43 protein-coding genes and 2 pseudogenes (1 of these 45 running past the window's edge) are annotated in these 46,330 nt (G+C 61.1%); 31 read left to right on the forward strand and 14 right to left on the reverse strand.

The window, feature by feature from the left end; genetic code table 11:
* The 3 genes in view from yidD to rpmH are tightly spaced (at most 13 nt apart) and all read right to left on the reverse strand, a layout consistent with a single transcriptional unit that may run on beyond the window.
* Positions 1–88: the start of a membrane protein insertion efficiency factor YidD gene (gene yidD, locus HX866_RS21510; protein ID WP_100939920.1), read on the reverse strand. The gene continues 158 nt to the left of window position 1, outside the view; only the first 88 of its 246 coding nucleotides appear in the window; it begins with the start codon at positions 86–88; the stop codon falls past the left edge of the window.
* Complete coding sequence (rnpA, locus tag HX866_RS21515) at positions 81–488, reverse strand: ribonuclease P protein component (RefSeq protein ID WP_177101515.1); 408 nt, start codon at positions 486–488, stop codon at positions 81–83. The genes yidD and rnpA overlap by 8 nt, the downstream gene beginning before the upstream one ends.
* 13 nt (positions 489–501) lie before the next feature.
* Positions 502–636 (reverse strand): 50S ribosomal protein L34, encoded by a 135-nt coding sequence (gene rpmH / locus HX866_RS21520; RefSeq protein ID WP_003213577.1) that lies wholly within the window; start codon positions 634–636, stop codon positions 502–504.
* Positions 637–1,202: 566 nt separating this feature from the next.
* Between rpmH and dnaA the strand changes: the two genes are divergently transcribed.
* The 21 genes and pseudogenes from dnaA to HX866_RS21620 all read left to right on the forward strand — a co-directional run bounded on the left by dnaA (position 1,203) and on the right by HX866_RS21620 (position 24,165).
* Positions 1,203–2,723, forward strand: coding sequence for a chromosomal replication initiator protein DnaA (gene dnaA / locus HX866_RS21525; protein ID WP_177093889.1), 1,521 nt, complete (start codon positions 1,203–1,205; stop codon positions 2,721–2,723).
* Between the two features lie 38 nt (positions 2,724–2,761).
* Positions 2,762–3,865, forward strand: a complete 1,104-nt coding sequence (dnaN, locus tag HX866_RS21530; RefSeq protein ID WP_121135677.1) for a DNA polymerase III subunit beta — start codon at positions 2,762–2,764, stop codon at positions 3,863–3,865.
* A gap of 35 nt (positions 3,866–3,900) precedes the next feature.
* Complete coding sequence (gene recF / locus HX866_RS21535; RefSeq protein ID WP_177101279.1) at positions 3,901–5,004, forward strand: DNA replication/repair protein RecF; 1,104 nt, start codon at positions 3,901–3,903, stop codon at positions 5,002–5,004.
* Positions 5,005–5,008: 4 nt separating this feature from the next.
* Positions 5,009–7,426, forward strand: a complete 2,418-nt coding sequence (gene gyrB / locus HX866_RS21540) for a DNA topoisomerase (ATP-hydrolyzing) subunit B (RefSeq protein WP_177093887.1) — start codon at positions 5,009–5,011, stop codon at positions 7,424–7,426.
* Positions 7,427–7,660: 234 nt separating this feature from the next.
* Positions 7,661–8,782 carry an XRE family transcriptional regulator gene (locus HX866_RS21545; protein WP_177140381.1) on the forward strand — a complete coding sequence of 374 codons (1,122 nt, stop codon included), beginning with the start codon at positions 7,661–7,663 and terminating at the stop codon, positions 8,780–8,782.
* A 14-nt stretch (positions 8,783–8,796) separates the two neighbouring features.
* The gene (locus HX866_RS21550; protein ID WP_218179742.1) at positions 8,797–9,234 is read left to right on the forward strand and encodes a hypothetical protein; all 438 of its coding nucleotides are present in this window, start codon (positions 8,797–8,799) and stop codon (positions 9,232–9,234) included.
* Between the two features lie 962 nt (positions 9,235–10,196).
* Positions 10,197–10,871 carry a methyl-accepting chemotaxis protein gene (locus tag HX866_RS34875; RefSeq protein ID WP_371318793.1) on the forward strand — a complete coding sequence of 225 codons (675 nt, stop codon included), beginning with the start codon at positions 10,197–10,199 and terminating at the stop codon, positions 10,869–10,871.
* A gap of 9 nt (positions 10,872–10,880) precedes the next feature.
* A complete protein-coding gene (locus HX866_RS21560) occupies positions 10,881–11,249 on the forward strand; it encodes a response regulator (protein ID WP_177093858.1) in 369 nt (122 codons plus the stop codon).
* A 45-nt stretch (positions 11,250–11,294) separates the two neighbouring features.
* Positions 11,295–11,594: an STAS domain-containing protein gene (locus HX866_RS21565; protein WP_177093857.1), complete on the forward strand. Its 300-nt coding sequence runs from the start codon at positions 11,295–11,297 to the stop codon at positions 11,592–11,594.
* Positions 11,595–11,653: 59 nt separating this feature from the next.
* Positions 11,654–12,056, forward strand: a pseudogene (locus HX866_RS34880) (Hpt domain-containing protein); the annotation flags it as partial.
* An 80-nt stretch (positions 12,057–12,136) separates the two neighbouring features.
* A pseudogene (locus tag HX866_RS21570) lies at positions 12,137–13,909 on the forward strand (chemotaxis protein CheA); the annotation flags it as partial.
* A complete protein-coding gene (locus HX866_RS21575) occupies positions 13,906–15,543 on the forward strand; it encodes a methyl-accepting chemotaxis protein (RefSeq protein WP_177093855.1) in 1,638 nt (545 codons plus the stop codon). The pseudogene HX866_RS21570 and the gene HX866_RS21575, both read left to right, overlap by 4 nt.
* A gap of 40 nt (positions 15,544–15,583) precedes the next feature.
* Complete coding sequence (locus tag HX866_RS21580; protein ID WP_177140383.1) at positions 15,584–16,108, forward strand: chemotaxis protein CheW; 525 nt, start codon at positions 15,584–15,586, stop codon at positions 16,106–16,108.
* 22 nt (positions 16,109–16,130) lie between these two features.
* Positions 16,131–16,937 (forward strand): CheR family methyltransferase, encoded by an 807-nt coding sequence (locus HX866_RS21585; RefSeq protein WP_177093853.1) that lies wholly within the window; start codon positions 16,131–16,133, stop codon positions 16,935–16,937.
* Between the two features lie 14 nt (positions 16,938–16,951).
* Positions 16,952–17,470: a chemotaxis protein CheD gene (locus HX866_RS21590; RefSeq protein WP_177140384.1), complete on the forward strand. Its 519-nt coding sequence runs from the start codon at positions 16,952–16,954 to the stop codon at positions 17,468–17,470.
* Positions 17,439–18,506 carry a protein-glutamate methylesterase/protein-glutamine glutaminase gene (locus HX866_RS21595; RefSeq protein WP_177140385.1) on the forward strand — a complete coding sequence of 356 codons (1,068 nt, stop codon included), beginning with the start codon at positions 17,439–17,441 and terminating at the stop codon, positions 18,504–18,506. Before HX866_RS21590 ends, HX866_RS21595 begins: the two co-directional genes overlap by 32 nt.
* Before the next feature lie 180 nt (positions 18,507–18,686).
* Positions 18,687–19,742: an FtsH protease activity modulator HflK gene (gene hflK / locus HX866_RS21600; protein WP_177101267.1), complete on the forward strand. Its 1,056-nt coding sequence runs from the start codon at positions 18,687–18,689 to the stop codon at positions 19,740–19,742.
* Positions 19,739–20,620 (forward strand): protease modulator HflC, encoded by an 882-nt coding sequence (gene hflC, locus HX866_RS21605; RefSeq protein ID WP_177140386.1) that lies wholly within the window; start codon positions 19,739–19,741, stop codon positions 20,618–20,620. Before hflK ends, hflC begins: the two co-directional genes overlap by 4 nt.
* A 71-nt stretch (positions 20,621–20,691) precedes the next feature.
* Positions 20,692–21,930 carry an NRAMP family divalent metal transporter gene (locus HX866_RS21610; protein ID WP_218179230.1) on the forward strand — a complete coding sequence of 413 codons (1,239 nt, stop codon included), beginning with the start codon at positions 20,692–20,694 and terminating at the stop codon, positions 21,928–21,930.
* Positions 21,931–21,955: 25 nt separating this feature from the next.
* Complete coding sequence (locus tag HX866_RS21615) at positions 21,956–23,227, forward strand: TerC family protein (RefSeq protein ID WP_177140387.1); 1,272 nt, start codon at positions 21,956–21,958, stop codon at positions 23,225–23,227.
* A gap of 65 nt (positions 23,228–23,292) precedes the next feature.
* Positions 23,293–24,165, forward strand: coding sequence for a DUF3800 domain-containing protein (locus HX866_RS21620; RefSeq protein WP_177140388.1), 873 nt, complete (start codon positions 23,293–23,295; stop codon positions 24,163–24,165).
* 107 nt (positions 24,166–24,272) lie between these two features.
* Here the strand turns inward: HX866_RS21620 and HX866_RS21625 are convergent, their stop codons facing one another.
* Positions 24,273–25,160, reverse strand: coding sequence for a LysR family transcriptional regulator (locus tag HX866_RS21625; RefSeq protein WP_177101257.1), 888 nt, complete (start codon positions 25,158–25,160; stop codon positions 24,273–24,275).
* A 137-nt stretch (positions 25,161–25,297) separates the two neighbouring features.
* Here HX866_RS21625 and HX866_RS21630 point away from each other — a divergent pair, with 137 nt between their 5' ends.
* Together HX866_RS21630 and HX866_RS21635 are read left to right on the forward strand one after the other, a co-directional pair.
* Positions 25,298–26,950: a GMC family oxidoreductase gene (locus tag HX866_RS21630; protein ID WP_177140389.1), complete on the forward strand. Its 1,653-nt coding sequence runs from the start codon at positions 25,298–25,300 to the stop codon at positions 26,948–26,950.
* 194 nt (positions 26,951–27,144) lie between these two features.
* Positions 27,145–28,767 carry an MFS transporter gene (locus HX866_RS21635; protein WP_177140390.1) on the forward strand — a complete coding sequence of 541 codons (1,623 nt, stop codon included), beginning with the start codon at positions 27,145–27,147 and terminating at the stop codon, positions 28,765–28,767.
* 294 nt (positions 28,768–29,061) lie between these two features.
* On the opposite strand, the gene HX866_RS21640 is transcribed toward HX866_RS21635, so the two are convergent.
* The 4 genes from HX866_RS21640 to glyQ are packed head-to-tail and all read right to left on the reverse strand — an operon-like array spanning position 29,062 to position 33,461.
* A complete protein-coding gene (locus HX866_RS21640; RefSeq protein WP_177093843.1) occupies positions 29,062–29,856 on the reverse strand; it encodes a lysophospholipid acyltransferase family protein in 795 nt (264 codons plus the stop codon).
* 57 nt (positions 29,857–29,913) lie between these two features.
* A complete protein-coding gene (gene gmhB / locus HX866_RS21645) occupies positions 29,914–30,447 on the reverse strand; it encodes a D-glycero-beta-D-manno-heptose 1,7-bisphosphate 7-phosphatase (protein WP_177093842.1) in 534 nt (177 codons plus the stop codon).
* Between the two features lie 9 nt (positions 30,448–30,456).
* Complete coding sequence (gene glyS / locus HX866_RS21650; RefSeq protein WP_177125678.1) at positions 30,457–32,511, reverse strand: glycine--tRNA ligase subunit beta; 2,055 nt, start codon at positions 32,509–32,511, stop codon at positions 30,457–30,459.
* Entirely contained in the window at positions 32,508–33,461 is a 954-nt protein-coding gene (glyQ, locus tag HX866_RS21655) for a glycine--tRNA ligase subunit alpha (protein ID WP_053253611.1), read from the reverse strand. The genes glyS and glyQ overlap by 4 nt, the downstream gene beginning before the upstream one ends.
* Before the next feature lie 81 nt (positions 33,462–33,542).
* Here glyQ and HX866_RS21660 point away from each other — a divergent pair, with 81 nt between their 5' ends.
* The 3 genes from HX866_RS21660 (at position 33,543) to HX866_RS21670 (ending at position 35,366) form a co-directional block, all read left to right on the forward strand.
* The gene (locus HX866_RS21660; protein WP_177101247.1) at positions 33,543–34,106 is read left to right on the forward strand and encodes a DNA-3-methyladenine glycosylase I; all 564 of its coding nucleotides are present in this window, start codon (positions 33,543–33,545) and stop codon (positions 34,104–34,106) included.
* A gap of 35 nt (positions 34,107–34,141) precedes the next feature.
* Positions 34,142–35,029 carry a lysophospholipid acyltransferase gene (locus HX866_RS21665; RefSeq protein ID WP_177101245.1) on the forward strand — a complete coding sequence of 296 codons (888 nt, stop codon included), beginning with the start codon at positions 34,142–34,144 and terminating at the stop codon, positions 35,027–35,029.
* 91 nt (positions 35,030–35,120) lie between these two features.
* Positions 35,121–35,366, forward strand: coding sequence for a PilZ domain-containing protein (locus HX866_RS21670; RefSeq protein WP_177093838.1), 246 nt, complete (start codon positions 35,121–35,123; stop codon positions 35,364–35,366).
* On the opposite strand, the gene HX866_RS21675 is transcribed toward HX866_RS21670, so the two are convergent.
* From HX866_RS21675 to def, 5 genes are all read right to left on the reverse strand, one after another.
* Positions 35,353–35,676: a hypothetical protein gene (locus tag HX866_RS21675; RefSeq protein ID WP_121135702.1), complete on the reverse strand. Its 324-nt coding sequence runs from the start codon at positions 35,674–35,676 to the stop codon at positions 35,353–35,355. The two genes, HX866_RS21670 and HX866_RS21675, sit on opposite strands and share 14 nt — an antisense overlap.
* A gap of 124 nt (positions 35,677–35,800) precedes the next feature.
* On the reverse strand, positions 35,801–37,174 hold the full coding sequence (gene trkA, locus HX866_RS21680; RefSeq protein ID WP_177140391.1) for a Trk system potassium transporter TrkA: 1,374 nt from the start codon (positions 37,172–37,174) through the stop codon (positions 35,801–35,803).
* A gap of 23 nt (positions 37,175–37,197) precedes the next feature.
* Entirely contained in the window at positions 37,198–38,508 is a 1,311-nt protein-coding gene (rsmB, locus tag HX866_RS21685) for a 16S rRNA (cytosine(967)-C(5))-methyltransferase RsmB (RefSeq protein WP_177140392.1), read from the reverse strand.
* Positions 38,505–39,437 carry a methionyl-tRNA formyltransferase gene (gene fmt / locus HX866_RS21690; RefSeq protein ID WP_177093834.1) on the reverse strand — a complete coding sequence of 311 codons (933 nt, stop codon included), beginning with the start codon at positions 39,435–39,437 and terminating at the stop codon, positions 38,505–38,507. Before fmt ends, rsmB begins: the two co-directional genes overlap by 4 nt.
* A 153-nt stretch (positions 39,438–39,590) precedes the next feature.
* The gene (gene def / locus HX866_RS21695; RefSeq protein WP_177093833.1) at positions 39,591–40,097 is read right to left on the reverse strand and encodes a peptide deformylase; all 507 of its coding nucleotides are present in this window, start codon (positions 40,095–40,097) and stop codon (positions 39,591–39,593) included.
* 152 nt (positions 40,098–40,249) lie between these two features.
* On the opposite strand from def, the gene HX866_RS21700 reads away from it, so the two are divergent.
* From HX866_RS21700 to HX866_RS21710, 3 genes are all read left to right on the forward strand, one after another.
* On the forward strand, positions 40,250–41,272 hold the full coding sequence (locus HX866_RS21700) for a LysM peptidoglycan-binding domain-containing protein (protein WP_177093832.1): 1,023 nt from the start codon (positions 40,250–40,252) through the stop codon (positions 41,270–41,272).
* A 113-nt stretch (positions 41,273–41,385) separates the two neighbouring features.
* A complete protein-coding gene (gene dprA / locus HX866_RS21705) occupies positions 41,386–42,486 on the forward strand; it encodes a DNA-processing protein DprA (protein WP_177140393.1) in 1,101 nt (366 codons plus the stop codon).
* Between the two features lie 47 nt (positions 42,487–42,533).
* Entirely contained in the window at positions 42,534–43,091 is a 558-nt protein-coding gene (locus tag HX866_RS21710) for an L-threonylcarbamoyladenylate synthase (RefSeq protein ID WP_177093830.1), read from the forward strand.
* 175 nt (positions 43,092–43,266) lie between these two features.
* Here HX866_RS21710 and HX866_RS21715 read toward each other — a convergent pair whose 3' ends face one another.
* Positions 43,267–44,244, reverse strand: a complete 978-nt coding sequence (locus tag HX866_RS21715) for a quinone oxidoreductase family protein (protein ID WP_177101238.1) — start codon at positions 44,242–44,244, stop codon at positions 43,267–43,269.
* Positions 44,245–44,422: 178 nt separating this feature from the next.
* Here HX866_RS21715 and hemF point away from each other — a divergent pair, with 178 nt between their 5' ends.
* Both hemF and aroE read left to right on the forward strand, forming a co-directional pair.
* The gene (gene hemF / locus HX866_RS21720) at positions 44,423–45,343 is read left to right on the forward strand and encodes an oxygen-dependent coproporphyrinogen oxidase (RefSeq protein ID WP_177125684.1); all 921 of its coding nucleotides are present in this window, start codon (positions 44,423–44,425) and stop codon (positions 45,341–45,343) included.
* Positions 45,343–46,164 carry a shikimate dehydrogenase gene (aroE, locus tag HX866_RS21725; protein WP_177140394.1) on the forward strand — a complete coding sequence of 274 codons (822 nt, stop codon included), beginning with the start codon at positions 45,343–45,345 and terminating at the stop codon, positions 46,162–46,164. Before hemF ends, aroE begins: the two co-directional genes overlap by 1 nt.
* The last annotated feature ends 166 nt before the right edge of the window (positions 46,165–46,330 follow it).

Consider the following 46,330-nt stretch of genomic DNA (forward strand, 5'->3'; position numbering starts at 1 on the left):
AACTGGGGTAGAAACGACAGTGATTGGCCATCAAGGGACTGATGGCATAGCGATAAAACTGGATCGGAACGAGGGCCAGTTTACGCATCTGGGCTGTCTACCCCCACATTTTCGGTTTTGCCTGCAGGTACCGCTGGCGCCGTACGGGCCAGGCGTTTCCAGAGTTTGCCGAAATGCTGGATCAATTCAGGGTTTTCGATATCGCCCAGACCTTTGCGCGCGACGATAACGATGTCCCAGCCGACCAGTGAATCCTGGTGCAGACGGAACGAATCGCGCATCAGACGTTTGAGGCGATTGCGCTGAACGGAGAGCTTGACGCTCTTTTTACCGATAACCAGCCCCAGGCGGGGATGATCAAGGTCGTTGTTGCGCGCAAGGAGCAGGAGATTTTTCCCCGGAACCTTGCCGGTGGGGGAGTCAAAGACTGCCTTGAAATGCCGAGGAGTAAGCAGACGCTTTTCCCGACTGAAGTCCTGACTCACCACCCGCGCCGGATTATCAAACTGCCAGACGAGCACGGCCTTTGGCGCGGCGACGCGACAGGACGGCACGACCGTTCTTGGTTGCCATGCGAGCACGGAAGCCGTGGGTGCGGGCGCGTTTGATAGTGCTGGGTTGGAAAGTACGTTTCATGGCGTTGCTACCTGGTTCGTCACAACGGGCCGGAATGGCCCCCGTTTTAAGAGACCGGGGATTCTAGAGAAAGCAAGCCCGCAGGTCAATTTCCAACCAGCTTTTACTTCATATAGATATTCGCCCCGTTCTGCCCCGCACCCACCGTGACCTAGATATAAGAATAAAGAAGGGAAATATTTAAAGCTTTTCTGTAAAGCTTATAGAAGCTAGGGAGGCAGTTATCTGTGGATAAGTGCCCTGAGGCCAGAAAACACGTACTGTACAGAGAATGACAACTGAGTGGGTAAACGGTGCCCCGCCTGTGCTGCGCTGTCGGATAAGCTGTGGGTGGAATGCCTTGTTATCCACAGGCCAGTTACCCACAGACTTTCGCCCCCACTTGTGCAACGGCCTCAAGGGCGGTTATCCACAGAGCTTATGCACATACCATTGGTCGCTTTGTCCACCGATAAGCGGTTGATTCTTCAGGTTGTCCCTGCAACCTACATGTGGATAAGTGCTCGGCCTGCCGGTACAATGGCCGCTTGTTTTTGCCTCACCGGCTTTCAACTTAGGGGATATCCGTGTCAGTGGAACTTTGGCAGCAGTGCGTGGAGCTTCTGCGTGATGAGCTGCCTGCCCAGCAATTCAACACCTGGATCCGTCCACTACAGGTCGAAGCCGAAGGCGACGAGTTGCGTGTCTATGCACCGAACCGTTTTGTGCTCGATTGGGTCAATGAAAAGTACCTGGGACGTTTGCTCGAACTGTTGAACGAGCATGGCAACGGCCTGGCGCCTGCGCTTTCCTTATTAATAGGCAGCAAACGCAGTTCCGCCCCCCGTGCCGCGCCAAATGCCCCGTTGGCCGCCGCCGCTTCCCAGGCCATGGCCGCCAGTGCTCCGGCACCGGTCGCGGTCGCCCCGGCAGCACAGGCTCAGCCGGCACCGACCCCGAAGACGGCGGTCGAAGTCAGCCAGGAACCTTCCCGTGACAGTTTCGACCCGATGGCCGGCGCCAGTTCGCAACAGGCCCCGGTACGCGCCGAACAGCGCACCGTCCAGGTGGAAGGTGCGCTCAAGCACACCAGCTACCTGAACCGCACCTTCACCTTCGAGAATTTCGTCGAAGGCAAGTCCAACCAATTGGCCCGGGCTGCGGCCTGGCAGGTGGCGGACAACCCCAAGCACGGCTACAACCCGTTGTTCCTGTACGGCGGTGTCGGCCTGGGTAAGACCCACTTGATGCACGCTGTGGGTAACCACCTATTAAAGAAGAACCCGAATGCCAAGGTGGTCTACCTGCATTCGGAGCGTTTCGTCGCGGACATGGTCAAGGCCTTGCAGCTGAACGCCATCAACGAGTTCAAGCGCTTCTACCGTTCGGTGGACGCCCTGCTGATCGACGACATTCAATTCTTCGCCCGCAAGGAACGGTCCCAGGAAGAGTTTTTCCACACCTTCAACGCCTTGCTTGAAGGCGGTCAGCAAGTGATCCTGACCAGCGACCGTTATCCGAAAGAGATCGAAGGCCTGGAAGAGCGCCTGAAGTCGCGCTTCGGCTGGGGCCTGACCGTGGCGGTCGAACCGCCCGAGCTGGAAACCCGCGTCGCGATCCTGATGAAGAAGGCCGACCAGGCGAAAGTCGAACTGCCCCATGATGCGGCGTTCTTCATTGCCCAACGTATTCGTTCCAACGTCCGTGAACTCGAAGGCGCGCTGAAGCGGGTGATTGCTCACTCGCACTTCATGGGTCGCGATATCACCATCGAGCTGATCCGCGAGTCGCTGAAAGACCTGCTGGCGTTGCAAGACAAGCTGGTGTCTGTGGATAACATTCAGCGGACGGTGGCCGAATACTACAAGATCAAGATTTCCGACCTGCTGTCCAAGCGCCGTTCGCGCTCGGTGGCACGTCCACGCCAGGTCGCCATGGCCTTGTCCAAGGAACTGACCAACCACAGCTTGCCTGAAATTGGTGATGTCTTTGGCGGGCGCGACCATACTACGGTCTTGCATGCATGCCGCAAGATCAACGAACTTAAGGAATCCGACGCGGACATCCGCGAGGACTACAAGAACCTGCTGCGTACACTGACCACTTGATGACACCAGCGCAGCTTATTAAGGCAAGGGACTAGACCATGCATTTCACTATTCAACGCGAAGCCCTGTTGAAACCCCTGCAACTGGTCGCAGGCGTCGTTGAACGCCGCCAGACCTTGCCGGTGCTCTCCAATGTGTTGCTGGTCGTCGAAGGCCAGCAATTGTCGCTGACCGGTACCGACCTGGAAGTCGAGCTGGTCGGTCGCGTCCAACTCGAAGAGCCAGCGGAACCGGGTGAAATCACCGTACCTGCGCGCAAGCTGATGGACATCTGCAAGAGCCTGCCCAACGACGCCCTGATCGATATCAAGGTCGACGAGCAGAAGCTGGTGGTGAAGGCCGGTCGTAGCCGCTTCACCCTGTCCACCTTGCCGGCGAACGATTTCCCGACAGTCGAAGAAGGCCCGGGTTCGCTGACCTGCCAACTCGCCCAGAGCAAGTTGCGTCGCTTGATCGAGCGCACCAGCTTCGCCATGGCCCAGCAGGACGTGCGTTACTACCTCAACGGCATGCTGCTGGAAGTGTCGGCCGGTATTATTCGCGCCGTGGCCACCGACGGTCACCGCCTGGCCATGTGCTCGATGCAGGCCGATATCGGTCAGCCGGATCGCCACCAGGTCATCGTGCCGCGTAAAGGCATCCTGGAATTGGCCCGCCTGCTGACCGAGCCGGATGGCAACGTCAGCATCGTCCTCGGCCAGCACCACATTCGTGCCACCACCGGCGAGTTCACCTTCACCTCCAAGTTGGTAGACGGCAAGTTCCCGGACTACGAGCGTGTTCTGCCGAAAGGCGGCGACAAGCTGGTGCTGGGTGATCGTCAGGCACTGCGTGAAGCGTTCAGCCGTACCGCGATTCTGTCCAACGAGAAGTACCGTGGTATCCGTCTGCAACTGGCCAATGGTCAGCTGAAGATTCAGGCCAACAACCCTGAGCAGGAAGAAGCGGAAGAAGAAATCAGCGTCGACTACAACGGCGGTTCGCTGGAAATCGGCTTCAACGTCAGCTACCTGCTGGACGTGCTGGGCGTGATGACCACCGAGCAGGTGCGTCTGATCCTGTCCGACTCCAACAGCAGCGCGTTGGTGCAGGAGTCCGACAACGACGACTCCGCCTACGTCGTCATGCCGATGCGCCTGTAACGGTGTCGCGCCTGCCCATGTCCAGCCAACGCTAGATGTCCCTCAGTCGTGTTTCGGTCACCGCGGTGCGTAATCTGCAGCCGGTGACCTTCTCCCCCTCCCCGCGTATCAATATCCTTTACGGCGCCAACGGCAGCGGAAAAACCAGCGTGCTCGAAGCGCTGCATCTGCTCGGGCTCGCACGTTCGTTTCGCAGCACCCGCCTGCTCCCGGTCATCCAGTACGAACAACTCGCCTGCACCGTCTTCGGCCAGGTGGAGTTGGCCGAGGGTGGGCACAGCGCGTTGGGGATATCGCGGGATCGCCAGGGCGAATTTCAGATCCGCATCGATGGCCAGAACGCCAAGAGCGCGGCGCAACTGGCGGAAATCCTGCCGCTGCAACTGATCAACCCGGACAGCTTCCGTCTGCTCGAAGGCGCTCCGAAGATCCGCCGCCAGTTCCTCGACTGGGGAGTGTTCCACGTGGAACCTCGTTTCATGTCGACCTGGCAGCGCTTGCAGAAGGCCCTGCGGCAGCGGAACTCATGGCTGCGGCATGGTACACTTGACGCCGCTTCGCAAGCGGCCTGGGACCGGGAACTGTGCCTGGCCAGCGCCGAAATCGATGAATACCGCCGCGCTTACATCAAAGTCTTGAAACCAGTCTTTGAGCAGACCTTGAGCGAGCTAGTCGAACTCGAGGGCCTGACGCTGAGCTATTACCGTGGTTGGGACAAAGAGAAGGAATTGAGCACCGTGCTCGCCTCCTCCCTGCACCGGGATCAGCAAATGGGTCACACCCAAGCCGGACCACAGCGAGCTGATTTGCGTCTTAGATTGGGCGCACACAATGCCGCGGACATCTTGTCCCGGGGTCAGCAGAAGTTGGTGGTCTGTGCCTTGCGCATTGCTCAGGGGCACCTGGTCAGTCAGGCCCGGCGCGGTCAGTGTATTTATCTGGTGGATGACCTGCCGTCCGAGTTGGACGAGCAACACCGTCGTGCACTCTGTCGCTTGCTGGAAGACTTACGCTGCCAGGTGTTTATCACCTGTGTAGACCACGAATTATTGAGGGAAGGCTGGCAGACGGAAACGCCAGTCGCTTTGTTCCACGTGGAACAAGGCTGTATCACCCAGACCCACGACCATCGGGAGTGAAGGCATGAGCGAAGAAAATACGTACGACTCGACCAGCATCAAGGTGCTGAAAGGTTTGGATGCCGTACGCAAACGTCCCGGTATGTACATTGGCGACACCGATGATGGTAGCGGTCTGCACCACATGGTGTTCGAGGTGGTCGACAACTCCATCGACGAAGCCCTCGCCGGCCATTGCGACGAAATCAGCATCATCATCCACCCGGATGAGTCCATCACCGTGCGCGACAACGGTCGCGGTATTCCGGTAGACGTGCACAAGGAAGAAGGCGTTTCCGCGGCTGAGGTCATCATGACCGTGCTGCACGCCGGCGGTAAGTTCGACGACAACTCCTATAAAGTCTCCGGCGGTTTGCACGGTGTGGGTGTGTCGGTCGTGAACGCCCTGTCCGAATTGCTGGTGCTGACTGTGCGTCGCAGCGGCAAGATCTGGGAACAGACCTACGTCCACGGTGTTCCACAGGAGCCGATGCGCACTGTCGGCGACAGCGAAACCACCGGTACCGAGATCCACTTCAAGGCCTCCGCCGAAACCTTCAAGAACATCCACTTCAGCTGGGACATCCTGGCCAAGCGGATTCGTGAACTGTCCTTCCTAAACTCCGGTGTCGGCATCGTCCTCAAGGACGAGCGCAGCGGCAAGGAAGAGCTGTTCAAGTACGAAGGCGGCCTGCGTGCGTTCGTTGAATACCTGAACACCAACAAGACTCCGGTCAACCAGGTGTTCCACTTCAACATCCAACGTGAAGACGGCATCGGCGTGGAAATCGCCCTGCAGTGGAACGACAGCTTCAACGAGAACCTGTTGTGCTTCACCAACAACATTCCGCAGCGCGACGGCGGTACTCACCTGGTGGGTTTCCGTTCCGCACTGACGCGTAACCTGAACACCTACATCGAAGCGGAAGGTCTGGCGAAGAAGCATAAAGTCGCCACCACCGGTGACGATGCCCGTGAAGGCCTGACTGCGATCATTTCGGTCAAGGTGCCGGATCCGAAGTTCAGCTCCCAGACCAAGGACAAGCTGGTTTCTTCCGAAGTGAAGACTGCTGTCGAACAGGAAATGGGCAAGTACTTCTCGGACTTCCTGCTGGAAAACCCGAACGAAGCCAAGCTGGTGGTCGGCAAGATGATCGACGCCGCCCGTGCCCGTGAAGCGGCGCGTAAAGCCCGTGAGATGACCCGTCGTAAAGGTGCGCTGGATATCGCCGGCCTGCCGGGCAAACTGGCTGACTGCCAGGAAAAAGACCCTGCCCTTTCCGAACTGTACCTGGTGGAAGGTGACTCTGCTGGCGGTTCCGCCAAGCAGGGTCGTAACCGTCGCACCCAGGCGATCCTGCCGTTGAAGGGCAAGATCCTCAACGTGGAAAAAGCCCGTTTCGACAAGATGATCTCGTCCCAGGAAGTGGGCACGCTGATCACTGCGTTGGGCTGTGGTATCGGCCGCGACGAGTACAACATCGAGAAGCTGCGTTACCACAACATCATCATCATGACCGATGCTGACGTCGACGGTTCGCACATCCGTACCCTGCTGCTGACCTTCTTCTTCCGTCAGTTGCCGGAGCTGATCGAGCGCGGCTACATCTACATTGCCCAGCCGCCGTTGTACAAGGTGAAGAAAGGCAAGCAAGAGCAATACATCAAAGACGACGACGCCATGGAAGAGTACATGACGCAGTCGGCCCTGGAAGATGCGAGCCTGCACCTGAACGAAGACGCACCGGGTATTTCCGGCGAAGCGCTGGAACGTCTGGTGAATGACTTCCGCATGGTGATGAAGACCCTCAAGCGTTTGTCGCGCCTGTACCCACAGGAACTGACCGAGCACTTCATCTACCTGCCGGCCGTGAGCCTGGAGCAGTTGGGCGATCACGCGGCGATGCAGGAGTGGCTGGCCAAGTATGAAGTCCGCCTGCGTCTGAACGAGAAGTCCGGCCTGGTCTACAAAGCCAGCCTGCGTGAAGACCGTGAACGTAACGTCTGGCTGCCGGAGGTCGAACTGATCTCCCACGGCCTGTCCAACTACGTCACCTTCAACCGCGACTTTTTCGGCAGCAACGACTACAAGACCGTTGTGACCCTGGGCGCGCAGTTGAGCACCTTGCTCGACGAAGGCGCCTACATCCAGCGTGGCGAACGCAAGAAAGCCGTGACCGAGTTCAAGGAAGCCCTGGACTGGTTGATGGCCGAAAGCACCAAGCGCCACACCATCCAGCGATACAAAGGGCTGGGTGAGATGAACCCGGACCAGCTGTGGGAAACCACCATGGACCCGACTGTTCGCCGGATGCTGAAAGTGACGATCGAAGACGCCGTCGGTGCGGATCAGATCTTCAACACACTGATGGGCGATGCGGTAGAGCCACGTCGTGACTTTATCGAGAGCAATGCGTTGGCGGTGTCGAACCTGGATTTCTGATGGGTTTTAGGCTCACAGAAAAGCTGCGCGTTTTCACAAATAGATGACTGGCCGGGTCTGGATGGCAAGGCTGGTCGGTCATCCAGGCCCGTTCACGCGGGCTTTTTTTTGCGTTGATTTTCTTCTAAGTTGACGGATTCTGATTTTTGCCGGCCTTGTTTGATACCTCTCGGAATTACGCTGAAACTTTACTAAACTTGATTTCACTCCCCTCAGCGCCTACATTGCCCCACTATGCAAAACACCCTGAATACCGAATCGCTCCGTTCGGCCTTGGCTCAACGTGGCTGGACGCAAAAAGACCTTGCTGATCACTTGGGGGTGTCGGCTCAGTCCGTCACCAACTGGCTCAAAAGCAAGGACTTCCCGCGTCCCGACAAACTGCTCAAGCTGGCGACAACACTTCAGCTCTCCTTCTCGCAGTTGGTGCAGCCTCCCAAGGATCAGCCAGTCGTCGCCTTTCGAAAAAAGGCCGGTACCAAAACGACTGACGAGCACATCCTCAAGGCACTAGGAATTGGCAGCCTGCTCATGCCGTTGGTTGATTTTCTACCGACGCTGTCGACCTTGCGCAGCAAGATTTCGTCGCCTTCGACGCACTATGCTCGCTTGCAAAGCGATGCCTCCCAGGTACGCAGCAAACTGGGGTTGGGCGAACGGGCTGTTCTGGGTTACGAGGCGCTGATTGCCGAGTTCAAGTCCTGTGGGGCGGTGCTGGTACCGGTTCTCTGGGGGCATAAGCAGCAGCACAAGAATGCCCTGCATATCCTGTTACCAGCGGCTGACGTTACCTTTGTGTTCGTGAACCTGGATACCAAGCTGGAAGATTTCAAATTCTGGATGGCGCACGAACTGGCTCATGTATACACCCCCGAGTTGGCTGGCAAAGATGAAGGAGAGGACTTTGCCGATGCCTTTGCAGGTACGTTGCTGTTTCCCGAGGCTTGCGCTCAACTCGCCTACCGAGAAGCCATCGACGCTCCTGGCCCGGCAGGTGAAGTCACCGTATTGCAGAAGTATGCGAAGCAACATGAAATTTCGCTGAATACTGTTTTCCAGCAGGCCAAGGGATTTGCCTTGGAGAATGATCTGCCTGCGCTGCGCGTGGCGGAAAAAACGATCCATGCCGTGCGTAACAATGCTGAGCCGCAATGGGTCAGCACTATCCTGTTTGACCCGATGCCACCCAAGCCGGCTCACTACATTGCCGCTGCTTCCAATACCTTCCAGTCCGTATTTTTTAGCGCTCTGAAACGCATGATCCGTGAACATGGGACAGGGCCATCCTACGTCCAGCAGATCATGGATCTCTCACTGAGTGATGCAACGGCTGTTCATGGAGAGCTTGCACGGTGACGGGGTGTACGCTGGTGTTGCTGGATACCAATGCGTATCTGCGGCTCGCCAAGCGTATACGCCCGATGCTGGGTATCGAGTTCGGGCAGAAGAAATACGTTCTGACGATATTGAAAGATGTTGAGGATGAAGTGCATCGCAGCGGTGCGCTTCGTTTCAGATTTCCCTGGTTTGACGCGGAGGATCTGGCGAATGAGCGACTGGCCAAGCGGGTGCGCTTGAGTGCCGAGGAGCGAGTACAGATGGATATTGCTCAAAGCGTTCTGCGCGGATGGGTTTTGGCTGATCCCACTGTTTACACCAGCGGTGGCCGCTCCCCTCCTTCACCGACTGATTGTCGGGTACTTGCTTTCGGTCAGATCAGAGAGGCCATTGTGGTCACGGATGATCGGGGATGCACAAGCTGGCTAAAGACTTCAGTATCCCGATCTGGCATGGGTATGAACTGCTAAAGAAGATGCTTACGGCGAAGCTGATTACCAACGAACAGGTCAGAAGCATCTTCGAAGCACTTGAGCTCAATGGCGATTTGACCGAGTCATGGCGCCATGCGAAGCACACCCTCTATGTAAAACTCTTCGGCAAGGGCGAGTGAATACCCTCCGTCGATAATCCCCGCTTTTCGTATACGTGGCTGACTCTATAGTCACTTCCCCCCACGATTTAAAAGCAAATTCCCCCTTTTGCATTCCGCAACCCCGTCTACACTCATCTACCTATGCCCTTAGATGGCATTGTGCCGCATCCGAAAATCGAACGGTTTTGCGACTATCCGACGATTGACCCTGCACCACACTCAAGTGGGCCATGGTCTCGGCGGATAGCCTTGTTATGCAGTGGAGCTCTGTTCAACTGATTCAGGGAGGAACCTATGTCGTCATCCGGCAACCTGCAGGTACCGCAGCCTACTCCTCAGGCGAGCGCTTTTTTCTGGATGCCCCTTATCCCCGCCGCCTTTGGCGCATGCGTGTTGCTCCTGGGCGATTGGAGCCCCGCCCGCCTGGCCTGGTCGCTGGGTCTGCTGGTGGTGGGTGGTCTCGTCGGACTGCTGAACCAGCGTCATTACCGACAACTGTCAGCCCGAATCCTGAGCGCTGCCCAAGCCGCTCAGATCACCACCGACATCGGCCCCACGGGCGGTCTTGAGGCGGTCTGCCTCGAAGCCATTCCCATCTGGTCCCGGCAAATCGAAAGCTCCCGCACCGAGACCGAAACCGCGATCATCGAACTGACCAGCCGTTTCAGTTCCATCGCCGAACATTTGCAGCAGACTGTGGATAACTCCCAGGCGACGGCGGGCGATCTGGCCGACCACAACCATCAGGGTGGTGCGCTGGAGGTCTTGGCTCGGAGCGATGCCGAATTGCTGCACGTGATCGAGTCGCTCAAGACCATTCAAAAAAGCCGCGACGAGATGCTGGTTCAGGTCCGCAACCTCACCGGCTATACCGGCGAACTGCGGGCTATGGCCGGTGAAGTGGCGGCCATCGCCCAGCAGACCAACCTGCTGGCGCTCAACGCTGCGATTGAAGCCGCCCGAGCCGGGGAAGCCGGGCGTGGTTTTGCCGTGGTCGCCGATGCGGTGCGGACCCTCTCCAGCCAATCCAGTGAAACCGGGCAGAAAATGTCCGCCAAGGTCGACATCATCAACAGTGCCATTACCCAGCTGGTCGAGGCCGCTGCCAGCAGTACCGATCACGACAAGGATTCGGTGGCCGACTCCGAGGCCAGCATCCAGGGCGTACTTGAACGCTTCAAGAGCATCACCGGCCAGCTCTCCGAATCCGCGGCCCTGCTGCAACGTGAAGGCCTGGGGATTCGCGACGAGGTCACCGAGGTGCTGGTCAACCTGCAATTCCAGGATCGGGTCAGCCAGATCCTCGCGCAGGTGCGCAACAACATGGAAGCCCTGCTCCGTCACTTGCGTGAAGCGCAACAGACACCGGGAGCCGCCGTGGCCGTCGACGCGCCTGCCTGGTTGGCGGAAATGGAGCTGACCTACGCCACCGATGAACAGCGGCGCAATCACCGCACGGGCAAGGTCAACGTCAATCAACCCACTAACACCCAGGAAATCACCTTCTTTTAGGAGCCGCTCATGGCGAAGAACGTAATGGTGGTCGACGACTCGAGCAGTGTTCGTCAGGTTGTCAGCATCGCGCTGAAAAGCGCCGGATACGACGTGATCGAAGCCAGCGACGGCAAGGATGCATTGGGCAAGCTGACCGGGCAGAAAATCCACCTGATCATCAGCGACGTGAACATGCCGAACATGGATGGCATCACCTTCGTCAAGGAAGTGAAAAAGCTGCCCAACTACAAATTCACCCCGATCATCATGCTCACCACCGAATCCCAGGAAACCAAGAAGCAGGAAGGGCAAGCCGCCGGGGCGCGGGCCTGGGTGGTCAAGCCGTTCCAGCCGGCGCAAATGCTCGCGGCCGTTTCCAAGCTGATCCTGCCCTGAGTCAAGGCATTACCAGAGGGAACGGGCGAACAGGGAGATTCGAGCATGCCGATCATTTGCCAAGCAGACACGCCGACCCCGCATCTGGGGATCGAAGGCGAGATGACCATCTACACCGCCGCCGAACTCTATGCGCAGCTGGCGCCGTTCCTGACGCTGGGCAGCCCGCTGGCGATCGATCTTTCGCAGGTCACTGAAATCGACAGTGCGGGCCTGCAACTGCTGATGCTCGCCAAGCGCGAAACCTTGCGCACCGGGGTTACCTTGAATCTGAACGGGCACAGCCCGGCGGTGCTTGAGGTGTTCGAACTGTGCGACCTGGCCGGTACGCTGGGTCATCCGTGATCCAGGGCGCCAAGCTTCCCGTGGTTCTGTAACCCCGGGGCGATGAAAAGGACTCTATCGTGACCATCAACCTCGACCAGGCACAGCAAACCTTCATCGTCGAAGCACGCGAGCTGCTTCAGGACATGGAGTCGTCGTTGCTGCACCTGGAGTCCGAACCCGATGACAACGATGCCATCGGCGCAATCTTTCGTGCGGCGCACACCATCAAGGGTTCCGCCGGACTGTTCGGGCTGAGCCCCATCGTCGGGTTTACCCACATTGTCGAGGACGTGCTGGACCGCCTGCGCGATGGCGCCATCCAGGTGGATGGCGAGTTGATCGCCCTGCTGCTCAAAAGTGCCGATCACATCCTCGAACTGGTTGAGGTCGTGGCCAGTGCCGGTGAAGCGTTGAGCGATATCGCCCTGGCGCGTGAAGCGGTCCTGCGTCGGGGGTTGCTGAACTACCAGGCCGTACAGGTGGCATCAGTCGTCCCGGTCCTGCCGGATATTCCCGTGGCCCAGCCGGTGCCAGGCCAGGACGCGGTCAGTTCCGGCCACTGGCACATTTCCCTGCGCTTCGGCGAGGACGTGTTTCGCAATGGCATGGACCCGCTGTCCTTCCTTCGCTACCTCAATACCCTGGGTGAAATCGTCCATGTGGTCACCCTCGCCGATACCCTGCCCGCCCTGGAGCAATTCGACGCCGAGAGCTGTCATCTGGGCTTCGAGATCGACCTGAGTTCCGAGGCCAGTCGCGAAACCATTGCCGAAGCCTTCGATTTTGTCCGTGATGATTGCCTGATTCATATCCTCGCGCCCCACAGTCGCATGGAGGAGTACCTGCGACTCATCGAGGCGCTGCCCGAGGAACCTGCACGACTGGGGGAAATCCTGACCCGATGTGGCGCGTTGACGGCCAAGGAACTGGAAGACGGTTTGCGTGCCCAGCGTGAGCAGGCGCAGTCGGCCGGGATGGCGGCGGTGCCGCTGGGAGAGATCCTGATTGAACAGCGCGTGGTTGAACCGGCCGTGGTGCAGTCCGCGTTGGAAAAACAGGGCCGCCAACGCGAACCCCAGGGGGCGGCGGCTACCGAAGGCCGCTTTGTCCGGGTCAATGCTGACAAGCTGGACGAGCTGATCAACCTGGTGGGCGAACTGGTCATCGCCAGCGCCGGGGCCAACCTGTTGGCGCGCACCAGCCAGAATGGCCCGTTGCTGGAGTCCACCTCGACGGTTTCGGGCCTGGTGGAAGAAATTCTCGATGGCGCCCTGCACCTGCGGATGATCCCTATCGGCGAGACGTTCAATCGTTTCCGCCGCGTGGTGCGCGATGTCAGCCAGGAACTGGGCAAGGACATCGAACTGCTGATCAGCGGCGCCGACACCGAACTGGACAAGACCGTGGTGGAGAAAATCGGTGATCCGCTGATGCACCTGTTGCGCAACGCGATGGATCACGGCATCGAATCCCCGTCGGTGCGCCAGGCCGCCGGCAAGCCCGCCAAAGGTCGGCTGCAGCTCAATGCCTTTCACGACTCGGGCAGCATCGTCCTGGAAATCGCCGATGACGGCGCCGGTCTGAACCGTGATCGGATTCTGCAAAAAGCCGTCGAGCGCGGCCTGGTCCCTGCGGCGTCGAACCTGACGGACCAGGAGATCTACAACCTGATTTTCGAACCGGGGTTTTCCACCGCTGAGGCCGTGACCAATCTGTCCGGCCGTGGCGTGGGCATGGATGTGGTCAAGCGCAACATCACGCTGCTGCGCGGCACTGTCGATCTGGACAGCCAACCCGACCAAGGCACGATCATCCGTATCCGCCTGCCGTTGACCCTGGCGATCATCAACGGATTCCTCGTGGGGATCGGCCAGACCCACTATGTGGTGCCGCTGGAAATGGTCCAGGAGTGCATCGAATTGAATGCCTTGCAGCGTCAGGATGCGGCGGCGGACAACTACCTCGATCTGCGTGGGGAAGTGCTGCCGCTGGTGCGTCTGCGCGACCACTTCGGCCATACCGGGCACAGCGTGCGCCGCGAGAACGTGGTGGTGGTGCGTTGTGCCGAGCAGAAGGCCGGGTTGGTGGTCGATGACCTGCTGGGGGAATTCCAGACCGTTATCAAACCCCTCGGCAAGTTGTTCAGCGCCCTGCGCGGCATCAGCGGTTCAACCATCCTGGGCAGTGGCGAGGTCGCGCTGATTCTCGATGTTCCGTCGTTGCTGGGGGAGCTGGTCCAGCGTGAAACCCGGCAGGCCGCTGTTTATTCACCGACCGATAGCAAACCTGGCAACTCAGCCAACCACACCGCACATGGAGGGACCCTTCAATGAAATGGTTCTACGATTTGAGGATAGCAACCAAGCTCATCACCTCGTTTCTGGTGGTGCTGGCGCTGACGGCGGCGATGGGCGTGTTTGCCGTCATCCAGCTGGGCCAGGTCAACCAGACGGCCACCGACATGCGCGACAACTGGCTGCCCTCCGTGCGCCTGGCTTCGGGCCTGCGGTTCTTTGTCGCCAACTACCGGATCAAGGAACTCCGTTATGTGGCGACCGAGGATGCAGCGGAGCGGACCCAGTATGAACAGGAAGCCGCCGATGCCCGCAAGGAGGTCGACACCCGTATTGTCCGCTATGAAAAGGAAGGACTGATCTCCAGCCCTGCGGAACAAGCGTTGTTCGATACCTTCAAGAGTGATTGGGAGAGCTACCTCGCCTCCAGCAAGACCCTGTTGAATGAGGTCCGGCAGGGGGAAAAGGAACAAGCGGCGGCCATTCTCAGGGGGGAGTCGAAGCGAACCTTTGAATTGATCTCCACCGATTTGCTGAAAATGATCGAACTCAACGACGCCGGTGCGACGGCCGCCAACCAGCGCGGTAACGAGATCTATACCAATGGGCGAATGTCGATCATCGCTGCGGTCATCGTGGCCCTGCTCGTGGGGATCGCCCTGGCGTTGTTCATTTCGCGGATCATTGCCAATCCGCTGAAAACCGCCGCCAGCGTCGCGACCCAGTTGGCCGAGGGCAATCTGGCGGTGACCATCGAGCCGGGCTCCAAGGACGAAACCGGTCGCGTGCTCACGGCGATGCAGACCATGGTCGGCAAGCTCTCGCAGATTATCGGTGAGGTGCGCACGGCCGCCGACAACCTGGCCAGCGCGTCCGAGGAAGTCAGCGCCACGGCCCAGTCCATGAGCCAGGCCACCAGCGAGCAAGCGGCCAGCGTTGAAGAAACCAGCGCCTCGGTCGAGCAGATGAGCGCCAGCATCAACCAGAACACCGAGAACGCCAAAGTCACCGATGGCATGGCGAGCAAGGCGGCCAAGGAAGCCACCGATGGCGGCGACTCCGTGCAGCAGACCGTCCAGGCCATGAAGAAAATCGCCCAGCGCATCAGCATCATCGACGACATTGCCTATCAGACCAATCTGCTGGCCCTCAACGCGGCCATCGAAGCGGCGCGTGCCGGCGAACATGGCAAGGGTTTCGCGGTGGTGGCGGCCGAGGTGCGCAAACTGGCCGAGCGCAGCCAGGTGGCGGCCCAGGAGATCGGTGAGCTGTCCACCAGCAGCGTTGAAATGGCCGAACGGGCCGGGCATTTGCTGGACGAGATGGTGCCGTCGATCAACAAGACCTCCGACTTGGTCCAGGAGATCACGGCGGCCTCCGAAGAACAGGCGGCTGGCGTGGCGCAGATCAATACCGCGATGAACCAGCTCAACCAGGTCACCCAGCAAAACGCTTCGAGCAGCGAAGAACTGGCGGCCACGGCCGAAGAGATGAGCAGCCAGGCCGAACAGTTGCAGCAGGCGATGAGCTTTTTCACCCTGGAAGCGAGCAATGCCCCGGTGAACGTGGCGCAAGGTAAAGCACGAGCGATCGTCCGGGCGCCACAACCGGCCCTGCACAAGAGTTTCACCCAGGCCGTCGGTCCCGACGAAAGTGAATTCACCCGGTTCTGACGGATGCCCGGGCGCGGGCCCTTTCATGCAGGAGAGCAACATGGGCGCATTAAGCACTACCCGCCAAGCCGTGTCGGTACAACTGCAGGAGGCGCAGTACCTGACGTTCCTGCTGGCCGGCGAAATGTTCGCCATCGGGATCCTGGGGATCAAGGAAATCATCGAGTACGGCAACGTCACGCCGGTGCCGATGATGCCCGCCTTCGTCCGGGGCGTGATCAACCTGCGCGGTGCCGTGGTGCCGGTGGTGGATCTGGGCGCACGTTTCGGGCAGCCGTGTTCGAGCGTGACCCGGCGCAGCTGCGTGGTGATCATCGAAGCCAACAGCGACGACCACCAGGCGCAGGATATCGGCCTGCTGGTTGACACTGTGTCCGAAGTGCTGGAAATACCGGCCGCCGAAATCGAACCGCCACCGAGCTTCGGTGCGCGTATTCGTACCGACTTCATCAGCGGCATGGCCAAGGTCGACGGCAAGTTCGTTATCGTCCTGCAGGTTGATCGGGTGTTGTCCGTGGACGAGATGTCCCAGCTGGCGCAGGTCGGTGACAGCCAGCCGTTGTGAGTGATCAAAAAGGACGGCCAGGTTGAACGGCATCACGCTCGAGGATCGCGAATTCACCCAGTTCCAGGCCTGGCTCTACGGTGCTGCGGGCATCAATTTGACGATCGCGAAAAAGGCCCTGGTCGCCGGGCGTCTGTTCAAACGCCTCAAGCATCACGGGCTGGAGAGCTATGGCGCCTATTTCAAACTGATCATGGGCAAGGAAAATCCCGACGAGCTGCAGATAGCCCTCGACCTGCTGACCACCAACGAGACCTATTTCTTTCGCGAACCCAAGCACTTCGATTTTTTGCGTCTGCGAGTGTTGCCCCTCGCCTCACCGGGAAAAACCTTCCGGGTCTGGAGCGCCGCCAGCTCATCGGGTGAAGAACCCTACAGCTTGGCCATGACCCTGGCCGAGGGCCTGGGCAGTACACCCTGGGAAGTCATCGGTTCGGATATCAGCACCCAGGTGTTGGCCAAGGCCCGTAGTGGACACTACCCGATGGAGCGCGCGAGCAATCTGCCGCAACCCTTGCTGGTGAAATATTGCCTCAAGGGCATCGGCCAGCAGGCCGGCACGTTCCTGATCGACAAGAGCCTGCGCAACCGGGTGAATTTCATCCAGATCAACTTGAACGACAGCCTGCCGCAGTTGGGCGAGTTCGATGTGATTTTCCTGCGTAATGTGATGATCTACTTCGATCAGGAGACTAAACGCAAAGTTGTCAGTCGTCTGTTGCCACTGCTCAGGCGCGGCGGCTATTTCATGATCAGCCACTCGGAAAGCCTGCACGGCGTCAGCGACGCGTTCAAGCTGGTGGCTCCCTCCATCTATCAAAAGCCATGAAGGCCGCCCTTGCCATGGACGTCGAAGAAATCTATCTGGCCCCCGGAAGCCTGTGCTTTCGCAGTCACCCCACCCGTATCCATACCCTGTTGGGGTCGTGCGTCTCGATGGTGCTTTGGCATCCGGTGCGCAAGCTCGGCGGGATATCCCATTGCCTGCTGCCCGGCCGCCGCCAGCGCGGCGAAGCCCTGGACGGCAGCTATATCGATGAAGCCTTCGAGTGGCTGATGCAGCACATCCAGGGTTATCGGAGTGAGGCCCGCGAGTATCAGCTGAAGTTGTTCGGTGGCGGTGAGATGTTTCCCGAACAATCGCGCGAGGGGGCCGTCGGTGATATTGCCGGCCTTAACTGTGCAGCTGTCAGGCGAATCGCCGAGGGTTTGCAGTTGTCGCCCAGTGCCATGGACCTCGGAGGAACCGGGCATCGCAGCCTGATCTTCGACACCTGGAGCGGCGCGGTCTGGGTCCGGCATCTTTCTTTGCCAACGGTGGAAAGCCGTCATGAAAAAAATAAGTGTCTTACTGGTCGATGATTCTGCCGTGGTGCGCCAGGTGCTGATGGCGATTCTCGGTCAGGCACCGGATATCCAAGTAACGGTCGCCGCCGATCCGATCTTCGCCATGGACAAAATGGCCAAGGCCTGGCCGGACGTGATTGTGCTGGACGTGGAAATGCCGCGCATGGATGGCATCACCTTCCTGAAAAAGATCATGGCCGCACGGCCGACGCCGGTGGTGATCTGCTCCTCGCTGACCGAACGCGGTGCTGAAACCACCTTGCAGGCGCTGGCGGCGGGGGCTGTGGATATCATCACCAAGCCACAAGGTGGGGTTAAACACTTCCTGCTCGAGTCGGCGGCTCATCTGCTCGGCGCCGTTCGCGGCGCGGCCGGGGCTAACGTCCAGAACCTTGGCCGACGTGCCGCCGCGCCGCGCCTCGAGGTGAGCAGCAAGCTGAGCGCCGACGCGATGTTGTCGGCTGGCGGTAGTCACGCGATGGCCCAGACCACCGAGCGCATCGTCGCCATCGGTACTTCCACGGGCGGCACCCAGGCGCTGGAAGCGCTGCTCACCGTGTTGCCGAGGGTCTGCCCGGGGATCGTCATCGTTCAGCATATGCCGGAGAAATTCACCGCTTCCTTTGCCCAGCGCCTCAACGGCTTGTCGCAGATTGAAGTCCGCGAGGCGCAAAACAATGACCGGGTATTGCCCGGCCTGGCCCTGATCGCTCCTGGCGGCAAGCACATGATGCTGGTGCGCAACGGCGCCTATTATCACGTTCAGGTGGCAGACGGCCCGTTGGTCAATCGCCATCGCCCGTCGGTGGATGTGCTGTTTCGCTCGGTGGCCAAGTTCGCCGGGAAGAACGCCACCGGCATCATCATGACCGGCATGGGCGACGATGGTGCTCGCGGTCTCAAGGAAATGGCCGATGCCGGCGCCGCGACCGTGGCCCAGGACGAGGCCAGTTGCGTGGTGTTCGGCATGCCCAAGGAAGCCATCAAGCTGGGTGCGGCCAAACGTGTCCTGCCCTTGCAGGACATCCATCTGGCGGTGCTCGGCAAGTAGCCTGCGTTCACCGCGTTGTTCCCGGGAGTCTTTCCCAGTCAGCACATTTGCGCTTCCGCTGCTTCAATCATTGCGCTATGTCAGGAGCGATTCAGTTCCCGGCTGTATGATGTCGTGAAATATGCGGTAATAAAAAAATAAACCCGCTCCCGTCCGGCCAGACGCCTTCAGGATAAGACCATGCCCGACCCGCAGCCCTTGAGCCCCCTGGAACCGGAAAAATCTTCCGCCTCACTGGGTGAGCAAGCCCGCTCGATGGGTCTGCGGGCCAATCGTTTTGTTGCCCTGACGGGGCTGCAAGGCAAAGGTCTGGTGCTGGTCGTCGGGTTGCTGGTTTTTGTCTGGATCGTCGGTGGCATCTACAAGGTCCAGCCTGACGAGCAAGGCATCGTCCTGCGCTTCGGTAAATGGGTCGACACCACCGAGGCCGGTTTGCACTACCACCTGCCCTTCCCCATCGAAACGGTGCTGTTGCCCAAGGTCACCACGGTCAACCAACTGCAATTGGGGCATGGTCCTGCGCTCGGGCTGAATGACAGCAGCCTGTCCCGCGACAAGCAGATGCTCACGGGCGATGAGAATATCGTCGAGGCCGATTGCGCGGTGTTCTGGCGGATCAAGGACGCCGGGCAGTTTCTGTTCAGCATGGACAAGCCCGAATTCGCCATCAAGCTGACGGCCGAAAGTGCCCTGCGTGAAGTGATCGGGCGTACGCCGATCCAGGCCGCCCTGTCGGACAAGCGCCAGGAGATCGCCGAGGAAACCAAGGCATTGCTGCAACGTCTGCTGGACGATGAAAAGGCCGGCGTCCTGATTACCCAGATCCAGTTGCAGCGCGTCGATCCGCCACCGGCGGTGATCGATGCCTTCAACGATGTGCAACGGGCCCGGGCTGACCAGGAACGCGAGCGCAACGAGGCGGAATCCTACGCCAACGACATTCTTCCGCGGGCCCGGGGCGAAGCGGCGCATATCAACCAGGAAGCCGAAGCCTACAAGGCCCAGGCGGTCAACCTGGCCGAAGGTGACGCGAAAAGCTTCCTGGCGGTGTACGAAAGTTATGCACAGGCCAAGGATGTGACCAGCTGGCGGCTGTACATGGAAAGCACGGATGAAGTCCTGAAAAGAGCCTCGAAGGTGATCATCGATACCTCCGGCAAAGGGGTCTCGGGTGTGGTGCCCTACATGCCGCTGTCGGAACAGGACAAACGTCCGGCCAAGGAGCAGACCCGATGAAAGCGCCGATTCGTCTGGCCCTGGTGATTGTGCCGCTGATGGTCCTGTGGGCGCTGGGCTCCTCGCTGTATACCGTCGATGAATCCCAGCAGGCCCTGGTGGTCAGGCTGGGGGCGCCGACCGAACCGGTGCGCACCCCGGGGCTGAAACTCAAGGTACCGCTGATCGATACGGTCATCTATTACGACACCCGTATCCTGACCCTGGCACCGCCTTCCGAGCAGGTGATTCTCGGCGACCAGAAACGCCTGGAAGTGGAAACCTATGCGCGTTATCGCATCGTCGATCCGCTGCGTTTCTACCAGGCCCTGCGCACGGTCGACCAGGCCAACGCGCAGCTGGCCCAGTTGGTCAGCTCCTCGCTGCGCCGCGAACTGGGGCAGGTCATGCTCAAGTCGCTGTTGTCCGCCGAACGGCCGAAGATTGTCGCGCTTATCCAGAGCGAGGTGGTGGAGAAGGCCCGGCCGCTGGGCATCGAGGTCACTGAAGTGCGTTTTCATCGGGCCGACCTGCCGTTCGAGACCAGTCAGGCCATCTATGATCGGATGAAGTCCGAGCGCCAGCGCGAAGCCAAGGAGCTTCGCGCCCAGGGCTTTGAATGGGCGCAGCAGATCCAGGCCAACGCCGAACGCGAGCGGGCGGTGCTGATCTCCGAAGCGCAACGGCAAAGTCGCATCACCCGTGGTGAGGCCGATGCCTTGGCGAACCAGATCTCCTCCCAGGCGTTCGACAAGGACCCCGAGTTCTACAAGCTCTACCGCAGCCTTCAGACTTATCGGCAGGCTCTGTCAGAGTCCGCGCCGACCCTGGTGCTGTCACCGGATACGGCATTCCTCAAGGATTTTAAAAGTGGCCCGCAGGTGAATAACCGACCCTGATGCCCTTCGAGGGTGGATGAACGGGATTTTCGCCTAATACGGACGCACGCCATGAGCCGGGAACAGACATGATGCCAAGCCTTTCAATCCGCTCGAGCCGGCTGCGCCTGATGGCCGCTGCGGTCGGCCCGGGGCTGGTGGTGATGCTGGCGGATACCGAGGCCGGCAGCGTGATTACCGCCGCGCAGAGTGGCGCGCAATGGGGCTATCGGTTGCTGTTGTTGCAGTTCCTCATCATTCCCCTGCTGTATACCGCACAGGAACTCTCGATCCGCCTGGGGTTGGGAACGGGCAAGGGCTTTGGTGAACTGGTGCGCCAGCGGTTTGGCCGGGGCATTGCGTTGCTGTCCCTGGCGACCCTGGTGCTCAGTTGCTTTGGCGCCCTGGTCACCGAACTCAGTGGGCTGGCCGGGGTCGGCGAACTGTTCGGCGTGCCCCTGTGGGAAACCATCGGTGTGCTGGTGTTGCTGATTTTCGCGATGGTCTGCACCGGCTCCTACCATGGCGTCGAGCGTGTTGCGATCTGCCTCGGCCTGTTTGGCGTGGCCTTTATCGCCGTGGCCTGGAATGCTCATCCCGATCCTCGGCAGATCGCGGCGCAGTGGTACCAGATGCCGTTCCACGACAGTGCCTACCTTTATCTGGTGGCTGCCAACCTGGGCACCAGTGTCATGCCGTGGACGGTGTTCTACCAACAGTCGGCGCTGATCGACAAAGGCCTGGACGCCCGGCACCTGAAAGCGGCGCGCATCGAAACCTTCCTTGGCGCGACCCTCTGCCAGATTCTCACGGCCGCCGTGGTGATTGCCGCGGCGGCGTGTTTCAACCGATCCGACAACGCCTTCACCCTGACCAGCGTGCCGCAACTGGCCGACGCCTTTACCGCGTCCCTGGGTCAGACGGTCGGGCGCGGGGTCTTTGCCATGGGGCTGGCGGGGGGCGCGTTGGTGGCCACTATCGTGGTCTGCCTGACGGTGGCCTGGGGCGTTGGCGAGGCGACGGGCCGGCGCCACTCGCTGGAACAGCGCCCGACCGAGGCGCCCTGGTTCTACGCGGCCTTCGGCGCGATGTTGCTGGGGGCCGCTGTGCTGGTGTGTTCCGGGGTCAATCTGGTGGAGCTGTCGATCTTCACCGGAGTGGTCAATGCACTGTTGCTACCGGCGGTACTGGGCCTGCTCTATTGGCTGGCCCGTACGCAGTTGAGCGGGGCTTTCAGGTTGCAAGGTTGGTATGCGCGGGTGGTGGGCCTGGTGTTCGGGTTTGCCTCCCTGACCGGCTTGTTCTGTGGTGTGGGAGGTTTGTTGAATTGATGACGACGGTTGTGGGAGCAGCAAGATGATCGGCCTGGATACCGGGATGCAGGGGATCAACCTGACGTTGCAGGTGTTCCTGCTCGACCTGCTGCTGAGCGGCGACAACGCCGTGGTCATCGCTCTGGCGTGCCGTCACTTGCCGGCGCGGCAGATGCGCCAAGCCGTTTTCGCCGGGATGGGCGTGGCGGTTGCCTTGCGAATCCTGTTCACCTCGGTGATCGGCCTGTTGCTCAAGGTGCCCTGCTTGAAACTCCTGGGCATGGGCGCCCTGGTGGTGATTGCCATCAAGTTGCTGGTGGCCGATGACGAGGCCGAACACCGGCCGCAGAGTTCGGCTTCGACGCTCTGGTCAGTGGTCGGGCTTATCGTCTTTGCCGACCTGAGCATGAGCCTGGACAATGTGGTGGCCCTGGCGGCCGTGGCCCAGGACAACCTGGGAATCCTGGTACTGGGGCTGCTGCTGAGCATTCCGATGCTGATGTACGGCAGTTTGTTCGTCAGCGGGTTGTTCAAGCGTTATCCGTTGTTGATCCCGGCGGGTGGCGCCTTGTTGGGGTGGGTGGCCGGGGATATCGGCATGTCCGACCCACTGATTGCCGATTGGGTGGCGGCCCAGGCTCCGGGTCTGGTGCTGGCGATGCCAGTGGCCTGTGCGATTTTTGTGCTGGTGGAGAGTCGGATCATCCAGCGCAACCTGCGTTTGCTGCCCAGGCCTGAACCGGTGGTGCGCCATACCCCGATGGCCGATCCGATACTCGCCGAGCCGCTGCCGGCCAGCGTGATTCGGGTGGAGGCGGCGGCAGAGGATATCCCCGGTATTCGTGAACCCATGGCTGCCGAGTTGCTCCCTCCCGAGGTGCCTTTGCCGCCTGTGGATAACTCGCCTGTCGAGCCGTTGCCCGGCGAATCGAAGCGCAAGCGCCGCTGGTATTGGGGTGGGGCGCTGGTGGCGGTACCGGTGCTGGCGTATATCGGTTATTCGGTGATCTATGTCGGCATCATCAACGCCGGCTACATGCCCACGCCCAGGCTGCTGAGCAGCTACGAGTGCCCGGGTTTCAACGGGCCGTTCATCTTTTTCTACCAGCATGGCAAGGACACCGTGCGTATTCGCAGCAGTGCCGGTTCGCTCGACGGCGCGTTGATCAAGGGCCGGCTGGAGTGGATCAACGCGACCCGGGCCTCGTCGCTGCTGGGCTTTACCCCTCCCCAGGAAATCACCAATGACGATGCCGGCTCCATTCGCATCAACGGCGGGAGCTTTTCGCAAATGGATTGTTACAGGAAAGGCTAGTGATCAAGATGGGTAGAAACTGAGAGTGTGCTCCACTTGAAGAAAATCAGGGAGCCGACCAGCCGATGCCAGAGATTACCTTGCCCTCAAAACAACTCCTCCTCTTTGAGCGAGAAGGCGAGTCTGAGTCCAGTGTCGGAAAAATTCCTACGGCGCCTGGGAAATACAGCGACTTTATTGTTTATGTTGATGAAAGCGGTGATCACGGGATGCAGACGTTGGATGCCAACTATCCAATGTTTGTATTGGCCTTTTGCATTTTCCATAAACGATATTACTGTGAGACCGTCATTCCGGCCCTGCAAAAATTCAAATTCAACCACATGGGGCACGATTTGATCGGGCTTCATGAGTTGGAAATACGAAAAGAAAAGGGTGCTTTTTCTAGCCTATTTGTCTCGCGACAACATAAAAACCAGTTTCTCAACGAACTCACAAGCATCATTGATACGAGTCATTTCATATTGATCAGTTGTGTGATCGATAAGATGAGCCTGCGTGAGCGGCAGGGCGTTGCCCAGAACCCCTATCATCTGGCCCTGGGGTTCTGCCTGGAAACCCTTTATGAGTTTCTGGAAGAGAAGCAACAGACAGGCGCTTTGACCCATGTCATTTTTGAGCGCAGAGGAAAACGCGAGGATAACGAACTGGAATTGGAGTTTCGCCGTATGTGCGACGCTGCCAATAAATTGAACAGACAACTTCCGTTTGAAATAATTTTTGCCACTAAACAGGTTAATTCCACCGGATTGCAATTGGCCGACCTTGTCGCCAGGCCGATTGGAATGAGCGTATTGCGCGCGGGACAAGAGAACCGTGCATTTGATGTGCTCAAGCGCAAGTTCTACTGCAGTGGTGGGCGTGAGAAGGTGGGAACAGGTTTTGAAAACTGGGGCCTGAAAATTTTCCCTGCTCCAGAAAGCGAAAAGCCCCGATGAAACTCACCGAGGCTACGACGCCGACCGGGATCCCCCAGTCCATTTGGCGCAGAGTCTAGGTTGGCTTCTATTGAGTGTCAATGATGCCATCCGCCAGGTAGCCCCGCTTATTGCGCCAGCAACACCCCCTGCTCACTCGCACACAACGCCAGCAGAAAATCCCACACCACCCGCAGCCGCACGGATTTGTGCAGCTCCCGCCGGGTGCTGATCCAGTAGCTGCGCTGGATGGTTTCTTCCGGCAGTACGCGCACCAACTGCGGATCATCCTTGGCCATGTAGTTGGGCAACACCGCAATCCCCAGCCCGGCCCGCGCCGCCTGTTGTTGGGCGATGACGCTGGTGCTGCGAAAAATCACATTCGGCGTGCGGCAGAAGTTGTTGAGGAACAACAGCTCCTCGCTGAACAGCAGGTCGTCGACGTAGCCGATCCAGTTGTGTTGCGACAGGTCATCGCGCTGCTGCAAGGCTGGCGCCCGGGCGAGGTAGTCCGGGCTGGCATACAGCGCCAGGCGATAGTCGGTCAGTTTGCGAGTTATCAACAGGTCGGCATTGGGCCGGTCGAGGTGGATGCTGATCTCCGCCTCGCGGTTGAGGATGCTGACGAAACGCGGCACCGCCACCAGTTCCACTTCCAGCCCCGGGTAACGTTCGTACAGGCCGCCCATGCGCGGGGTCAGAAACATGATGCCGATCCCTTCGGTCACCCCCAGGCGGATCTTGCCCAGGGGCGCGATGGCCTGGGTGATTTCCTCCTGGGCCAGCAAGGCGACGTTTTCCATGGCCTCGGCATGTTTGAGCAATGCATGGCCCGAGGGCGTCAGCTCATAACCTTGGGCGTGCTGGACGAACAGCGCCGTGCCCAGGCTCTGCTCGATGGTCTCGATATGCCGGGCCACGGTGCTGTGGGTGGTGTTCAGGCGCTTGGCCGCGGTCAGCAGGCGCCCGCTGCGCTGCAGCTCGAGAAAAAAACGCAGGTCGTTCCAGTCGAACATGGGGCTTCCTTGTGAATCACGGGGTTCACGGCCTTGCTTGAAAACGCACAGCACTTGCGCAAAAACGAAGGTTTTCATCTCGAAACTAATCAATAACATGAAGGGAGACAAGAACAATAAAAAAGGCGAGGTTGCCTATGTCATCTGCCCACCTGCCCTATGACTACGTGATAGTCGGCGCCGGGCCCGCCGGTTGTGTGCTGGCCAATCGGCTGTCCGCCGATCCGCAGAATAATGTCCTGCTGCTCGAAGCTGGCGGCCAGGATAACTACCCCTGGATTCATGTCCCGGTGGGGTATCTCTACTGCATCGGTAATCCGCGTACCGACTGGTGCTTCAAGACCGAAGCACAACCCGGCCTGCAAGGTCGCAGCCTCGGTTATCCGCGCGGCAAGGTGCTGGGCGGCAGTTCCTCCATCAACGGCATGATCTATATGCGTGGCCAGGCCGGCGACTATGATCGCTGGGCCGCACAAGGCAATCCGGGCTGGGCCTGGAACGATGTCCTACCGTTGTTCAAGCGCAGCGAAAACCACTTTGGCGGCGCCAGCGAATTTCACAGCGATCAGGGTGAGTGGCGGGTCGAGCAGCAGCGTTATTCCTGGCCGATCCTCGACGCTTTCCGTGATGCCGCCGCTGAAAATGGCATTGCCAGCGTCAGCGATTTCAACGCAGGCGATAACCAGGGCTGTGGATACTTTCAGGTCAACCAGCGTTCCGGCGTGCGTTGGAACTCGTCGAAAGCCTTTCTGCGGCCGATCCTCAAGCGCCCCAACCTGACGATCCTGACCGGTGTCCAGGTCGACCGGGTGAGCCTCGAAGATGGCCGCGCCAGCGCCGTCGTCGCTCGCTGGCAAGGTGAGGAACATGTGTTCAACGTTCGCCGCGAGATCGTCCTGTGTGCCGGGTCGGTCGGCTCTCCCGGCATTCTCCAGCGTTCAGGCATCGGTCCACGGCCCTTGCTGGAAAATCTTGGAATTGCGGTGCGCCATGAGTTGCCGGGGGTCGGCGGCAATCTGCAGGACCATCTGCAACTGCGCCTGATCTACAAACTCAGCAATGCCCGGACCCTTAACCAGGTCGCCAATAGCTTGTGGGGCAAAGTCGGCATGGGCCTGCGTTATCTCTACGACCGCAGTGGCCCGCTGGCCATGGCGCCGAGCCAGTTGGGGGCGTTCGTGAAGTCCTCGCCGGCACAGGCCTCGGCGAATCTGCAGTACCACGTGCAGCCCCTGTCGCTGGAACGCTTCGGCGAGCCGCTGCACCGGTTCCCGGCCTTTACCGCTTCGGTGTGCAACCTGCGGCCGCTGAGCCGGGGGCGGATCGATATTCGCTCGGCCGATCCGGAAGTGGCGCCGTTGATCGATCCGAATTACCTGAGCGATCCCGAGGATCTGAAGGTTGCGGCCGAGGCGATCCGGCTGACCCGGCGCATTGTCGACTCCCCTGCCCTGCGAGTGTTCAAGCCCGAGGAATATTTGCCAGGACCGGCACTGCAAACCGAAGAACAGTTGCATGAAGCTGCGGCGCGGATTGGAACGACTATCTTTCATCCGGTGGGCACCTGCCGGATGGGCAGCGGCCCGCTGGATGTGGTGGATGCCCGGTTGCGGGTGCACGGTGTCCCGGGGTTGCGGGTCGCCGATGCGTCGATCATGCCGAACATTGTCTCCGGCAATACCTGTTCGCCGACGGTGATGATTGCCGAGAAGGCGGCGCAGATGATTCTGGAGGATGTCGCAGCGGTTCGTGACATGCGAACGACGGAGATCTCGGCTTCATCCTTGTAGGAGCCTGGCTTGCCAGCGATGGCGTCGGTTTGAGTTGCGCATGACTCAATGGCCCCATCGCTGGCAAGCCAGGCTCCTACAGGGACCGCGTCAGATCAGTAGATGAAAGGACGGATTCCGGTGGCGGTCAGCCGGAATCCACAGTGGAACAACAACAATAATCACTGTGGCCCTCAGGGCCGAGGACATGGCAAATGTCGGACTACATCGAGCAACAGCCCGTGAGCGCCACCGCGAACACTGGCAAGGAAGAACGGAAGATCATTTTTGCGTCATCCCTCGGGACGGTTTTCGAGTGGTATGACTTTTTTCTCTATGGCGCCCTGGCGGCGGTGATCAGCAAGCAGTTCTTTGCCGGGGTCAACGACACCACGGCGTTTATCTTCGCCCTCATGGCCTTCGCCGCGGGGTTCCTGGTCCGCCCCTTCGGCGCCCTGGTATTCGGACGCCTGGGGGACATGATCGGGCGCAAGTACACCTTCCTCATGACCATCATCCTGATGGGCCTTTCCACCTTTGCCGTCGGCCTGCTGCCGACCTACACCAGCATCGGCATCGCCGCGCCGATCATCCTCGTGCTGTTGCGCATGCTCCAGGGCCTGGCGCTGGGCGGCGAATACGGCGGCGCCGCGACTTACGTGGCGGAGCACGCCCCGATCGGCAAGCGCGGCTCGTACACGGGCTGGATTCAATCCACCGCGACCCTGGGTCTGCTCCTGTCCCTGCTGGTGGTGCTCGCCAGCCGTTATATCAGCGGCGACCAGTTCGAAGTCTGGGGCTGGCGCCTGCCGTTCCTGCTGTCGATCTTCCTGCTGGCCATTTCCACCTGGATCCGCCTGAGCATGCACGAGTCGCCGGCCTTCGTGAAAATGAAGGCCCAGGGCAAGGTCAGTCGCTCGCCGATCCGCGAATCCTTCGGCTCCTGGCAGAACCTGAAGATCGTCCTGATCGCCCTCTTCAGCATCAACGCCGGGCAGGCGGTGACCTTCTACACCGCACAGTTCTATGTGCTGTTCTTCATGACCCAGATGCTCAAGATGGACCCGACCCAGGCCAACACCCTGCTGATTATCAGCGTGGTGATCGGTGCGCCGTTCTTCGTGCTGTTCGGCTGGCTGTCGGACAAGATCGGCCGCAAGCCGATCCTGATGCTCGGCCTGTTGTTGGCGACGCTGTGCTACTTCCCGTTGTTCAAGGCCTTGAGCCATTACGCCAATCCGCAGATCGACGCGGCCAGCCGCCAGGCGCCGATTGTGGTGCTGGCTGACCCGGCGAGCTGCACCTTCCAGTTCGACCCGGTGGGCAAGGCGCGTTTCGACAGCCCGTGCGACAAGGTCAAGACCTTCCTGGTCAAGCAGGGCCTGCCCTATAGCTCGCAGGCCGCGGCGCCAGGGACGGATGTGACGGTGTCGGTGGGTGAACAGAAGATCAGCGGGTATGACGAAGCCGCGATGCGCGCAGCGATCACGACGGCGGGTTATCCGGCCAAGGCCGATAGCTCGTCGGTGAACGAACCGATGGTGGTGTTGTTGATCGTCTTGCTGATCCTGATCGCGACCATGACCTATGGTCCGCTGGCGGCGGTGATGGTCGAGCTGTTCCCGACGCGCATCCGCTACACCTCCATGTCGCTGCCCTACCATATCGGCAATGGTTGGTTCGGCGGGTTCCTGCCCACGGTGTCCTTTGCGCTGGTGGTCTACACCGGGGATATCTTCTATGGCCTGTGGTACCCGGTGCTGATTACCGGGGTAAGCCTGGTGGTGGGGGTGTTCTGCCTGAAGGAAACCAGAGGTGTGGATCTCGACAAGGTCTGAGGCTGACGACGGCCTTGCGAGCGCTACACAACCCTGTAGGAGTCTGGCTTGCCAGCGATGAGGCCATCTGGGCGATATACGCCTCAAGGGCCTCATCGCTGGCAAGCCAGCTCCTACAAGGGTCGTATTTCGTCTTGATCAACCGGCATTAAAGCCGGTTTTTTTATCGCTCGAAAAAACTTATGCACGATTTACCGTAGAAAGTCGTACAAAGAAATAAGCAACTAAATCATATAGTTACGTTATTTTTCTGAAGAAAATCAAAATCTTGTGCACAAGTTATCCACAATCCCATCAAACCGCGACAGGCGTCTCTACCGCAGGGGCTGGCGGCAAGGAGCCCATGTCCCGCTGAGTCTGCTCGTTCCAGGCCTGGACCCGGTCATTGAGCTCGGCAATCGCCCGTGGTCCAGTGCCCTCGGCCAGCATCGGCGTACCGATCACCACCGTGATGGTGCCGGGTTTCTTCAACCAGCCGGTCTTCGGCCAGAACTTGCCGGCGTTGTGGGCAATCGGCAGCACCGGCAGATCGGCGTTCACCGCCAGTGCCGTACCGCCCCGGGAAAACTTGCCGACCGTGCCGAACGGCACGCGGGTGCCCTCGGGGAAGATCAGCACCCAGACATTGTCCTTGAGCAACTCGTCGCCCTTTTTCGCCACATGCTTGAGCGCCGCCTTCGGGTTGTCCCGGTCAATGGCGATCGGTCTCAGCATGGCCATGGCCCAGCCGAAGAACGGCACATACAGCAACTCGCGCTTGAGCACCTGGCTCAACGGCGAGAAATAGGCCGAGAGGAAGAAGGTTTCCCAGGTGCTCTGGTGATTCGACAGAATCACGCAAGGACGCTCAGGCACATTCTCCGCGCCCTTGATCTCTACCGAGATGCCGAGGAAGACCTTGGTCAGCCACAGGGCACAACGGCACCAGTACACGTTGATAAAGCGATAACGTGCCTTGAACGGCAGGAACGGCGCGATAAAAAAGCTCAGGGAGCACCACAACAGCGAACTGGTGCCCAGCAGCAGGTAAAAGAAAAAGGTTCTGATGGCCTGCAGGATCGACATAGCGGCATTTACCGTTGCGGGCATTGCCCGCCTATAAAAAGCGCTTCCCGAACAGTCCTTGGTCAGGAGGTCAGAAGAGCTTCAGTTGTGGATAAGTTCTGCGGCAACCGCCGCCAGATCGTCAAAAACCAGGGTTCCCACCGGCAGGGTTTTACCCAGTGTCTTTTCGCCTTTACCGGTTTTTACCAAAACAGGCTGACAGTCGACGGCCTGTGCCGCCTCCAAGTCACCGAGGCTGTCGCCGACAAACCATAGCCTAGCCAACGACACCCCGTAATACTCGGCAATGGTACGCAACATGCCGGGCTTGGGTTTGCGACAGGCGCAACCTTCATCCGGCCCGTGCGGGCAATACACCACCAGCCCGAGGCTGCCGCCCTGTTGCGCCACCAACGAACGCAAGCGCTCGTGCATGGCTTCCAGGGTGGCGATGTCGTAGTAGCCGCGAGCAATGCCGGACTGGTTGGTGGCCACGGCCACCGTCCAGCCGGCCCTGCTCAACTGCGCAATGGCTTCGATCGAGCCGGGGAGTGGTATCCATTCCTCCACCGACTTGATGTAGGCGTCGGAGTCCTGGTTGATCACCCCGTCCCGATCGAGAATCAGCAGCTTCAAGACGCGCCCTCAGCCCAGCAGGGAAATATCGGCGACACCCAGGAACAGGCCTCGCAGACGCGCCAGCAGCGCATAACGGTTGGCGCGCACCTTGGCGTCCTCGGCATTCACCATCACCGCTTCGAAGAACGCGTCGACTGGCTCGCGCAGGGCAGCCAGGCGTGCCAGCGATTCGTTGTACTGGCGCGCCGCAGCCATCGGCTGGACCGCCTGGTCCGCCTGCTGGATCGCCGAGTACAGCGAGAACTCGTTGGCGTTGTCGAAGTACTTGGCTTCCACGGTGGTCGGAATGCTGCCTTCGACCTTGCTCAGCAGGTTCGACACGCGCTTGTTCACCGCCGCCAGGGCTGCGGCTTCCGGCAACTGGCGGAATTTCTGCACGGCTTGTACGCGTTGGTCGAAGTCCAGCGCCGAACCCGGCTTGAGGGCACGTACCGACAGGTAGGTCGCCACGTCCACGCCTTCGTCTTCGTAACGGGCACGCAGACGGTCGAAGATGAACTCCAGCACCTGGTCGGCCAGGCCGGCAGCCTTGACCCGGGCACCGAAGGCCTTGACCGCGAACTCCACGGTCTCGATCAGGTCGAGGTCGAGCTGCTTGTCGATCAGGATGCGCAACACACCGAGGGCGGCGCGACGCAGGGCGTACGGGTCCTTGCTGCCGGTGGGCAGCATGCCGATACCGAAGATCCCGACCAGGGTGTCGAGCTTGTCGGCAATCGCCACCGCCGCACCGGTCAGGGTGCCCGGCAGTTCGGCGCCGGCACCGCGCGGCATGTACTGTTCGTTCAGGGCCAGGGCCACGTCTTCCGGCTCGCCGTCATTGAGGGCGTAGTAGTAACCGGCGACACCTTGCATCTCCGGGAACTCGCCGACCATTTCGGTGGCCAGGTCGCATTTCGACAGCAGGCCGGCGCGGGCGGCGCGCTGGGCGTCGCCACCGATGCGCGGGGCGATGAAGGCGGCCAGCTTGGAAACACGTTCGGCCTTGTCGTAGACGCTGCCCAGTTTCTCCTGGAACACCACGTTCTGCAGACGCAGGTTGAACTGCTCGAGCTTCTGCTTCTTGTCCTGCTTGAAGAAGAACTCGGCGTCGGTCAGGCGCGGGCGAACGACTTTCTCGTTACCGGCGATAATCTGTTGCGGGTCCTTGCTCTCGATGTTGGCGACGGTGATAAAGCGCGGCAGCAACTTTCCGTCGACGTCCAGCAGGCAGAAATACTTCTGGTTGTCCTGCATGGTGGTGATCAGGGCTTCCTGGGGCACGTCGAGGAAACGTTCCTCGAAGGAGCACACCAGCGGCACCGGCCATTCGACCAGGGCGCTGACTTCGTCGAGCAGGTCTGCCGGCATGATCGCCGTGCCTTCCTGCTGGGTCGCCAATTCGGTGGTGCGCTGGCTGATCAGCGCACGACGTTCGGCGGCATCGGCCAGCACGTAGGCGGCACGCAGGTCGCTCAGGTAGTTGGCCGGCGAGGTGATGCGCACGCTTTCCGGGTGGTGGAAGCGGTGACCACGGGAGTCGCGACCGGCTTTCTGGGCGAGGATGGTGCAGTCGATGACTTGGTCACCGAGCAGCATCACCAGCCACTGGGTCGGACGCACGAACTCTTCCTTGCGCGCGGCCCAGCGCATGCGCTTGGGAATCGGCAGGTCGTTCAGCGAGTCTTCGACGATGGTCGGCAACAGGCTTGCGGTCGGCTTGCCCTGGATGCTCTGGGTGTAGCGCAGTTTCGGCCCGCTCTGGTCGATTTCGCTCAGTTCCACACCGCATTTCTTGGCAAAACCCAGGGCGGCCTGAGTCGGGTTGCCTTCGGCGTCGAAGGCGGCCTGGCGTGGCGGGCCGTCGAGGTTGATGCTGCGGTCCGGCTGCTGGGTCTGCAGTTGGGTCAGCAATACGGCCAGGCGGCGCGGTGCGGCGTAGACCTGTTTGCTCTCGAAGCTCAGGCCGGCGCTTTGCAGGCCCTTTTCGATACCGGCAAGAAAAGCCTCGGCCAGGGTATTCAGGGCCTTGGGTGGCAGCTCTTCCGTGCCCAGTTCAACCAGAAAATCTTGAGCACTCATTGTGCTGCCTCCAACTTAGCCAACACTTCGTCACGCAAATCCGGGGTTGCCATCGGGAAGCCCAGCTTGGCCCGGGCCATCAGGTAGGCTTGCGCCACCGAACGGGCCAGGGTGCGGACCCGCAGGATGTACTGCTGGCGTGCGGTGACCGAGATCGCCCGGCGTGCATCCAGCAAGTTGAAGGTGTGGGAGGCCTTGAGGACCATTTCGTAGCTCGGCAACGGCAGCGGCTGGTCCAGTTCGATCAGGCGCTTGGCTTCGCTTTCATAGAAATCGAACAGTTCGAACAGCTTCTCGACGTTGGCGTGTTCGAAGTTGTAGGTCGACTGCTCCACTTCGTTCTGGTGGAACACGTCGCCGTAGGTCACCTTGCCGAACGGGCCGTCGGCCCAGACCAGGTCGTAGACCGAGTCCACGCCCTGCAGGTACATCGCCAGGCGCTCGAGGCCGTAGGTGATCTCGCCGGTCACCGGGTAGCACTCGATGCCACCGGCCTGCTGGAAGTAGGTGAACTGGGTGACTTCCATGCCGTTGAGCCAGACTTCCCAGCCCAGGCCCCAGGCGCCGAGGGTCGGCGATTCCCAGTTGTCTTCGACGAAACGGATGTCGTGCACCAGCGGGTCGAGGCCGACATGCTTGAGCGAGCCCAGGTACAGTTCCTGGAAGTTGTCCGGGTTCGGCTTGAGGACGACCTGGAACTGGTAGTAATGCTGCAAGCGGTTCGGGTTTTCGCCGTAGCGGCCGTCAGTCGGGCGGCGGCTGGGCTGTACGTAGGCGGCGTTCCAGGTTTCCGGGCCGATGGCGCGCAGGAACGTGGCGGTATGAAAGGTGCCGGCGCCTACTTCCATATCGTAGGGCTGAAGTACCACACAACCTTGCTCGGCCCAGTATTGCTGGAGGGCGAGGATCAAGTCTTGGAAGGTACGCACGGCTGGCGTAGGCTGGCTCACGAAATTCACCTGTTACTTGGGCTGCGATTCAAAAGGCGGGAGTATACCCGATTCGGCCACGCGCACGCCCCCTGGAGCCTTATGCCACGCTGCTTTTGGTGCAACGATGATCCTTTGTACATGGCCTATCACGATCAGGAGTGGGGCGTGCCGCTGCGCGATGGGCAGCGTCTCTTCGAGTTGCTTTTGCTCGAAGGGTTCCAGGCCGGTTTGTCGTGGATCACTATCCTGAAGAAACGTGAGCACTACCGGAAGGTGTTGTTCGGTTTTGATGTGCACAAAGTCGCGACCCTGAGCGATGGCGATATCGAGCAATTGATGCTCGACACCGGGATCATCCGCAATCGCCTGAAACTCAATGCCGCGCGGCGCAATGCCGAACTCTGGCTGACCCTGGAGGACCCGGTGGCACTGCTCTGGTCTTTTGTCGGCGGGGTGCAGAAGGTCAATCATTTCACAAGTCGCGGTGAAGTCCCGGCTGTCACGCCCGAGGCCGAGGCGATGAGCAAGGCCCTGAAGAAACTGGGCTTCAAATTCGTCGGCCCGACCATCTGTTATGCCTTCATGCAGGCCTCGGGCATGGTCATGGACCACACCACCGATTGTGATCGCTACGCCACATTGGCCACACCACGGTTACAATAGCCGGCTAACAAGCTCGATCACGACAGGAGTGGCCTGTGGACAAGTTTAAAGGCGCCGTGCTGGTAGGGGCGTTGCGGTTGTTTGCGCTGCTGCCCTGGTGCGCAGTGCAGCGGGTGGGCGCGGCCATCGGCTGGATGATGTGGAAGTTGCCCAACCGCTCCCGCGAAGTGGTGCGGATCAACCTGGCGAAGTGTTTCCCGGAGCTGGACCCGCTGGCCCGCGAGCAGTTGGTCGGCCGTAGCCTGATGGGCATCGGCAAATCCTTTACCGAAAGCGCCTGCGCCTGGATCTGGCCGGCCCATCGGTCGATGGAGCGGGTACGCGAAGTCGAAGGCCTGGATATCCTCAAGGAGGCCCTGGCCTCGGGCAAGGGGGTGGTGGGGATCACCAGCCACCTGGGCAATTGGGAAGTGCTCAATCACTTCTATTGCAGCCAGTGCAAGCCGATCATTTTCTATCGTCCGCCCAAGCTCAAGGCGGTGGACGAACTGTTGCGCAAACAGCGGGTGCAGTTGGGCAACCGGGTTGCCGCTTCCACCAAGGAAGGCATCCTCAGTGTCATCAAGGAAGTGCGCAAAGGTGGTGCAGTGGGTATTCCCGCTGACCCGGAACCGGCCGAAACCGCCGGGGTGTTCGTGCCGTTCCTCGGCACCACGGCGCTGACCAGCAAGTTCGTGCCCAATATGCTCGCCGGCGGCAAGGCGGTCGGCGTGTTCCTCCACGCGCTGCGGCTGCCCGACGGTTCGGGCTTCAAGGTGATCCTGGAAGCCGCGCCCGAAGCCATGTACAGCACCGATACAGAGACCTCCGCAGCGGCCATGAGCCAGGTGGTGGCGCGTTATGTGCGGGCTTATCCGGACCAGTACATGTGGAGCATGAAGCGCTTCCGGAGACGTCCAGCCGGTGAGAAACGCTGGTACTGAGACCCGATTGGCATGATCTGTGGATACGACCTGTGGATAAAAAGTCGCGCCACTGATTTATCCACAGCTGTACGTATCAAGGACGCAACCGATGTCCAATAATAAGAATGCTCTGCGTATCAAGATCCAGCACCCCAGCATCGGCGAGTGCCTGGGACAGGCCCGCAACCTGTCCAGCAAGGGCGTGTATGTGAATCACCCGAGCCTGGCGCGCTTGACCACCGGAGCGGTGGTCTATGGCCAGGTGCAGGATCTGCCGGCGACAGCGCCGCGGATTCGTATGGAAGTGGTCCGGGTCGACGCCGATGGCATCGGCCTGCGCTTTATTGATCTTTGAGCGCGGCTTTTTCCAGCTTTTTCAGAAACACCGTCATTTCCTTTTCCGCCTGCTTGTCGCCATGGGCGCGCGCGGCTTCCAGTCCCTGTTCCCACGCCTGCCTGGCGGCGGCGCTATCGCCCGCGGCCTGATGGGCCTTGCCCAGCAGTTTCCAGGCGGCGGAGTATTTCGGGTCGAAGCCGACGCAGCGTTGCAGGTGCTCGGCGGCCTTGGTGTTTTCCCCAAGGTCCAGATAACCCTTGCCGAGGCCGAAGCGCAGCAGCGAGTTATCCACACCCTTGGCGAGCATTTTTTCCAGTGATTCGAGCATGACGGTCCTTTCGGGTTGGCTTGAAATAGCTATCGCTGGCAAGCCAGCTCCTACAGTGGGTCGTGTCGCAGGATGCCCCCGATCATTGTAGGAGCTGGCTTGCCAGCGATGTCGGCCGCAATGCCTAGAAAAAACTCAGGCCGACATGAAACAGCTTTTCCACATCGCGGATCTGTTTTTTATCCACAAGGAACAGAATGACATGGTCGCCCGCCTGGATCACCGTGGCATCGTGGGCGATCAGCACCTCTTCATCACGAATGATCGCGCCGATGGTCGCCCCCGGCGGCAAGGCGATGTCGGCAATGGCCCGGCCCACCACCTTGCTCGACTTCGCGTCGCCGTGGGCAATCGCCTCGATGGCTTCCGCCGCCCCGCGCCGGAGTGAATGCACGCTGACGATATCGCCGCGCCGGACATGGGCCAGCAAGGTGCCGATGGTCGCCAACTGTGGGCTGATGGCGATATCGATCTCGCCGCCCTGGACCAGGTCGACGTAGGCCGGGTTGTTGATCAGGGTCATGACCTTCTTCGCCCCGAGGCGCTTGGCCAGCAGCGACGACATGATATTGGCCTCATCGTCGTTGGTCAGGGCCAGGAACACATCGGTGTCGGCGATGTTCTCTTCCAGCAGCAGGTCGCGGTCCGAGGCGCTGCCTTGCAGCACCACGGTGCTGTCCAGGGTGTCCGAGAGGTGACGGCAACGCGCCGGGTTCTTCTCGATGATCTTGACCTGGTAACGGCTTTCGATGGCTTCGGCCAAGCGCTCGCCGATCTGTCCGCCGCCGGCGATGACGATGCGTTTGTAGGTTTCGTCGAGGCGGCGCATTTCGCCCATCACCGCACGGATGTGCGCCTTGGCGGCGATGAAAAACACTTCGTCGTCGGCTTCGATCACCGTGTCGCCACGGGGCAGGATCGGCCGGTCGCGCCGGAAGATCGCCGCCACCCGGGTGTCGACGTTGGGCATGCGCTCGCGCAATTGGCGCAGTTGCTGCCCCACCAGCGGCCCGCCGTAGTAGGCCTTGACCGCCACCAGCAGGGCCTTGCCGTCGGCGAAGTCGATCACCTGCAAGGCGCCCGGGTGTTCGATCAGGCGCTTGATGTAATGGGTGACCACCTGCTCCGGGCTGATCAGCACATCCACCGGAATCGCGTCGTTGTCGAACAGCCCGGCGCGGGTCAGGTAGGCGGCCTCACGGACCCGGGCGATCTTGGTCGGGGTGTGGAACAGGGTGTGGGCGACCTGGCAGGCGACCATATTGGTTTCGTCGCTGTTGGTCACCGCCACCAGCATGTCGGCATCGTCCGCGCCGGCCTGGCGCAGGATCGTCGGAAACGAGGCGCGGCCCTGCACGGTGCGGATGTCCAGGCGGTCGCCGAGGTCGCGCAGGCGCTCGCCGTCGGTGTCGACCACGGTGATGTCGTTGGCTTCGCTGGCCAGGTGTTCGGCCAGTGTGCCGCCGACCTGCCCGGCACCGAGGATGATGATTTTCATCGGGTCGCTCCGTTACCCCGGGCTCAGCCGTGCGCGGCGGCGATCTTGATCAGCTTGGCGTAGTAGAAACCGTCGTGGCCGCCCTGCTGGGCCAGCAATTGGCGGCCATAGGGCTGCTTGATGCCGAACGTCCCGGCGATATCCAGCTCGCGAGCCCCGGATGTGCGGGCCAGGAAGGCTTCGATCACTTCGGTGTTCTCGGTCGGTAAGGTCGAACAGGTGGCGTAGAGCAGGATGCCGCCGACTTCCAGGGTCGTCCACATCGCGTCCAGCAGTTCACCTTGCAAGGCGGCCAGGGCGGCGATGTCGTCGGGCTGGCGGGTCAGCTTGATGTCCGGATGGCGACGGATCACGCCGGTGGCCGAGCACGGCGCATCCAGCAGGATGCGCTGGAACGGCTTGCCGTCCCACCAGGTGGCGACATCACGGCCGTCGGCGGCGATCAGTTCGGCGCTGAGCTTCAGGCGCTCAAGGTTCTCGCGTACCCGCACCAGGCGCTTGGCTTCCAGGTCCACGGCGACCACGCCGGCCAGTTGCGGCTGGGCTTCGAGGATATGGCAGGTCTTGCCACCAGGGGCGCAGCAGGCGTCGAGCACCCGTTGGCCCGGCGCCAGGTCCAGCAGGTCGGCGGCCAGTTGCGCGGCTTCGTCCTGGACGCTGATCCAGCCTTCGCTGAAGCCCGGCAGGCCGCGCACATCGCAGGCCTCCTCCAGCACGATGCCGTCCGGGCTGTAGACACAGGCCTGGGCGCTGACACCGGCGTCGGCCAACAGCTTGAGGTAGGCATCGCGCGGGTGATGGCGGCGATTGACCCGCAGGATCATCGGCGGGTGGGCGTTGTTCGCCGCGCAGATGGCTTCCCACTGTTCGGGCCAGAAGGCCTTGAGGGATTTTTGCAGCCAGCGCGGGTGGGCGGTGCGCACCACCGGGTCATGTTCCAGCTCGGCCAGCAGCGCTTCGCTTTCCCGCTGTGCGCGGCGTAGCACGGCGTTGAGCAGCGCCTTGGCCCAGGGTTTTTTCAGCTTGTCGGCGCAACCGACGGTCTCGCCAATGGCGGCATGGGCCGGTACGCGGGTGTAGAGCAGTTGATAGAGGCCGACCAGCAGCAAGGCTTCGACGTCGGCATCGGCGGCTTTGAACGGTTTTTGCAGCAGCTTGGCCGCCAGTGCCGAGAGGCGTGGCTGCCAGCGCGCGGTGCCGAACGCCAGGTCCTGGGTAAAACCGCGATCGCGGTCCTCGACCTTGTCCAGTTGCAGTGGCAACGAGCTGTTGAGCGAGGCCTTGCCGTTGAGGACGGCGGCGAGTGCCTTGGCGGCGGCCAGACGCGGGTTCATTGGCCGAGCACCGTACCGAGGGCGAATTTCTCGCGGCGGCTGTTGAACAGGTCGCTGAAGTTCAGCGCCTTGCCGCCGGGCAGTTGCAGGCGGGTCAGGCACAGGGCGCCGGCGCCGGTGGCGACGATCAGGCCGTCCTTGCTCGCGGCGATTATTTCACCAGGGTTGCCCTGGCCCTCGGCGACGCTGCCAGCCAGGACTTTCAGGGCTTCGCCACTGAGGGTGCTGTGGCACACCGGCCAGGGGTTGAAGGCGCGGATCAGGCGTTCCAGCTCGACCGCCGGACGGTTCCAGTCGATGCGCGCCTCGTCCTTGTTCAGCTTGTGGGCGTAGGTGGCGAGGCTGTCGTCCTGGACTTCACCGTCCAGGGTCCCGGCGGCGAGACCGGCGATGGCCTGGAGCACGGCAGGCGGGCCGAGTTCGGCGAGGCGGTCGTGCAGGCTGCCGCCGGTGTCTTCGGGGTTGATCGGGGTGACGCTCTTGAGCAGCATCGGCCCGGTGTCGAGCCCGGCTTCCATGCGCATCACGGTCACGCCGCTTTCACGATCGCCGGCTTCCACGGCGCGCTGGATCGGCGCCGCACCGCGCCAGCGCGGCAGCAGCGAGGCGTGGCTGTTGATGCAGCCCAGGCGCGGGATATCCAGCACCACCTGGGGCAGGATCAGGCCGTAGGCGACCACCACCAGCAGGTCCGGCGCGAGCGCCGCGAGTTCGGCCTGGGCCTCGGCGTTGCGCAGGGTCGGCGGTTGCAGGACGCTGATGCCGTGCTCCAGCGCGAGCTGCTTGACCGGGCTCGGCATCAGCTTCTGCCCGCGGCCCGCCGGACGGTCCGGCTGGGTGTAGACCGCGACGATCTCGTAGGGGCTGTCGAGCAGCGCCTTGAGATGTTCGGCGGCGAATTCGGGGGTGCCGGCAAAGACGATGCGCATGTGAAAAAACCTGTACCTGTAGGGGCGAGCTTACTCGCGAAAAATCGTTAACGATAACGCTGGCCACCTGGAATACCGAGGCGCCCTTGCGTTTATCGCGAGCAAGCTCGCTCCTACACTCCTACATGAAGAGGCAGGTGCAAGCCGGAGGGATCAGGCGTTCTGGCGGTGTTTCTTTTCCAGCTTCTTCTTGATCCGGTCGCGCTTGAGCGTGGACAGGTAGTCGACGAACAGCTTGCCGTTCAAGTGATCGCATTCATGCTGGATGCACACGGCCAGCAGGCCCTCGGCGGTCAACTCGTAAGGCTTGCCGTCGCGATCCAGGGCCTTGATCCGGACTTTCACCGGGCGCTCGACGTTCTCGTAGAACTCCGGCACCGACAGGCAACCTTCCTGGTACTCGCCCATTTCTTCGGTCAGCGGCTCGAATTCGGGGTTGATGAACACCCGCGGTTCGCTACGATCTTCACTCAGGTCCATGACCACGATGCGCTGGTGCACATTGACCTGGGTCGCCGCCAGGCCGATGCCCGGGGCTTCATACATTGTTTCAAACATGTCATCGATCAGTTGCCGCACCTGATCGTCCACCACGGCCACGGGTTTGGCGATGGTGCGCAGGCGCGGGTCTGGAAATTCGAGGATGTTTAAAATGGCCATAGGCGTATTTGCTGCACTTGTGAGGTAAAGTCAGAGACGGCTGCCGTATTGTCCCGTAGGGATCGGCTACCGTTGTAAAACGTTCTCCTTGGGAGCGAGCCGCGGGGGCTCTGGCGTTTCACGCGAAGGCACATAATAAAGGGATTCACTGCATGAGGAAAACACTACTCGCCCTGTTGCTGGCCGTTACCGGCGTCGTGCAGGCGCAAGTGCAACTCAAGGACGGTTATCCACAGCGTTATACGGTGGTGCGCGGCGACACACTTTGGGACATTTCCGGCAAGTTTCTCAGCGAACCCTGGAAGTGGCCGGAGATCTGGCACGCGAACCCCCAGGTGGCCAATCCGGACCTGATCTATCCCGGCGACACCCTGACGCTGCAGTTCGTCGACGGCCAGCCGCGGCTGGTGGTGGATCGCGGCGTGTCGCGGGGCACGGTGAAGTTGTCGCCGCAGGTGCGCCGTTCGCCGGTGGCCGAGGCGATTCCGAGTATCCCGCTGGAAAAGATCAATGCGTTCCTGTTGAGCAACCGCATCGTCGACAACCCCGATGACTTCCAGAAAGCCCCGTATATCCTGGCCGGCAACAATGAGCGGGTGCTCAGCGGCATGGGCGACCGGATCTATGCCCGTGGCGCGTTCGACCCGGCGCACAGCGTGTATGGCCTGTTCCGCCAGGGCAAGGTCTATACCGATCCGCAGACCAAGGAATTCCTCGGGATCAACGCCGATGACGTCGGCACCGGCGAGCTGCTGGCGACCGAAGGTGATGTCGGCACGTTGAACCTGCGCCGCACCACCCAGGAAGTTCGCCTGGGTGACCGCCTGTTCGTTACCGAAGAACGCCCGGTCAATTCGACGTTCATGCCCAGCGCGCCGCAAGCGCAGATCCGCGGCACGATCATAGATGTGCCACGGGGTGTTACGCAGATCGGCGTCATGGACGTGGTCACCATCGACAAGGGTCGCCGCGATGGCCTGGCCGAAGGCAACGTCCTGGCGGTGATGAAGACCGGTGAGACCGTGCACGACCAGGTGACCGGACAGCGGATCAAGGTCCCCGACGAGCGTTCGGGCCTGCTGATGGTGTTCCGCACCTACGAAAAGCTCAGCTATGGTTTAGTACTCACTGCCACGCGGTCCCTGACAGTCCTGGACAAGGTGCGCAACCCGTAACGCCGGACGATAACGCGGGGCCGATTCCGTTAGTAGGCTAAACAGGTTACCCACAGAGTTATCCACAGCTTGTTCCTGCTGTTCCAGGACCGCCACAGATCAAGGATGATCCGATGTCGCTGTCCAACTGTAACTCCCTGTCGCCGGCGGAGCTGGAAGCCCGCCTGCGTCTGCACCGTCTGCCGGAACTCGGCCCACGGCGTTTTCGAACCTTGCTCGGGGCCTTTGGCTCGGCCTCGGCGGCCCTTGCCGCACCGGCCGCTGCCTGGCGTGCGCTGGGGCTGCCGGTGGCCTGTGCCGAGGTGCGTCGCAGCCCTGAAGTACGGGACGCTGCCAGCGCTGCATTGCTCTGGCTAGAGCGCCCGGCTTGCCATCTGGTGATGTGGGACCAGGCCCATTACCCCGCCCTTCTCGCCGAATTGGACGACGCTCCGCCGCTGCTGTTCGTCGCTGGCGACCCTGCCCTGCTGGAACAACCGCAACTGGCGTTGGTTGGCAGTCGCCGTGCTTCCAAGCCGGGCATGGACACGGCGACGGCCTTTTCCCGGAGCCTGGCCGGTGCCGGTTTTGTCATCACCAGCGGGCTGGCGCTGGGGATAGACGGGGCCGCCCATCAGGCGGCCCTGGATGTTGGCGGGCGGACCATTGGCGTACTCGGCACCGGTTTGGAAAATCTTTATCCACAGCGTCATCGGCGACTGGCGGAGGCGATGATTGCCCAGGGCAGCGCCCTGGTGTCCGAGTTGCCCCTGGAGGCGCCGCCGCATCCGAGCAATTTCCCCCGGCGCAATCGGATCATCAGCGGCTTGTCCCTCGGCGTGCTGGTGGTGGAGGCCAGCGTCGCCAGCGGCTCGCTGATCACCGCCCGGTTGGCGGCGGAACAGGGCCGCGAGGTCTACGCGATTCCCGGCTCCATCCATCATCCCGGCGCCAAGGGCTGCCATCAGTTGATCCGCGACGGTGCGGTGCTGGTGGAGACCGTCGAAGACATCCTCGAACCCCTGCGCGGTTGGCAGCGCGTGACCTCCAGCGCGATTCCCGCTGCGCCCGAGCATCCGCTGCTAGGCTTATTGCATGCCGCGCCGCAGAGCAGCGAGGCCCTGGCCCGGGCCTGTGGCTGGGGATTACCGCGAGTATTGGCGGCGCTGACCGAGTTGGAGCTCGAAGGTCGGGTTGCCAATGAAAGCGGACGCTGGTTAGCTCGCGCGAGGTAGGTTTACCTGAGTAAACTGCGAGCAGCTTTGAATCCGGAGAACGAGTAATGGTCAAGAGTTGGCGTGTGCAAGAAGCCGCACGAGAAATTCGCGCAGGGGCGGTGATTGCCTATCCAACCGAGGCGGTCTGGGGCTTGGGTTGCGATCCCTGGAACGAAGAGGCGGTGGACCGTTTGCTGGCGATCAAGAATCGTTCGGTGGACAAGGGCTTGATCCTGATCGCCGACAACATTCGTCAGTTCGATTTTCTCTTCGAGGATTTCCCGGAGGACTGGATTGACCGTATGGCCAGTACCTGGCCGGGGCCCAATACCTGGCTGGTGCCCCATCAGGACCTGTTGCCGGAGTGGGTCACCGGTGTGCATGACACGGTGGCGTTGCGGGTCAGCGATCATCCGCTGGTGCGGGATCTGTGCTCGCTGGTGGGCCCGCTGATTTCTACCTCGGCCAATCCCCAGGGGCGGCCATCGGCGCGTACGCGGATTCGCGTGGAGCAGTATTTCCGCGGGCAGATCGATCTGGTGCTGGGCGGTAACCTGGGTGGACGCAAGAACCCGAGCCTGATCCGTGACCTGGCGACGGGGAATATCGTTCGTCCGGCGTAAGGTGAGCCCATGTGGCGAGCGGGCTTGCCCGCGCTGGGACGCGAAGCGGCCCTAAAACCAGTGATCGCGGTGTGTCAGGTAGAACACGATGACCGGTTTTGCGACTGCTTCGCAGCCGAGCGCGGGCAAGCCCGCTCGCCACAAGTGGATGCTGCCTAAGAGAGCCTCTGCTGTCTTAAGGCAACAACACCGTCGACCCGGTAGTCCGCCGCGCCGCCAGTTCGGTCTGGGCCTTGGCCGCGTCCGCGAGGCTGTAGCGTGCGCCGATCTCGATGTTCAGCTTGCCGCTGCTGATCATCTCGAACAGATCCTTTGCCATGGTTTGCAGGTTTTCCGCATTGTTGGCGTAGGTCGCCAGCGTCGGCCGGGTCACATACAGCGAGCCCTTGGCCGCCAGGATCCCCAGGTTGACCCCGTCCACCGCGCCCGAGGCATTGCCGAAGCTGACCATCAGGCCACGGGGCGCCAGGCTGTCCAGCGAGGTCAGCCAGGTGTCCTTGCCCACGCCGTCATACACCACCGGGACCTTCTTGCCATCGGTCAGCTCCAGCACCCGCTTGGCCACATCCTCGTGGCTGTAGTCGATGGTTTCCCAGGCCCCGAGGGACTTGGCCAACGCGGCCTTTTCCGGCGAACTGACGGTGCCGATCAGCTTCACGCCCAGGGCCTTGGCCCACTGGCAGGCAAGCAGGCCGACACCGCCGGCGGCCGCGTGGAACAGCACGGTTTCGCCACCCTTCAACTCATAGGTCTGGCGCAACAGGTACTGCACCGTCAGGCCCTTGAGCATCACTGCGGCCGCCTGTTCGAAGCTGATGCTTTCCGGCAGGTGCACCAGATTGGCCGCCGGCAGCACATGCACTTCGCTGTAGGCGCCCAGTGGACCGCTGCCGTAGGCCACGCGGTCACCGACCTTGAACTGGCTGACTTCGCTGCCGACTGCCTCGACCACGCCCGCGCCCTCGGCCCCGAGGCCCGACGGCATGGCCGGTGGGGCATACAGCCCGCTGCGCAAATAGGTGTCGATGAAGTTCAGGCCGATGGCGTGGTTGCGTACCCGCACTTGCTGCGGACCCGGCTCGGCGGGGGTGTAGTCGACATACTCAAGGACTTCGGGGCCGCCATGGGCACGAAACAGGATACGTTTAGCCATCGTTCTCTCCTTGGACATTCACAAAGGGGCGCTGTACAGCGCAATGCAAGGGGCCTATCGGACTCCTTCGCTTGATCTTCGTCAACAGCGACGAGCATAAACGCGGTGCTATGCTACGCGCCTCTTTGCTACCGGCCATCCGATGTGTCGCGTAGCTTTGCCCGATCAAGGTGATGTCATGACTACCCGCACCGAGGCCGTGAAAGCCTACCTGCTCGACCTGCAAGACCGTATTTGCGCTGCCCTGGAGGCCGAAGACGGTGGTACGCACTTCGTCGAAGACGCCTGGACCCGCCCCGCCGGTGGTGGCGGTCGGACCCGGGTGATCGCCAACGGTCAGCTGATCGAGAAAGGTGGTGTCAACTTCTCCCACGTCTTCGGCAGCGGCCTGCCGCCGTCGGCCAGCGCCCACCGTCCGGAACTGGCCGGGCGTGGCTTCGAGGCCCTGGGGGTGTCCCTGGTGATTCATCCGCACAACCCCCATGTGCCGACGTCCCACGCCAACGTGCGCTTTTTCATCGCTGAAAAAGAAGGCGAGGAGCCGGTCTGGTGGTTCGGCGGTGGTTTCGACCTGACGCCCTATTACGGCAATGAAGAAGACTGCGTGCACTGGCACCGGGTCGCCGAGCGCGCCTGTGCGCCGTTTGGCGAGCAGGTTTACTCGCGCTACAAGGCCTGGTGCGACAGCTACTTCCATATCAAGCACCGCAACGAGCCGCGCGGCATCGGCGGGCTGTTCTTCGATGACCTGAACGAGTGGGACTTCGACACCAGCTTCGCCTTCATGCGGGCGATTGGCGATGCCTATATCGAGGCGTATCTGCCGATCGTGCAGCGCCGCAAGGCCCAGGCCTGGACCGAGCAGCAGCGCGAGTTTCAGGAGTTCCGTCGCGGTCGTTACGTAGAGTTCAACCTGGTGTACGACCGTGGCACCCTGTTCGGCCTGCAATCGGGCGGCCGTACCGAATCGATCCTGATGTCGTTGCCGCCGCAAGTGCGCTGGGGCTATGACTGGAAGTCCGAGCCGGGCAGTGAAGAGGCGCGCCTGACCGAGTACTTCCTGCAGGACCGCGACTGGCTGACGGAGGGCAACCACTGATGGATCGGTACGTCGTTTTTGGCAACCCTATCGGCCACAGCAAATCGCCGTTGATTCACCGTTTGTTCGCCGAGCAGACCGCCCAGCAACTGGATTACAGCATCTTGCTGGCACCCCTCGATGATTTTTTCGGCTGTGCCCGAGGATTTTTCCAGGAGGGGCGCGGGGCCAATGTGACGGTACCGTTCAAGGAAGAAGCTTATCGCCTGGCCAATAGCCTGACGGCGCGGGCTCAGCGGGCCGGGGCGGTGAATACCCTGAGCAAGCTGGCCGATGGCAGCTTGTTGGGTGACAACACCGACGGTGCCGGGCTGGTGCGCGACCTGACGGTGAATGCCGGGTTCAGCCTGCGGGGCAAGCGCATCCTGCTATTGGGCGCCGGTGGCGCGGTACGTGGCGCGCTGGAGCCGTTGTTGGCGGAGCTGCCGGCGTCGGTGGTCATCGCCAATCGGACGGTCGAGAAAGCCGAGTTGCTGGCTGAACTGTTCGCCGACCTGGGGCCGGTGTCCGCCAGTGGGTTTGACGGGGTGCGCGAGCCGGTGGACCTGATCATCAATGCCACTTCGGCGAGCTTGTCGGGGGATGTGCCGCCGATTGCGTCGAGCCTGATCGAGCCTGGCAAGACCTTCTGCTACGACATGATGTACAGCAAGGAGCCGACGGCGTTCTGCCGCTGGGCGAGCGAGCAGGGTGCGGCGGTGTCGATGGATGGCCTGGGGATGCTCGCCGAACAGGCGGCGGAAGCCTTCCTGCTGTGGCGCGGTGTGCGCCCGGATACGGCGCCGGTGCTGGCTGAGTTGCGGCGGTTGCTGGCTTTGTAGATACCGTTGGAGCTGGCTTGCCAGCGATCATGGCGGTGACTGTGGTATCGCCATCGCCAGCAAGCCGGCTCCTACAGGTTCGTGTTTCACCACAAAAGTATCGTGTTGCCGAAACCCTTGTAGGAGCTGGCTTGCCAGCGATGAGGCCCTGAAGCCCTGCGGTGAT

The sequence above is a fragment of the Pseudomonas gingeri genome (assembly GCF_013386165.1).
Classification (GTDB): domain Bacteria; phylum Pseudomonadota; class Gammaproteobacteria; order Pseudomonadales; family Pseudomonadaceae; genus Aquipseudomonas; species Aquipseudomonas gingeri_C.

Excerpts from the sequence above, each read along its gene's own strand:
- hflC (WP_177140386.1), top strand. The coding sequence starts at position 19,739 with ATGAAAGCGCCGATTCGTCTGGCCCTGGTGATTGTGCCGCTGATGGTC.
- HX866_RS21710 (WP_177093830.1), top strand. The coding sequence starts at position 42,534 with ATGGTCAAGAGTTGGCGTGTGCAAGAAGCCGCACGAGAAATTCGCGCA.
- HX866_RS21610 (WP_218179230.1), top strand. The coding sequence starts at position 20,692 with ATGCCAAGCCTTTCAATCCGCTCGAGCCGGCTGCGCCTGATGGCCGCT.
- hemF (WP_177125684.1), top strand. The coding sequence starts at position 44,423 with ATGACTACCCGCACCGAGGCCGTGAAAGCCTACCTGCTCGACCTGCAA.
- HX866_RS21625 (WP_177101257.1), bottom strand. The coding sequence starts at position 25,160 with ATGTTCGACTGGAACGACCTGCGTTTTTTTCTCGAGCTGCAGCGCAGC.
- def (WP_177093833.1), bottom strand. The coding sequence starts at position 40,097 with ATGGCCATTTTAAACATCCTCGAATTTCCAGACCCGCGCCTGCGCACC.
- gyrB (WP_177093887.1), top strand. The coding sequence starts at position 5,009 with ATGAGCGAAGAAAATACGTACGACTCGACCAGCATCAAGGTGCTGAAA.
- HX866_RS21660 (WP_177101247.1), top strand. The coding sequence starts at position 33,543 with ATGCCACGCTGCTTTTGGTGCAACGATGATCCTTTGTACATGGCCTAT.
- recF (WP_177101279.1), top strand. The coding sequence starts at position 3,901 with ATGTCCCTCAGTCGTGTTTCGGTCACCGCGGTGCGTAATCTGCAGCCG.
- hflK (WP_177101267.1), top strand. The coding sequence starts at position 18,687 with ATGCCCGACCCGCAGCCCTTGAGCCCCCTGGAACCGGAAAAATCTTCC.
- fmt (WP_177093834.1), bottom strand. The coding sequence starts at position 39,437 with ATGCGCATCGTCTTTGCCGGCACCCCCGAATTCGCCGCCGAACATCTC.
- HX866_RS21615 (WP_177140387.1), top strand. The coding sequence starts at position 21,956 with ATGATCGGCCTGGATACCGGGATGCAGGGGATCAACCTGACGTTGCAG.
- HX866_RS21575 (WP_177093855.1), top strand. The coding sequence starts at position 13,906 with ATGAAATGGTTCTACGATTTGAGGATAGCAACCAAGCTCATCACCTCG.
- HX866_RS21715 (WP_177101238.1), bottom strand. The coding sequence starts at position 44,244 with ATGGCTAAACGTATCCTGTTTCGTGCCCATGGCGGCCCCGAAGTCCTT.
- rpmH (WP_003213577.1), bottom strand. The coding sequence starts at position 636 with ATGAAACGTACTTTCCAACCCAGCACTATCAAACGCGCCCGCACCCAC.
- HX866_RS21560 (WP_177093858.1), top strand. The coding sequence starts at position 10,881 with ATGGCGAAGAACGTAATGGTGGTCGACGACTCGAGCAGTGTTCGTCAG.
- HX866_RS21595 (WP_177140385.1), top strand. The coding sequence starts at position 17,439 with ATGAAAAAAATAAGTGTCTTACTGGTCGATGATTCTGCCGTGGTGCGC.
- HX866_RS21640 (WP_177093843.1), bottom strand. The coding sequence starts at position 29,856 with ATGCCCGCAACGGTAAATGCCGCTATGTCGATCCTGCAGGCCATCAGA.
- HX866_RS21590 (WP_177140384.1), top strand. The coding sequence starts at position 16,952 with ATGGACGTCGAAGAAATCTATCTGGCCCCCGGAAGCCTGTGCTTTCGC.
- HX866_RS21675 (WP_121135702.1), bottom strand. The coding sequence starts at position 35,676 with ATGCTCGAATCACTGGAAAAAATGCTCGCCAAGGGTGTGGATAACTCG.
- dprA (WP_177140393.1), top strand. The coding sequence starts at position 41,386 with ATGTCGCTGTCCAACTGTAACTCCCTGTCGCCGGCGGAGCTGGAAGCC.
- HX866_RS21580 (WP_177140383.1), top strand. The coding sequence starts at position 15,584 with ATGGGCGCATTAAGCACTACCCGCCAAGCCGTGTCGGTACAACTGCAG.
- HX866_RS34875 (WP_371318793.1), top strand. The coding sequence starts at position 10,197 with ATGCTGGTTCAGGTCCGCAACCTCACCGGCTATACCGGCGAACTGCGG.
- glyS (WP_177125678.1), bottom strand. The coding sequence starts at position 32,511 with ATGAGTGCTCAAGATTTTCTGGTTGAACTGGGCACGGAAGAGCTGCCA.
- aroE (WP_177140394.1), top strand. The coding sequence starts at position 45,343 with ATGGATCGGTACGTCGTTTTTGGCAACCCTATCGGCCACAGCAAATCG.
- HX866_RS21545 (WP_177140381.1), top strand. The coding sequence starts at position 7,661 with ATGCAAAACACCCTGAATACCGAATCGCTCCGTTCGGCCTTGGCTCAA.
- HX866_RS21565 (WP_177093857.1), top strand. The coding sequence starts at position 11,295 with ATGCCGATCATTTGCCAAGCAGACACGCCGACCCCGCATCTGGGGATC.
- HX866_RS21670 (WP_177093838.1), top strand. The coding sequence starts at position 35,121 with ATGTCCAATAATAAGAATGCTCTGCGTATCAAGATCCAGCACCCCAGC.
- HX866_RS21700 (WP_177093832.1), top strand. The coding sequence starts at position 40,250 with ATGAGGAAAACACTACTCGCCCTGTTGCTGGCCGTTACCGGCGTCGTG.
- trkA (WP_177140391.1), bottom strand. The coding sequence starts at position 37,174 with ATGAAAATCATCATCCTCGGTGCCGGGCAGGTCGGCGGCACACTGGCC.
- rsmB (WP_177140392.1), bottom strand. The coding sequence starts at position 38,508 with ATGAACCCGCGTCTGGCCGCCGCCAAGGCACTCGCCGCCGTCCTCAAC.
- dnaN (WP_121135677.1), top strand. The coding sequence starts at position 2,762 with ATGCATTTCACTATTCAACGCGAAGCCCTGTTGAAACCCCTGCAACTG.
- HX866_RS21630 (WP_177140389.1), top strand. The coding sequence starts at position 25,298 with ATGTCATCTGCCCACCTGCCCTATGACTACGTGATAGTCGGCGCCGGG.
- HX866_RS21620 (WP_177140388.1), top strand. The coding sequence starts at position 23,293 with ATGCCAGAGATTACCTTGCCCTCAAAACAACTCCTCCTCTTTGAGCGA.
- HX866_RS21635 (WP_177140390.1), top strand. The coding sequence starts at position 27,145 with ATGTCGGACTACATCGAGCAACAGCCCGTGAGCGCCACCGCGAACACT.